Annotated in this window: 36 protein-coding genes and 1 pseudogene; 13 read left to right on the top strand and 24 right to left on the bottom strand. The window is 44.8% G+C overall.

The genetic code is table 11. The annotated features are described in order from the left end of the window. The first annotated feature begins 297 nt into the window (after positions 1-297). The 3 genes from R7P80_RS11995 to azu all read left to right on the top strand — a co-directional run bounded on the left by R7P80_RS11995 (position 298) and on the right by azu (position 2524). Complete coding sequence (locus R7P80_RS11995; RefSeq protein ID WP_053307894.1) at positions 298-816, top strand: hypothetical protein; 519 nt, start codon at positions 298-300, stop codon at positions 814-816. A 269-nt stretch (positions 817-1085) separates the two neighbouring features. Next, complete coding sequence (locus tag R7P80_RS11990; RefSeq protein WP_005385872.1) at positions 1086-1736, top strand: HAD family hydrolase; 651 nt, start codon at positions 1086-1088, stop codon at positions 1734-1736. A gap of 335 nt (positions 1737-2071) precedes the next feature. Further along, positions 2072-2524: an azurin gene (gene azu / locus R7P80_RS11985; protein ID WP_005375211.1), complete on the top strand. Its 453-nt coding sequence runs from the start codon at positions 2072-2074 to the stop codon at positions 2522-2524. 226 nt (positions 2525-2750) lie between these two features. On the opposite strand, the gene R7P80_RS11980 is transcribed toward azu, so the two are convergent. From R7P80_RS11980 to R7P80_RS11955, 6 genes and pseudogenes are all read right to left on the bottom strand, one after another. Beyond that, positions 2751-3101 (bottom strand): ethanolamine utilization protein EutQ, encoded by a 351-nt coding sequence (locus tag R7P80_RS11980; protein ID WP_017635301.1) that lies wholly within the window; start codon positions 3099-3101, stop codon positions 2751-2753. After that, the gene (locus tag R7P80_RS11975) at positions 3098-4414 is read right to left on the bottom strand and encodes an NAD(P)/FAD-dependent oxidoreductase (protein WP_225491641.1); all 1317 of its coding nucleotides are present in this window, start codon (positions 4412-4414) and stop codon (positions 3098-3100) included. Before R7P80_RS11975 ends, R7P80_RS11980 begins: the two co-directional genes overlap by 4 nt. Positions 4415-4426: 12 nt before the next feature. Further along, positions 4427-5710 (bottom strand): NAD(P)/FAD-dependent oxidoreductase, encoded by a 1284-nt coding sequence (locus tag R7P80_RS11970; protein WP_225491648.1) that lies wholly within the window; start codon positions 5708-5710, stop codon positions 4427-4429. Further along, a pseudogene (locus R7P80_RS11965) lies at positions 5699-5860 on the bottom strand (rubredoxin); the annotation flags it as partial. The pseudogene R7P80_RS11965 and the gene R7P80_RS11970, both read right to left, overlap by 12 nt. A gap of 157 nt (positions 5861-6017) precedes the next feature. After that, positions 6018-7439 (bottom strand): aldehyde dehydrogenase family protein, encoded by a 1422-nt coding sequence (locus R7P80_RS11960; RefSeq protein ID WP_169628845.1) that lies wholly within the window; start codon positions 7437-7439, stop codon positions 6018-6020. 1 nt (position 7440) lies between these two features. Further along, positions 7441-8628 carry an aromatic ring-hydroxylating oxygenase subunit alpha gene (locus R7P80_RS11955; RefSeq protein ID WP_054578637.1) on the bottom strand — a complete coding sequence of 396 codons (1188 nt, stop codon included), beginning with the start codon at positions 8626-8628 and terminating at the stop codon, positions 7441-7443. Positions 8629-8947: 319 nt separating this feature from the next. On the opposite strand from R7P80_RS11955, the gene R7P80_RS11950 reads away from it, so the two are divergent. Further along, positions 8948-10684, top strand: coding sequence for a BCCT family transporter (locus R7P80_RS11950; RefSeq protein ID WP_021035854.1), 1737 nt, complete (start codon positions 8948-8950; stop codon positions 10682-10684). A 92-nt stretch (positions 10685-10776) separates the two neighbouring features. Here R7P80_RS11950 and R7P80_RS11945 read toward each other — a convergent pair whose 3' ends face one another. From R7P80_RS11945 to R7P80_RS11920, 6 genes are all read right to left on the bottom strand, one after another. After that, positions 10777-11703, bottom strand: a complete 927-nt coding sequence (locus tag R7P80_RS11945; RefSeq protein ID WP_054578636.1) for a LysR substrate-binding domain-containing protein — start codon at positions 11701-11703, stop codon at positions 10777-10779. Between the two features lie 247 nt (positions 11704-11950). Then, the gene (locus R7P80_RS11940) at positions 11951-13315 is read right to left on the bottom strand and encodes a TrkH family potassium uptake protein (RefSeq protein WP_225491640.1); all 1365 of its coding nucleotides are present in this window, start codon (positions 13313-13315) and stop codon (positions 11951-11953) included. A 1-nt stretch (position 13316) separates the two neighbouring features. Then, the gene (locus R7P80_RS11935) at positions 13317-13970 is read right to left on the bottom strand and encodes a potassium channel family protein (protein ID WP_005375180.1); all 654 of its coding nucleotides are present in this window, start codon (positions 13968-13970) and stop codon (positions 13317-13319) included. 151 nt (positions 13971-14121) lie between these two features. Next, positions 14122-14820 (bottom strand): response regulator transcription factor, encoded by a 699-nt coding sequence (locus R7P80_RS11930; protein WP_225491639.1) that lies wholly within the window; start codon positions 14818-14820, stop codon positions 14122-14124. After that, positions 14817-15851, bottom strand: a complete 1035-nt coding sequence (locus R7P80_RS11925) for a DUF4118 domain-containing protein (RefSeq protein WP_042521742.1) — start codon at positions 15849-15851, stop codon at positions 14817-14819. The genes R7P80_RS11930 and R7P80_RS11925 overlap by 4 nt, the downstream gene beginning before the upstream one ends. A 237-nt stretch (positions 15852-16088) precedes the next feature. Next, positions 16089-17942 (bottom strand): ABC transporter ATP-binding protein, encoded by a 1854-nt coding sequence (locus tag R7P80_RS11920; RefSeq protein ID WP_033906862.1) that lies wholly within the window; start codon positions 17940-17942, stop codon positions 16089-16091. 145 nt (positions 17943-18087) lie between these two features. On the opposite strand from R7P80_RS11920, the gene R7P80_RS11915 reads away from it, so the two are divergent. The 4 genes from R7P80_RS11915 to fhuB are packed head-to-tail and all read left to right on the top strand — an operon-like array spanning position 18088 to position 23911. After that, on the top strand, positions 18088-20190 hold the full coding sequence (locus R7P80_RS11915) for a TonB-dependent siderophore receptor (protein ID WP_213971283.1): 2103 nt from the start codon (positions 18088-18090) through the stop codon (positions 20188-20190). 51 nt (positions 20191-20241) lie between these two features. Further along, positions 20242-21027 carry an ABC transporter ATP-binding protein gene (locus R7P80_RS11910; RefSeq protein WP_005375174.1) on the top strand — a complete coding sequence of 262 codons (786 nt, stop codon included), beginning with the start codon at positions 20242-20244 and terminating at the stop codon, positions 21025-21027. Next, positions 21018-21947: an iron-siderophore ABC transporter substrate-binding protein gene (locus R7P80_RS11905; RefSeq protein WP_170897555.1), complete on the top strand. Its 930-nt coding sequence runs from the start codon at positions 21018-21020 to the stop codon at positions 21945-21947. Before R7P80_RS11910 ends, R7P80_RS11905 begins: the two co-directional genes overlap by 10 nt. Continuing rightward, positions 21944-23911 (top strand): Fe(3+)-hydroxamate ABC transporter permease FhuB, encoded by a 1968-nt coding sequence (gene fhuB / locus R7P80_RS11900; RefSeq protein WP_137283049.1) that lies wholly within the window; start codon positions 21944-21946, stop codon positions 23909-23911. The genes R7P80_RS11905 and fhuB overlap by 4 nt, the downstream gene beginning before the upstream one ends. A gap of 95 nt (positions 23912-24006) precedes the next feature. Here fhuB and R7P80_RS11895 read toward each other — a convergent pair whose 3' ends face one another. The 12 genes from R7P80_RS11895 to R7P80_RS11845 all read right to left on the bottom strand — a co-directional run bounded on the left by R7P80_RS11895 (position 24007) and on the right by R7P80_RS11845 (position 50057). Next, entirely contained in the window at positions 24007-24855 is an 849-nt protein-coding gene (locus R7P80_RS11895; RefSeq protein ID WP_005375171.1) for a mechanosensitive ion channel family protein, read from the bottom strand. A 97-nt stretch (positions 24856-24952) separates the two neighbouring features. Further along, positions 24953-25858: an OmpA family protein gene (locus R7P80_RS11890; RefSeq protein WP_206959025.1), complete on the bottom strand. Its 906-nt coding sequence runs from the start codon at positions 25856-25858 to the stop codon at positions 24953-24955. 9 nt (positions 25859-25867) lie between these two features. Then, the gene (locus tag R7P80_RS11885) at positions 25868-29383 is read right to left on the bottom strand and encodes a hypothetical protein (protein WP_225491638.1); all 3516 of its coding nucleotides are present in this window, start codon (positions 29381-29383) and stop codon (positions 25868-25870) included. Between the two features lie 68 nt (positions 29384-29451). Then, the gene (locus tag R7P80_RS11880) at positions 29452-39303 is read right to left on the bottom strand and encodes a hypothetical protein (protein WP_406707481.1); all 9852 of its coding nucleotides are present in this window, start codon (positions 39301-39303) and stop codon (positions 29452-29454) included. Then, positions 39233-40735, bottom strand: a complete 1503-nt coding sequence (locus R7P80_RS29415; protein ID WP_406707480.1) for a hypothetical protein — start codon at positions 40733-40735, stop codon at positions 39233-39235. The genes R7P80_RS11880 and R7P80_RS29415 overlap by 71 nt, the downstream gene beginning before the upstream one ends. A 1365-nt stretch (positions 40736-42100) precedes the next feature. Further along, positions 42101-43441, bottom strand: a complete 1341-nt coding sequence (locus tag R7P80_RS11875) for an HlyD family type I secretion periplasmic adaptor subunit (protein ID WP_005383906.1) — start codon at positions 43439-43441, stop codon at positions 42101-42103. Further along, positions 43416-45134 carry a type I secretion system permease/ATPase gene (locus R7P80_RS11870; RefSeq protein WP_213972047.1) on the bottom strand — a complete coding sequence of 573 codons (1719 nt, stop codon included), beginning with the start codon at positions 45132-45134 and terminating at the stop codon, positions 43416-43418. The genes R7P80_RS11875 and R7P80_RS11870 overlap by 26 nt, the downstream gene beginning before the upstream one ends. A gap of 152 nt (positions 45135-45286) precedes the next feature. Beyond that, positions 45287-45877 (bottom strand): calcium-binding protein, encoded by a 591-nt coding sequence (locus R7P80_RS11865; RefSeq protein WP_170897559.1) that lies wholly within the window; start codon positions 45875-45877, stop codon positions 45287-45289. 206 nt (positions 45878-46083) lie between these two features. Then, positions 46084-46716: a LuxR C-terminal-related transcriptional regulator gene (locus R7P80_RS11860; RefSeq protein ID WP_225491637.1), complete on the bottom strand. Its 633-nt coding sequence runs from the start codon at positions 46714-46716 to the stop codon at positions 46084-46086. A gap of 252 nt (positions 46717-46968) precedes the next feature. Next, positions 46969-47637 carry a LuxR C-terminal-related transcriptional regulator gene (locus R7P80_RS11855; protein WP_213870585.1) on the bottom strand — a complete coding sequence of 223 codons (669 nt, stop codon included), beginning with the start codon at positions 47635-47637 and terminating at the stop codon, positions 46969-46971. 246 nt (positions 47638-47883) lie between these two features. Beyond that, positions 47884-48084: a restriction endonuclease subunit S gene (locus R7P80_RS11850; RefSeq protein WP_005375165.1), complete on the bottom strand. Its 201-nt coding sequence runs from the start codon at positions 48082-48084 to the stop codon at positions 47884-47886. Positions 48085-48140: 56 nt separating this feature from the next. Further along, a complete protein-coding gene (locus tag R7P80_RS11845; protein ID WP_017821859.1) occupies positions 48141-50057 on the bottom strand; it encodes a methyl-accepting chemotaxis protein in 1917 nt (638 codons plus the stop codon). A gap of 310 nt (positions 50058-50367) precedes the next feature. Between R7P80_RS11845 and R7P80_RS11840 the strand changes: the two genes are divergently transcribed. From R7P80_RS11840 to R7P80_RS11820, 5 genes are all read left to right on the top strand, one after another. After that, positions 50368-51324: an AAA family ATPase gene (locus R7P80_RS11840; protein ID WP_025768547.1), complete on the top strand. Its 957-nt coding sequence runs from the start codon at positions 50368-50370 to the stop codon at positions 51322-51324. A gap of 13 nt (positions 51325-51337) precedes the next feature. Continuing rightward, positions 51338-52264, top strand: a complete 927-nt coding sequence (locus tag R7P80_RS11835; RefSeq protein ID WP_213964084.1) for a DUF58 domain-containing protein — start codon at positions 51338-51340, stop codon at positions 52262-52264. 34 nt (positions 52265-52298) lie between these two features. After that, positions 52299-52775, top strand: a complete 477-nt coding sequence (locus R7P80_RS11830) for a DUF4381 domain-containing protein (RefSeq protein WP_225491647.1) — start codon at positions 52299-52301, stop codon at positions 52773-52775. Next, positions 52768-53772: a vWA domain-containing protein gene (locus tag R7P80_RS11825; RefSeq protein WP_213972114.1), complete on the top strand. Its 1005-nt coding sequence runs from the start codon at positions 52768-52770 to the stop codon at positions 53770-53772. The genes R7P80_RS11830 and R7P80_RS11825 overlap by 8 nt, the downstream gene beginning before the upstream one ends. Next, positions 53765-55102, top strand: a 1338-nt coding sequence (locus R7P80_RS11820; protein WP_225491636.1) for a VWA domain-containing protein, incomplete at its 3' end; no start/stop codon positions are given. The genes R7P80_RS11825 and R7P80_RS11820, both read left to right, overlap by 8 nt.

The following is a 55102-nucleotide window of genomic DNA, read 5'->3' as shown; positions in this document are numbered from 1 at the left end:
CTTTAAAATACAAAACGCCCGATGAAGTACATCGAGCGTTTTAGTTAAAAAGTGTCAACCCATATCAGGACGGGTCACCCTTAACAATAAACACAATAATAGTTAAGGTATTTTTATGAGCCAGATCTAATAAAATTAAATATATAGTATTTATTTTAAGAATCTAAACTTTCAAAGTTCATCATAATAAATACAACCTCTATGTATACACTTTACCTTCAAAAAACATCAAAATATAATCCCTTCGATAAAAACACTTAAATGAATTTAACTGTATAAAAGTGAGGAGAATAAAATATGGGATATGGGGCGACAGTATATTCATTAGATACTGAAAAGGTTTTTAACGTACTAAAGAATGAGCGTAATCCAGAGCTAGAAAAAGCCATCATGGAAAGGTGTCAAGACTCCTTTAAAGTGATTAATGAAATGCTGGAAAGTAGTGGCGAAAGCATCCGAGCTGAAGAGCTTCTTATGCAGATGCTGTCTGAAGAGATAAAATACAGTCACTTGGGTTACGCCTATGCTTACTTGCTTGAAGCTATATGTAAGATCACTGGTTATTACTTATCCAATAACTCTTGGTATCCTTGCGATGTAAACGATTTCTGCGATATTCCATTCACTAATACCGATTATCCCATAAAATTCCCACTCCCTGACGATTTCCCTGTTGTTTTTATGATAAAAAATCAAGATATTCACCAAGATAACGTTGACTTCGGAGGCTTATCAGAGCAACAAATATCTGAAGTCAAGAGCTGGTACACTCATGCAGTCGTAAACAATCGTGACTTGGTATTATTTTATTATTAATTTTAACTATTAATAAATTATCCAATAGTTAAAATAACAATAGAATATTAATAAAACTCTAGCTTATATTAAGATAGAGTTTTATCTATTTAACTGAAATTTTTATAATTTTAAAAATATTATATTTCACACCTAATTTATAGACTCTGTGTATAGTGTGTTCAGAGGCAATGTGAACTCATAGGATCAAAATCAAGTTCTAATTTTTAGAAGAAAAAACGATCTGCTTGTGTCAAAATGCGCCATCCCAACCAAAAAGTCTTAATGTAATGAACTACCAAGCTGCTATTTTTGATATGGATGGTTTGCTCCTTGATACTGAGCGCGTCTGTATGCATATTTTCCAAGAAGCATGTGAAGCCCAGAACCTACCCTTCTATAAAGATGTTTACCTTTCAATCATTGGTCGCAATGCAGCGGGCATTGAAGTGATTTTTCGTAAAGCTTATGGGGATGATCTTGACCGCTTACACCAAGAGTGGCGCGACCGTTACGACGCTGTGGTTAAGCACCAAGCGATACCGGTAAAAGAAGGGGTGATTGAGCTGCTTGAGTGGTTGAAAGGCCAAGGGTTGCCAATTGCAGTCGCCACTTCTACAGCAAAAGAAGTGGCACAGAAGAAGTTGGAGTTAGCGGGCCTAAGCAAGTATTTCGACAACTTAACGACAGGCTGTGAAGTGTCACACGGCAAACCTGATCCAGAGATCTACCTGCTTGCAGCAAGTCGTCTAAGCGTAGATCCAACCAAATGTCTCGCTTTTGAAGATTCAAATAATGGCGTACGTGCTGCGGTAGCAGCGAACATGATCACTTATCAAATTCCTGATTTGGTTGAGCCTTGTGACGAAATAAAGCAATTAGGCCATACTGTCGCACCTTCACTGCATGATGTGTTGCACACGTTAAAGCAAACTCGCTAGGCCTACTTGTCGTCTGTTCTCTAGAAGCTCAGCAATTTAGCTGAGCTTCTTTCTTGAAACCTCTCCAATACCGTAAAACCAAACAATTCTGCCACCCGTTTAGAGAGATTATTTTCACCTTAACTCTGGCTAATCACGACTTTTGATTTAACTCACGCAATCGCATGAAATAAGGCATTTGAGTGATCAAATAGCGGAACTGACCAGTACAAGCTTGCAACAAAACGTCAATATACCGATTGAAGCACGTTTTTGGAGTGAAAATTGGCTGATAATGAGAACTATTGGATAAGATCAATCCAAGTCAGCCTAAAATATAAAATGGAGAGTGTTATATGTCTTTACGTTTATTAGCAACAACCTTCGCATTAGTAGGAATGAGCTTTGGTGCCCAAGCCAGTGCCGAGTGTGAAGTGTCATTAGATGCTAACGATATGATGCAGTTTTCTACTAAAACATTGAGCGTACCAGCCACTTGTAAAGAGGTAAAACTAACGCTGAATCACACAGGTAAGATGCCAGCGCAATCGATGGGTCACAACGTGGTCATCTCTGACACAGCCAACCTACAAGCAGTCGGTACTGATGGCATGGCAGCTGGAGCAGAAAATAACTACGTAAAACCAAATGATGATCGCGTCTACGCTCACACAAAAGTAATTGGTGGCGGTGAAAGCACCAGCATTACGTTCAGTACTGAGAAAATGAAAGCCGGCGGTGACTATTCATTCTTCTGTTCGTTCCCGGGTCACTGGGCAATCATGCAGGGTAAATTTGAGCTAAAATAAAAGCTTTAGCCAAGCCAAAAGAAGACTCATTATAGGGAAGCCAAGGCTTCCCTTTTTGATAGATAAAATAGCAATTGAGAAAGGTCTAACACGTCTGGAAACGTGACCAAGAAACATAGCAAGTATGAAACCCTTGCTCCATTGAGATTAAGTTCTTTTGCGAAAAGTTATGGTTAAAAATCAGATTTTTATTTTGCCTTTCCGAAACACAACTAAATGATAAAAGTCATTCAATACCATGTAACTCTTTCCAGTTTCCTGGATGAACCACATAGCCGAACAGAGCATGCCCACCATAAACCAATTCAGTCCCTTCCGGTATCCACAGCATCTGACCTGGGTGCACAAAATGTGTTTCACCATTTGCGGTCAGCTCGAAACAGCCTTCAATCACGAAAATAACCTCATCATAAAGCACTGTCCAAGCCACTTTAGCGCCTTCCCATTTAGCAAAGCCTACGCCTATGTTTGGTGAAATTTCTGGGCTTAACGCCCTGGCAACATACGCCATTCCTGGCGTATCACCACGAACATTGAAATCTAGACTTTTACTATCAACAAGTTTGACTGGCTTCATAATTCACTCCGGCTTTGCCATTTTGCTAATTGGATACGCGTTTTTACTCCCAAACCTAAAAAAGGCTCTGGCGGATTCAAACAAGGCATTCCTGTCACTTGCTGTATGTCATCCAATGATTTAGATGTCGCACCAACGACATAGTCAGCTAACAGTGTTCCAGAAATGGTTCCCCACGCAGCACCAACACCATTGTCACAAGCGCTGGCATAAACACCTTCATCTAATTGACCGAAAAAGTTAGTAAAGTTACGAGAGATGGCATACACCCCACCCCATGTGTGAGTAAATGGTACGTCGGCCAGCTCGGGATAACGCGCCAGAAAGACCTGACGATGATAGTCGCGAATTTGTTCTCTGACTTTATCGTTCATGCTTGAGCCATATTTCGGCACGTGTTTGTAAGTATTGCGGATCAAAATACGTCGATCGGCGGTCATACGTAACGTCGTTCCCGCATGATCAGCTGGAGTTAACCCCCAATTCAGCTCACCTCCGTATCGCTGCATTTCTGCGTCGGTTAATGGACGCGTCCAGCTTGCAAACGTCATCACTGGAAGTAGTCTGTTTTTAAGATAACCAAACTCCCGAGTAAAAATGCTGGTCCCAAGCAGCAGTTCAGGGGCTTCAACAGAGCCTCTATCTCCATGTAATACCCAGCAACCGTTTTCTTTACTGAGCTTGCGGATTGGCGAGTTCTCTAACACCTCGACGTTCTCTGGAAGGCTTTCCCCTAGCCCACGCACCAAAGCAGCAGGTTGCATTAAATAACCACCTGGCGTGTAAATTGCGCGGCTGTAGTAGTTTGTTCCCAAGACTCTCGCCAGCTCACTGCCATTAACATGGAAGTATGGTTCGCCAAGGTCTTTCATTAGGTGCTCAAAGTGATCGAGATACGCTTCACCGCGCGCCCCTACGGCTCCTTGATATTTGCCCTTTGCTGACCACTGACAAGAAATACTGTGCTTCGACACTAAAGTGTTTAGCTGAGCAATCGCAGAACGGTTGAGTGATAATAACTTTTGCTTGTGCTCAGGGTCGGGATGCTCAAGTGAAAACTTATGAGGCAAATCGATAACAAAGCCCGAATTTCTTCCTGAAGCCCCTTGGCCGATACGTTGCGCATCAATCAGTATAATTCGTGCATTAGGCATAAGTTCAGCTAAACGTCTTGCCATAGCTAGGCCTGCGAAACCGGCACCTAACACGGCATAGTCAGCACTTTGTTTACCTTTTAACGCCGATTTTTCTGGAATACTTGGCAACGCATGGTACCAACCACACGTCACGTCATCATTGGGTAAATGAATCATCTTTTTTCTCCGCTACGCTGCTGACAGTTTCAATGACAATTGATCTAGCCAAGGGCCGCGTAATGACTGTACTTTTCTTCCTAGCAACGCAAAACCGAGCATTGCTCCTTCTGGTGAATAAAACGCAGCGGTCAATTCATCTGCTTGGTTCTCGATGTACCATTGTCCCTGTTCTTCAGCGGCTACCGGGAAAATCGTGAGTGGAAGAATCGGCGTTTTTACAATCACTGGAGTTGGTGTTAACGAGATAGGGGCGACATCGCCTAGCAAGCTTTTCGCTACAGAAGGGATCATTTGATTAATCGGTGCAATATAGGGCTGCCAACCTTGCTCAGTTTCAACACAGTCACCTAGCGAGTAAATATTCTCATCACTCGTCTGGCCGAATTGATTCACTTTAATGCCACGGCCCACTTCGAGCCCTGCTTGCTCAGCCAGAGAAACATTTGGCTTGAGTCCAACCGCGCTTAGCACTAGGTCTGCTTCAATCTGCTTGCCACTGTTCAGATGTAAAACCGCACTGGATTCGGACCTTGGCTCGATTCTGGCGATACTGTCTTGTAGAGCCCATTGCACGCCTCGTTCGGCGAGTGCACTTTGTAATGATTCACCCAACTGTTGCGGGATCAAACGCTCCATTGGCCATTGACCCAACCCGATAACTGTCACTTCATAACCGCTTTCGATCAGGTCATTCGCGAACTCACAGCCAATTAAGCCATCACCTAGGATCGCGATGCGCTTTTTGTCTTGCAGCTCCGATCTGAAACGGCGGTAGTCAACTAAGTCGTTCACACTCATAACCCAAGAGCGATCGCCCTCAATTGGGATTTCAATCGGTGATGCACCTGTTGCCAGTACCAAGCGGCTGTAGGCGTATTTACCGATGGAGGTATGTAGCGTTGAATTGGCACGATCGATCTGTTCAACACGCGTATGCGGGTAAACGCGGATATTGAGACGGCTTTCCCACTTCAACGCGCTTTCACTTTGCAGCGCGTCGCCGTCTTTGTTCATGACCAACGCATTAGACAAAGCTGGTTTGCTGTACAAAGCGCCATCATCAGCGGTAAAGACGGTGATAGCAACCGTCTCGGATTGTGCTCTAAGTGCCGCCGCCAACTGGTAACCACTGTGGCCACTACCGATGATAACGATAGGGTCATTTGAGAATACAGGTTGAGTAACTTCAGATGGAAGAGGCTGAGCCGTATTTCGCTGAACAGACGCTTCTACCGACACCGAAGACACAGCTGCAACCTCTTCTAGTGGCGCATCGTCGGTGATTTCGATCATTTCAAAATCGGCCTTACCCACTAAACAGTCAGGACATAACCAGTCATCCGGTACATCTTCCCATGCTGTTCCTGGTGCAATGCCATCGGATGGCCAACCTTGTGCTTCATCATAGATTAAGCCGCAAATAATACAGAGCCACTTTCTCATCACTTATACTCCAACTACCTTGTTCAGAATTTCCGTGTTTACAAACCGCTGTCAGATTTGTTGTGATTCCATCAACCTCGCCCTAGCTTGTGGTCTGAAATCCAAGCCGGTACGAGGTGATGAAAATACAGTTACACGGTAGCTATACGTTGCTGTCTTACTGCAAACGAATGGCAATATTGCGTGTCTGGACGTAGCTATAAATCGCTTCTTGTCCTTTTTCTCGCCCAAACCCGGACAAGCCCACGCCACCAAATGGTGTTTCGATGCCACCAGCAAACCATTCATTGATGAACACTTGTCCACCACGCAGTTGCTGTGCCACACGCAATGTTTGGTTTAGGCTTTCACCAAAGACACCAGCGACCAGGCCAAAATCGGTGCCATTCGCGATTTCAACGGCCTCTTGCTCGGTTTCAAACGGTGTAATTACCAGTACAGGGCCAAACACTTCTTCTTGAGCAATACGCATATCTGGTGAGGCTTCAATCACCGTCGGTGCCACAAAGTAACCTGACAAATCAGGGGCGTACCCACCCGTTAGGATGTTCGCGCCGTCGGCTTTTGCTTGTTCTATCATTTCAAGCACGCGTGCTTGTTGATCAGCCGATACCAACGGTGTGATGTCCGGCTGGCTTTCGCCTTGGCCAATGGTTAGGCTTTTTGCCATTTCCACTACCGCCGCTTTTACTTCTTCATAACGCTCTTTTTGAATTAGCAAACGAGACATTGCCGAACAAACTTGACCAGCGTTAAAGAAAATACCGACTTGAACGCTTTGTAAAAGCGTTTCGAGACTCACATCTTTCAGTGCGATAGCGGCCGATTTACCACCCAGCTCCATCACAGATGGTGTGGCGCGTTGCGCTGAATCTTTCAGTATGCGTTGGCCGGTCGGCACAGAACCTGTAAAGACAATTTGATCAACGTCTTGATGCTGCACCAAATGACTGCCAACGACTGAGCCTTTGCCACATAGCAAGTTAATCGTGCCTTTTGGGAAGCCCGCTTTTTCAATCGCTTTAATCAACAACGTCATGGCAAGTGGAGAAATCTCTGGCGATTTGATCACCACTGCGTTACCTGCGGCTAATGCAGGTGCCAATGAGCGTGCACAAATAGAGACAGGGAAATTCCACGGCACAATCTGCACTGACACGCCAAACGGCACATATTGAGTGAAGTCGACATAGTCTTTACCCAACGGAATTGACGTGCCTTCCAGCTTGTCGGCCATGCCAGCGTAGTATTCGAAGTAACGTGCCGACTCTAAAAACTCATCTTTGGCATCTTGCAAAGATTTCCCATTTTCACGACAGGCAACTAACCCACCTTCATCAACCATTTCACGAATAGCTGCGGCGGCTTTTAACATCCACTCGGTTCTGACGGCGGGACGAACGTCCGAAAGAAGACCTTGATAGACCACTCGACGTGCCGCTGCCATTGCGCGATCGGCATCGGTGATAGTGGCTTCTGCAATCGTCGCATACGCTTCGGCTGTGCCAGGGTTCATGACGGTCAGCGCTTGCTCTGAATCGCACCACTCACCATCAATATAATTAAGGTAATGCATCATATTACTGCTCCAGTGCCGCTTTCACTTGCTTTGCCAACCAGGTTTGGAAGAAATGCGTCGGAACATCCATTTCTGGTGAGAACACACCACCACCAAAGCCAGGTGAGTAACGACCTTCCTGCATGCCCTCGACCGCTCCAATATCTTCGCCGAATACGACTCGCCATGACTCAACGGTAGCAGTACGGCACGCAGCGAACTCATCTTTCGTTGCTTCATCACCCACATAGAAAACACGTAGGTGCTCAACACTCTTATTCGCAGTGATTGGTTCAATCATCATCGCAAAGGCATGATCGGCTTGAATACCAAGCAACACGTTTGGAAAGAGTGCAACATATTCTGCATGACGCAGTTTATCTTCTGGCCAGTTTGGAAATTTAGGTAAGTGTGTTCCTGCAGTATCAGAGAGGTTGTATGCGAGACTACCTTGGCCAGCAAAACGCTCTGCAAACATGATGTTGTAGTGATCCTCTAGGCGAGAATAACTGTTCAAACTCGGATGCACCCAAGGTAAGTGGTAAGCTTCACAGTAGTTTTCTACGGCAAGCTTCCAGTTACTTTTCACTTCTATCTCTAGGTTGCCACCCATGTTCACGCGGCGAAGAAGCCCTAATCCTTCTTCACCTAAGAATTGCTGCCAACGTTGCTCTAGCGGCGCGATATGCTCTTCAAAGCTTTCTGCATTGCCCGATAAGTTGACGAACACCATGTCCATCCAAACGGCTGAACGAAGTGGCTTAAGGCCATGTTTTTCACACTTAAATCGGTCATCTTTGTGTTTTGCGATACCACCAATGTGTGGTGTGCCTTTTAGATTGCCGTCAAGATCGTACGTCCATGAATGGTAAGGACAGCGAATCATGCCTTGAACTTCGCCTGCCTCATGCACCAGCTTCATACCACGATGACTACATACGTTGTGGAAGACTTGGACTTCACCTTGACGATTTCTCATCATGAGTAGTGGAAGATCCATGAAATCAAGTGGCATCACATAGCCATTTTTAAGCAGGTCTGATGCAAAACCAATGCATACCCAAGTGTTACCAAACACCTGATCACGCTCAAAAGTAAAATACTCTTCGCTGGTGTAGGCCTGATTCGGCATTCCTGTTGCTTCACTGATTGGGTTCAGTACATTATCAACAAGTTCAACAGGAATAATGGTTTGGTTGACATTACTCATATTCTTATCTCCGAGAGTCGAGTTGCATCCAGTGCGTACAACATCGTGTTGTGTTAGTGGAGATGATTTTGATTAACAACCCGGCAACAAACAAACGACTTTTTCGCCGGGCTTGGATGAGTTTTTGTCATTCATGCATTGATCTCGAACAAAAAAATAACCTTTTAATTAACAATGATCTTCTTGTCATGATTAATACTCATTAACCGATGAGTATTAATCAGTTGAAACACAAAAGCCCTCTCTCTACTCTCTTTCAAAAATTAACAATAACGCAACAAACAATAACGCTAAAACAAACGCACTGTGAGGGATGCCTATGAGAGCAACATCTGGGATATTGAAAGGACTCAATCCGACTGTGACTATCGCATCAAAGATCGTCGTTATCGGTTTTGTACTTTTCTGCGCCATTCTCGCCAACCAAGCGGGCCAATACTTCGAAACGATTTCCGGCATTTTGCTGCAGAATATGAAGTGGTTTTACATCGGACTTGTTTCACTCGTTGTCGGTTTTCTTCTTTACCTTATGGTTAGTCGATATGGGCATATTCGTTTGAGTAAAGATGACGAAAAACCAGAGTTTAGTTATTTGTCTTGGGTATCCATGCTTTTTTCCGGAGGCATGGGGATAGGCTTGATTTTCTGGTCGGTCGCCGAACCGATGTGGCATTACGCTGACAACCCATTTACTCAAGGCCTGACCAATGAAGCCGCAACAACATCAATGAAACTGACATTCTTTCACTGGGGCCTACATCCTTGGTCTGTCTTTATCATTGTGGCACTCGCATTAGCTTACTTTTCCTACCGTAAAGATCTGCCTTTTACCCTACGCTCTATCTTGTACCCCTTGATTGGTGATCGTATTTATGGGCCTATCGGACACACGGTTGATATCCTAACAGTCGCGGTGACCGCTTTCGGTATATCTCAAACCTTGGGGATGGGAGTTATCCAAATAAACTCTGGTTTGAATCAAGCCTTTGGTCTAGATATTAGTTTGGGGATTCAACTCTTTATTATCGTTTCCCTTTGTACTTGTGCGGTTGCGTCGGTGCTATCTGGTGTAGGAAAAGGTATTCGCCGTTTATCAGAATGGAACATGCTGCTCTCACTCGCACTCGTGCTAGTCGTACTTTACATTGGCCCAACTCGCTATATCTTAAATACGCTACTCGAAAGTACGGGGCTTTATGCACAAAACATTGTCGGTATGAGCTTATGGAGCGATGCACAGAATGACTCTGGCTGGCAAAACTGGTGGACGGCTTATTACTGGCCTTGGTGGATGACTTGGGCACCTTTCGTTGGCATGTTTGTGGCTCGTATCTCTAAAGGACGCACAATACGTGAACTTATCGGCGGTGCTCTCATCGTACCCACGCTGATCACGTTTTTATGGATTTCAGTATTTGGTGGTGCAGCGTTGAAGGTAGAGCAAGACGCTCGTGTTGCTCATCAAGAGCAAGTCACTGCGGCACAAGAAGCCAAACAAACACCACCTGCGGATTTCTCTGGCGGCCCGATTCTTGAAGCGACTAAAGCCGATACGACACGCGCTTTGTTTACGCTATTCGACAATCTAGATACAGGTATGTTTGGTAAACTCCTTAGCGTGCTTGCGTGTCTATTGCTCGGTACTTATTTCATTACCTCCGCAGACTCGGGTACCTTGGTTCTATGTACCCTCGATGCCGCTGGGCACAGTGAGCCTCCTACGTCTATACGCGTATTGTGGGGAATCATGATCGCTGCCATTGCGGGAGTGCTTCTATATGCAGGAGGGTTAAAAGCAATGCAAACAGCCTCCATTATTGCCGGTTTCCCTATCGCGATTTTTATCGCGGTGATGAGCTTAACGCTGTTCCATAGTATTCGACGCGAACCTAAGCCATGGGCAATGCTTCCTGAGCATGTTCACCCAGAGCAAGAGAAACTTGATGGTCCTGTTGAACCGCTTGTTGAAAGCAAAACTGTGGCTTCCGAGCCTATCGCTTCAAGATCCTCGCTGAAAGATGATTCCACACTTAATCAGGGACCAGTACTAAGTTAGTGCGTCGTTTCATCAATCAATTAAAAAAGCGGGAACTGATATTCCCGCTTTTTTAACATTACCAAACTCTGTTATTTTCTCTGCTTATTGATTTAGGCTAAACCTCGATCACCCACCTCATCTGGCAACTGATGCAAAAGCCATTCTCTAAAACGTTTGACGCTGGCTGGGATTAAACCTCTATTTTTAGGTTCAAGCATAGAAAAATTGGAAGGTGTTGAAAGCACGTGTTCGACTGGCCTAACCAAAGCGCCGCTTTGTAAATAGTCGTCCACTAATGACCCCCAGGCTAACGCGATTCCCTGACCATTAATTGCCGCTTGTAACAGCATTGGATAGTTATTGATGTTCATGCGATTACGAGGCGAAATATTTGGCAACCCCACACTTGCAAACCACTGCTCCCAATTCACCCAATCTCTTTGAGACTCTTCCAGATAGAGTAACGTTTTATTGAAGATTTCTTCTGGCTCACTAGGCTGGCCGATTTTCTCTAAATAAAGCGGGCTACACACAGGGAATACTTCTTCTGAAAATAGCGTTGTCACATCCATTTCCGCAGGTGGAGTGCGACAATAAAACAAGGCGAGATCGCAATCTAATCGGCGTAAGTCCAACACATTATCTGAGGCCAATATCCTTATATCGATGTCATCATGTTCATTTTGAAATTGAGCAACCTTAGGCAACAACCACAAGGCTGCCATTGCATTTGTCGTCGCAACCGTGATCTTTTGTTCGCCCTGCCATTTCTTCACTTCACCCGTGATTTGAGCAATATCGAGCAAAGATTGGCTGACAGCTTGATAATATTGAAGACCTGTAGGCGTTAAATTAATGCTTCGATTGGCTCGCGTGAACATAGCCTTGCCTAAGTATTCTTCTAATTGTCTAATTTGGCGACTGATAGCACCTTGGGTCACGTTTAGCTCGTCAGCGGCTAACGTAAAACTCAAGTGCCGCGCCGACGCTTCAAACGCAACGAGGCTATTTAAAGGTGGGAGGGGTTTGATTTTCATGTATCTTCCAGTAAGGCAGTATTGTAATTATTTTTATTCCCGGCAATCTTATGTTGCACGTGGATAATGCCATTCTGGACAACACCTCAAAAACGACAATTTATAAATGATAAAAAATAGAGATGAATCATAAATTGTTGTGAGAGAGACTGCCGTATACAGTTTCGTGGCTACAACGAGCACAAAAAGAGGAGCAGTTACTCCTCTTTTGTCTAGCCTTTTGCTCACTTTGTACGAGTTAGCCCATCTACCCTATTGCCAGTTTAGTACTCGCGTAACGCGCTTTTTTCTTTCTTGGACTGGCTAAGAAGTACGCTAATGTAAGAGGCCCTAATCGTCCCATAAACATCATGAAGATGATCACTAACTCACCTGGTTCGGACAAACTGCCCGTTAAGCCTCGCGATAACCCAACCGTACCCAGTGCCGAGACCGCTTCGAACATAATATCTAACATAGACGCTTTCTCTGTCAGTAACAGCGTGAATATGGCAAACCAAGTCACCCCCACCGAGATCAGAGTCAGCGCCAATGCCTTGCTGATGGTCTCTTTGGGAATCTCGCGTTGAAAGGCATAGGTTGCTTCATCGCGACGCAAATAGCTGTAAGTTGCCAAGACCAATACCATAAATGTCACAACTTTAATGCCACTTGCCGTACTCAATGATCCACCGCCGATAAACATCAACACCAGAATGATCGCCGTTGTGGCATCTTCCAACTGATCGATAGCTAAAGTGTTGAACCCTGCCGTTCTTGGCGTCACCGCTTGAAACCACGATGCCCACCATTTCCCTGCTTCGCTCAAAGGGCCAAGCGTGTTGGGGTTCTCATATTCAATCAGGTAAATGGCGATAAGTGCCACCACGTTAATGATCACCGTGCCTAAGATCATCATTCGACTGTAAACGGTGAGTCGGTGCCAACGGCGGTTGCGTTTTAAGTCAATCCAAACCGAGAAGCCTAAACCACCAATAATAAACAAACTGGTAATGGTGAAGTTAACGACCGGGTCGTCCACGTAAGGCATTAAGCTATCGGCACTCAACGCAAAACCTGCATTGTTAAACGCACTGATGGTGTAGAAGAAACCATGGAACAGACTGGTTTTCCAGCCCAGCTCTTCACTCCAATAAACGCTCAAAATAGTGAAACCAATAAGTTCAACGAGCAGAGCGAACATCAATACAGATTTAGCGGTGGCAATGAGTGTCGATGAATCAGTCTGGTTGAACGCCTCTCTCGCGACTGCTCGCTCCAAAAAGCCAATTTTTCCGCCCAGAGCCAGCAAGGTCACGATAGCAAACGTCATCAAACCTAGGCCACCACATTGAATCAGAAAAGCAATAACCACTTGCCCAAAAGGCGTAAACGCCGTGCCCGTGTCTACCACAACTAATCCCGTCACCGTAATGGCCGATGTTGCTGTAAACAGGCTTTGAATCCAAGTGATGGGCTCTGTGGTGGCAATCGGCAGTTTGAGTAAAACTGTGCCGAGAATGATCAAGCACGCAAAGCTGAGGCTAAGTATTAATGGCGGTGCACCCAACAATTTTTTGCCCGCTTTGGGTTTTCGCTCGATTGGGATAATAGAGGGATGCCACAAAACCATGTTACACCAACCTTGGAGCGACGTATTTCAGCTCAGCGCGACTACCGCAAAGCAGCAGCGTGTCGAACTCATTAAGCACAAACTCATCATTGATATTGGTGTAGACGGCTTCTTCGCGCTTCACCAAGATAGGCTGAATGTTGTAACTGCCTCGGCTGATCAACTTAGAAAGCGGCGTATCGTGCAGATTGGATTTAACGTGGATTTCCACCACATACAAGCCATGCCCCATTTCCAAATAGTTGTTCACCATCGGATAGTTGAGTGCCTGCGCGACTCTTACGCCCATCTCCTCTTCCGGATGAATAATGCGTTGTACACCAAGCTTAGACACGATGGTGTGGTGTGCTTTGGTGCTCGCTTTGACCCAAATGGATTTCACACCCAGATTTTTCAGCGCCAGCGTACACAACAAACTGGCTTGCATGTCTTCGCCAATCGCCACCAACACCACATCACTGTTCGCTAACGCTAATTCTCTGAGTGCACCTTCGTCTGTTGCGTCACATATGACCGCTTGCGTTAACTCCTCGACGTATTTTTCGACGATTTTCGGGTCGCTATCCACCCCCGTTACGGTGTGTCCAAGATGAATAAGTTCTAAGCTGGCGGCAACGCCAAATCGCCCTAGACCAATTACTGTAAAGTGAGCCATATCAATACCTAACTGTGTTTTATGTATAGAAAATGCTAATGCGTTAAGGGCTAGACTGATTTTCCGTCACGGAAAATAGGCAACACGAATCCTGTTCGAGTGCCGATAACCAGCACTAAACCTTGGCATTAACGTTGATTAAATTTGGAATTTAGTGGTGCTTGGACGCCTCTAGCACTAAACGATAACCCAGCCCCGGCTCGGTTTTTAAGAGCCGCTGTTCGTCAGCACTATCGTTCAGTTTTTTGCGTAGTTGACTCACTAACACGCGTAAGTAGTGAGTATCTTCGACATGACTTTTTCCCCAAATCACCGTTAGCAAATGAGTTTGCTCAATGAGTTTTCCCGGTTTGAGAATCAACTGTTCAATGAATGAAAACTCTTTCTTGGTGAGTGGAATTTCCCTCTGATCTAACCAAAATTGGTGAGTACTTTTGATGATTTTGACTCGGCCAGCCACCAGCTCATCAGCGATGGATTGCTCATCCACCAAATCTCGAACCAACACTTTGATGCGCGCGATGAGCTCTTTTACGCCAAAAGGCTTGCTCAAGTAATCATTTGCGCCCGCTTCTAAAAGGCGGATTTTTTCCTCTTCTTGATCGCGAGCCGTCAGCACTAGCACTGGCGTTTTATACGTCTGACGAAGCGTAGTGAGAAACTCCTTCCCATCGCCGTCGGGCAAGCCTAAATCTAGCAGAATGACGTGCGGCGAATGTGCTTCGAAACACGCTTTGGCTTCTGCAATGGTACTCGCGCCAATGTAATCAAACCCTTCAGCAGACAGCGAAATTCGAATAAAGGTATGAATGCGAGGCTCATCGTCCACGACTAAAACTTTGTAACTCACGCCTGCTCTGCTCCTTGATTGAGTGGAAGTAGAATGCGGATCAGCGTCCCTTCTGATACTGGCATAGATTGAATCTCTCCTTGGTGTGCGATGATGATGCCTTTGGCAACCGCGAGTCCCATTCCGGTGCCTGAATCGGCCGATTTGTTGTTCACACCGGAATAGAAAAGGTTGAATATTTTTTCCGCATCTTCAGCTTTGATGCCAATCCCCATGTCCCGAACATCAATCACGCACGACGAACCCTGCTTAGAAAGTGAAACCTCGACAGATTCATTCTCTGGTGAAAATCGCATGGCATTATCCAGCACATTAAAAATCGCTTGTTCGATGAGCGAACGACTTACTGACAAATAGCCAACGGCATCATCCATATTCATGGATACTTTCTCGGTGTAATTCGGCAAACGAGAAACCGCATCCCGCACAATATTCGCAATAGGCTCATCTTTTTTGGTAATTTTTAATGTGCCGTGTTGGAGCTTAGTCGCCTGTAAGAGGTTCTCTATATATTGATGCAAGCGGTGGCTTTCTGAAGTCGCACTGTCGAGCAATTCTTTGCGCTCTAAGTCATTGAGCTTGGGCATGTACTCGTTGAGTGTGGTCAGTGTTCCAATAATGGTTGCCAACGGCGTGCGTAGGTCATGGGACACCGATAGCAGGATGCTGTTTTGCAGCTTGGTTTGTTTTAATTCTCCCTGCTGGCGACGATAAAGATCCGCAAAGGTGCTGGTGATAAATGCCACCACCATAAACACGACTAAATTAAAAATGTCTTCCGGACGAAACATCTGCAAAGAGTAACGAGGCGTCGTGAAAAAGAAGTTGAAGCTCAACGCTTCGATCACCGCCGCCGCATAAGCGAATCGCGAGTTGCATTGAAACGCCACTACCACGACTGCTAACTGTAAAATCAGCAGGACTGCGGCTGTAGAGCCAAACAGTTGGTCTAACAGCCATGAGACCACAACCGCGCCAACAATCACGGTAGTAGAAAAGAGAAAGGTGTTATCTCGCCATTGAACAAACATAAAATACATCAACCAAAATTCGATGTAGAAAACTTTAGCAAAAGCCCATTCGGAGTTCGCGTAAAAAAAGCGTAAAAAATTCAATAACGACAGTGAGTTATAAACATAATCATCATTAAGTTGGCCTAACTCAATGAATAATCACAAGTTAACGTTGCCCATTAACGCCTACTTACTCGGTATAAACGACAGACACAAAAAAGAGGAGCATTTGCTCCTCTTTCGTGTAGCGTCATATTAGATGACTTGCAGTTGAGCATCACCTTGCTCAGACAAAAATCCGCCGGTTTGATGCTTCCACAACTGAGCGTAAACACCACCCAATTGCAGCAGCTCGTAATGCGAGCCTTGCTCAATGATTTTGCCGTCATCCATTACAATCAAACGATCCATCGCGGCAATCGTTGATAAACGGTGAGCAATCGCAATCACTGTTTTTCCTTCCATCAGAACTTCAAGGTTTTCTTGAATTGCCGATTCTACTTCTGAATCAAGTGCAGACGTTGCTTCATCCATGATCAAAATTGGCGCGTTTTTCAGCAGCACGCGAGCAATCGCCACACGTTGACGCTGACCACCAGACAGCTTCACACCGCGTTCACCCACTTCAACGTCATAGCCAACGTTACCTTGCTCGTCTCGTAGAGATTGAATGAAATCATGAGCATGTGCTTTCTCAGCAGCTGCGATAACGGCATCCATTGAAGCATCTGGATCACCGTAAAGAATGTTCTCTTTAATTGAACGATGCAGCAAAGAGGTGTCTTGCGTGATCATACCGATGTGTTGGCGAAGCGACTCTTGTTCGACTTGAGAAATGTCCTGTCCATCAATACAAATCTTACCCGTATTCACATCGTAAAAACGCAGCAACAAGTTAACCAACGTGGATTTACCTGCCCCAGAGCGACCGACAATGCCGACTTTTTCGCCCGGTTTAATGGTCAGATTCAAGTTCTCAAATACTGCCTTTTCATCACTGTAGTTAAAACCTACGTGATCAAAGCAGATCTCACCTTGGGAGATTTGCAAAGGCTTAGCATTTGGTACATCTTTCACTTCAACATCGTTTGAAATCGTATTGATGCCGTCCACTACCGTGCCAATGTTTTCAAACAGCGCGCTAACTTCCCACATGATCCACTTCGACATACCTTGTACGCGCAATGCAATACTGATGGCAATCGCAATAGCACCAATTGTTACAGCGTGATCTAGCCATAGATAAACCGAAATGGCACTAATAGACATCAGCAGCAAATAGTTGATGGCATCCACACTAAACAGTAAACAAGTCACCATGCGCATTTGGCGGTAAACCGTCACCAAAAATTGCTTCATGCTGCTTTCTGCGTATTCCAACTCTCGTTGCGAGTGCGCGAATAGCTTTACGGTAGATATGTTGGTGTAAGAATCGACAATGCGCCCAGTCATTACAGAACGAGCATCCGCTTGCTCCGTCGCTACTTGTTTCATTTTAGGGATAAAGTAGAACTGGATAACCGCGTACATTCCTATCCAAATCACAATAGGCAACATTAGCAAACCATCAGCTTCGCCCATCATCCAGAGCATCGAAAGAAAATAAACGCTGATATAAACCAGTACATCCACCAGCTTCATGACCGTTTCTCGTACCGCTAACGCACTTTGCATCACTTTGGTCGCAACTCGGCCTGCAAAGTCACGCTGGAAAAATCCAACCGCTTGTTTTAGCAAGTAACGGTGAATCAACCAACGGATAGACATCGGGTAGTTACCCAATAACGTTTGGTGCATCACCATTGAGTGGACAAAACCGAGAGCTGGCATCACAACCGCCACTAAGAACAGCATCATTAGCATGCGATCACCCTGGTCTTGCCAGAATGTTGCGCGATCTTGATTAGAGAGAATATCGACGAGCTCGCCCATATAACGCAACAGCGTCACCTCAGTAATGGCAATAAGCGCACTGAACACAGCCATAACGAGTAAAGGGGCTTCAAAGCCACGAGTGTAAAAACGACAAAAGCCAAATAGCGTCTTCGGTGGCTTTTCGGTTTCCATCTGGGGAAAGGGTTGGGTCAGCTTTTCAAACCAATTGAACATAACAATGACTTTAGGTACCGCGAATGAATTTGCGAACGTTTTACTATCTTTTGATACAAAAGTCAGTAAAATACCGAAACAAAAGCTCAAATGATAATAATTACAATTAAGCTTAGCGTTAATCATAATTATCGGGAATAGATTTATGCAAAAGAATAACTCACTGACCATCGCTATCCGCAACGCGTTGGTTTGTGCTTTAGCACCTACAGCAGTGGTTGCATTCACAGCACAAGCTCAAGAAGACGTCGTACAAGATGACGTGATTGCCATGGAGACCATAACGGTCACCGCGCAAGCACTTAAAGTAGAAACCCCGGCAGCAGAAACGCCGCGCAGCGTATCTATCATTTCTGAAGATGAACTTCGTATTCGTGCACCGAAAAAGCTAGATGAAGCATTACGCTACACGTCTGGGGTAACCGCTCAGCCTTATGGCGCAGACAACGACACTGATTGGTTCAAAGTTCGTGGATTTGATGCAGCGACTTACCTAAACGGCAACCGCCTATTCCGCGATGGTTACTACACATGGTTGGTCGAACCTTACGGCCTAGAAAGTGTAGAAGTCGTTAAAGGTCCATCGGCTATTCTGTTTGGTGAATCGGCACCAGGCGGTATCGTGAATGCTGTTCAGAAAAAACCAACGTTTACGCCTCAAGGCGAAGTAAAAGTCGAAGTTGGCAACAACCAACACCAATCCGTAGGTTTTGACATTGCTGACGAAGCAAACGACGCAGGCACTGTGCGCTATCGTTTGGTTGGCTTGATGATAAGCCAAGATGGTGAACTGGACGGCACAAACAACGAGCGTTTCTACCTAGCGCCAAGTGTCGAGTTCGACATTTCTGACCGTACAATGCTGACCGTTTTGGCAACTTACCTTCGTGATGACGGTGTACCAACTAACCCATTCTTCCCAGCAGCAGGTACTCTGATTGGTTCTAACTTTGGCAAAATCGATCCTTCGACTAACCTTGGTCAGCCAAACTACGATAAATACGAACGCACGCAGTTTTCTCTGGGTTACTTACTAGAGCACGACATCAATGACACGTGGTCACTCTCGCAAAACCTCAACTACGGTTCGAATGAGTTGTACTTGCGCAGCTCTTACGCGTTCTCAAACAACGATCCAGCGAAAGAAGAATTAACGCAAGGCATCGTATTCCGTGACGGAAAAAACCAGAGCATCACGTTCGATAACAATGCTGTCGGCAACTGGATGACAGACAACGCAGAGCACACAGTGCTTATCGGTATGGATCTGCAATTCCACAAAACCGATGGCGACGAGCAAGACAACTATGCATTTGGCACTATCAACCCGTGGAACCCAGTTTACGGCAACTTCACCCCTCTTGATCCTGCCAACAACGTGAAACGTGAGATTGAGAAATCTCAAGCAAGTCTCTATTCACAATACCAATTGAAACTGCATGAACAGTGGATTGGTAACATAGGTGCTCGTTACGACTGGGTGAAAACAGAAAACTCTGGCAAAGGCGCTACCGTTGATCAAAGTGAATCTCGTGATGATGGTCAGCTCTCTCTAAGTGCGGGTGTGATGTACCTTGCAAACAATGGCCTGTCACCTTACGTAAACTACTCTCAGTCGTTTGAAGTGATCAGCACTATTGATGCGGCAACCAATGAACTTTACAAACCGCTGGAAGGCGAGCAAGTAGAAGTGGGTGTAAAGTATGAGCCAAGCTTTATGGATGGCTTTATCAACCTTGCATGGTTCGACATCACGCAAAAGAACGCGTTGGTCACTAACCCATCAACATGGATTGCGACACAAACAGGTGAAGTGACATCTCAAGGTGTTGAGCTAGAAAGCACGGCGCAGCTAACCGACGATCTAAAACTGATGGCAAGCTACACCTACACTAAAGCGAAAACAGATGAGAGCTTTGGCCAAGGTAAAAAACAAGCCGCACTTATTCCTGAGCATCAAGCGTCTGCATGGGTAGACTACAGCGCCTACAGCCTGATTCCAGGCCTCAATATCGGTACTGGTGTGCGCTACGTAGGTGAGTCAAAAGATAACCCTAAGAGCTCGAACCTAACGGTTCCTTCTGTCACTCTTTGGGATGCGTCAGTCACTTACGACATCACTTCACAGTGGCAAGCACAGCTAAACGTGAACAACATCCTAGATAAAGAGTTTGTTTCAGGTTGCGATTACTGGTGTTACTACGGCCAGTCTCGCTCTGTTATGCTAAACGCAAACTACCGCTGGTAATTGTACTTCTACTCCCCTCTATTGAGGGGAGTTTTCTCCTAAGAGCCATCCATGTTTCAACTGTCTAATATTGAGATCGTGCGAGGTGGACGTCAGATCCTCGGCATCGAACAACTTAACATCCCAACAAATGAGCTAACGGTCGTTTTAGGCCATAACGGTTCAGGTAAGTCGACACTGGTGAACCTGCTTTCTGGTCAAATGTCGCCAGATAAAGGCACGGTAACACTAAACGATACTTCCCTTTCATCACTTAAAACCAAAGAGTTGGCAAAACAGATCGCCTATTTGCCACAAAAGCTGCCCTCTTCGGCTGGTTTAACGGTAGAAGAGCTAGTGCGCTTAGGTCGCTTTCCGTGGCGTGGGGCACTTGGTCGTTGGAAAACCGAAGACAAACAGATCATCACGCAGGCTATGGAACGAACAGGAGTTACACCTTTTGCTCAAGCTTTGGCGGATGACTTATCGGGCGGCGAGCGCCAACGCGCTTGGGTGTCTATGCTACTGGCTCAACAATCGCCAATTTTAATTCTCGATGAGCCAACCTCGGCGCTCGATGTTCACCATCAGTTTCAACTAATGGCGCTGCTGGCAGAACTGAATCGAACCGAGAATGTAGGCATTATCGTGATCCTGCACGATCTGAACTTAGCACTGCGCTACGCCACCCACATTGTTGCGCTCAAAAAAGGTAAGATTGCCTTTGAAGGCAACGCCGACATGTTGTTAGACGAGGCACGCCTTTCTAAACTATATGAGTCACCAATTAAGCTGATTGAACACCCAAGCCCGGCTAACACATTAGCGAGCCAAAAGGTGGCTGTTGTATGCGCATAATAGCTCGTTTACTTACTGTGGTTACACAATCTGCTTTTCTCCTCGCATTTTTTATGACCAATGCACATGCAGTCATCACCGTTACCGATGAATATGGTGAGCATAGTTTTGAGCAAGCGCCTCAACGCGTTGTTGCCTTAAACTGGGACATCTTAGAACAAGTTTTGGCGCTAAACGTAGAACCAATCGCAGCCCCAAATTTACCAGGCTACCGCCAATGGGTCGTCAATCCAACCGCACCAGAGTCAATTGAAGATATTGGGACCCGAGCAGAACCCAACTTAGAAAAAATAGCCAGTTTGAAACCAGATGTCATCCTTGCTGCGTCTCCACAGCAAGACTTGATTCCGTTACTCAAACAAATTGCTCCGGTAATCTATTTACCTAATTTTTCTGAAAATGAGGCCGCAGCTGAAACGGCCATTCGTCACTTTCGTACGCTCGGCAAGCTATTCAATAAAGAGGCACTTGCTGAACAGAAATTGGCAGAATTAGATGCTTCATTTGCGCAGATGCGCCAGCGAATTCGCCACTATTACTCTGCTCCACTCAGCGTTCTTGTGATGCGATTTTCAACTCCGAATACTGTATTACTTGCAACCGAAAACTCCACCACTGACTACGTGGTTAGAAAACTGGGATTACAGGCTCCAATTAAAGAGGACCCACGTGCGTGGGGAGTAAAGCAAGATCGAATCAATCGGCTTCAGAGCCTTCAAAACAGCTACGTTCTCTACGTACAACCTTTCCCAGGAGAACGAAAACTGAAAGAGTCGCCACTTTGGCAAGCGATGCCGTTTGTGAAAAAGCAGCGGGTAAATTCAGTCAGAGCAGTGTGGGCGTATGGCGGTGCCATGTCTTTGCAATACACCGCTGAAGCGATTACCGACAGTCTAATAGAGTTGGCACCAGAACAATGAGAACGAAACATTATATTGGTTATCTGGCGCTGATTACATTACTTAGCGTCTTTAGCCTACAAATTGATACTAATTTATCACTTTTCGAACAATGGCAATTATTAACAAAACCAGAGGTAGCAACCGAGTTTCGTGATGTATTCTTTACGCAAGCGCAACTTCCTAGGTTAAGTATGACCCTGCTTGTTGGTGCCATGCTTGGTCTCACCGGCAGCTTAATGCAGCAATTAACGCAGAATAACCTCACCTCGCCGTTGACTCTTGGCACCTCTTCTGGTGCTTGGCTTGCATTAGTCGTGGTAAACATTTGGTTCGTCGATTGGGTCGCCGATTACTCTGCATTAGCCGCAATGTTTGGGGCTTTAGTGGCGTTTGGCCTGATCGTATCAATTGCCGGTGTGCGTAATATGACAGGTTTGCCGTTGGTCGTTTCGGGGATGGTGATCAATATCTTGCTCGGTTCTATCGCCACAGCCATTATTATTTTAAACGCCCAGTTCGCACAGAATATTTTTATGTGGGGAGCAGGAGACCTCTCTCAATACAGCTGGGATTGGTTTGAGTGGTTATTGCCTCGCTGCGCTATCGCAATCGTAATTTTGATCGTCGCACCACGTATTCTGACCTTAATGAAACTGGGACAAGAAGGCGCAGCAGCCCGAGGCTTAGCGGTATTACCCGCGTTTGGTGCATTAATGGTGATGGGTATCTGGCTGGTATCAGCCTCCATCACCGCAGTTGGTATTATCAGCTTCATCGGATTACTGACACCCAATATTGCCAGAGCGATGGGGGCAAGAACACCGCGCGACGAATTGATCAGCAGCATGCTTTTGGGCGCAATGCTACTAATCATCACAGACTCTGCCGCTATCTCGCTGAGCTTATGGTTAGAGGAAACCATTCCTAGCGGCGTAGCGGCTGCAGCTATTGGCGCTCCCGCTTTAATTTGGTTTACTCGTAAAAAGCTGACGGCAACCGATCAACTTAACCTTTCAATGAGCCAAGGAAAAACGGCGCTTTCTAAACGCGCGGTATGCAGCATTGCGCTATTCAGTCTGGTTGGGACTCTAGCTTACTCATTCGTTACCCATGGTATAAACGGAATTCAATGGTCTGTGCCAGGTGAGTTCCAATGGCAATTGCGTTGGCCGCGAATGTTAACCGCACTTTCTGTCGGTATTGCGCTATCCGTTGCTGGAATCATTTTGCAACGCATTGTTTATAACCCTCTGGCAAGTCCCGATATTCTCGGTGTGTCTTCCGGAGCCACGTTTGCCATTATTACGACAGGAGTCATCGCTGGGTCGCTTCTCTCCGCATTTAGCTGGGGTATCGCTTTTTTCGGAAGTATGTCCGTATTGATGTTATTGCTGATTATCGGTAAACGAAGCCATTTTAATCCATCTAACTTCGTGTTGTCCGGCATCGCACTAACGGCACTATTAGAAGCTCTCGTTCAATTTTCGCTAGCTCAAGGTTCTGGTGACAGTTACAAAATTTTATTGTGGCTAACTGGTTCTATTTATCGAGTCACAGCCGACACCGCACTGATGCTATGTTTGGCCATAATAGTTCTGCTTGCCGCTGTATTCTCGATTTCTCGTTGGCTAACACTAATTTCCATCGGGCGACAATTCTCAAATGCACGAGGGCTTAACCCTACCGTAGCCAATACGCTTATGCTCACCATCGTTGCTTTGTTATGCGCCTTTTCTACGGCTACAGTTGGTCCAATATCTTTTGTTGGCTTGGTCGCTCCCCATATGGCGATGATGTTAGGAGCAAGAAAAGTGAAAGAGCAACTGTGTGTCGGTGCCTTAATTGGCGCAACCCTAATGTTGTGGGCAGATTGGCTAGGACAAATCGCTATTTATCCAAGTCAGGTCGCAGCTGGCACGTTGGTCGCTATTATAGGCAGCACTTACTTCCTATTTTTAATGCTGAAGAGTAAATTCAGCTAAGTTGGGAATATTGTGACTGCCTAAAAATACGCTAAGAAACACAAACCCCGCGATTTTGATAGCGGGGTTTGAAATTAAAGGCGAAGTACGATGCTCTATTCTTCTCGCACTACAGGAAAACGCTGCTCATAAAGTTCCATAAAGTCCTTACGAATTAAGTGCTCTAAGTGGTTCGCTTTATCGGTTGGGCAGAAAATCATCACGTGCAGAATTTGTTCACCATTAATGTTACTAGAAATATGCATATGTGGCTCAGAACCAGGAAGGTCAACACCGGCATGTTTTTCAATCATCGCATTGTAACGATGTGCAACATCAGCAAAGTAACTGCAATGTTCTTCAATTTTATCAGTTAAAATCGGTAGCAGTGGATACAAATTGACGAAGTCTTTCACCACTACAGAAAAGTTGTGGTAAACGTACCGCTTCATGAAGTTGAGGTTCTTTACTGGATAGGTAAAGAACATACTATTAGGCAATGTCGCTGTTTTGCCGGTGTAATGATATTGCCCATGATGCAGGTCGATCTCTTGAATCACCGTCGCCATCATATTGTGCTCAATCACTTCACCGCATAACTTCCCGACCTCAATCCAGTCCCCAACGCGAAAAGAACGTGAACTTGCTCTTTGAATCGAACCCGTAAAACACAAAATGATTTCTTTGGATGCCACTACAATGGCAACGGCAATCGCCGTTACACTCAGAGCAAACTCGTTAATTTCTGATTGCCATAAAATAAATAAAATCAGTAATGTAACAGCAAAGGTGCCATTTTTAGTTCTGGACATCCAACTACGCTGATCTTCTGAGAGAAAAGCGTGATCACCACGAATCATCGATAAAATTGCACGACGAATTAACCACATAATCGCAAAGATCAGTGCGGTAAAAATCAATTTATGAGTGAGAAGAAAATCGACAACTAACTGCACTTTCTCCATTACCCGACTCCCTGTTTGGTTTAGATAGGTTGACCTTTCATGCTAAATATCGCTCAGAAAACAGATAGCTAGCTTGCGAGAGGACAACCTTACCAAATTATTCAGTCGGTAGCCCCAGTTCACTCTCTTTAAATACGATAAACGCACGGCGGTTTAAAGCATTGGCTTCTGGAGATTCTTCGTTGATCACAGGTTGAAGCTCACCAAAGGCTTTTACTTCCCACACAAACTGCGATGGATCGAGTTTCGTCTTGAGATACGCCACCACGGTTTGCGCTCTTCGCTCCGCCAATTGTTCATTATAAGAGAGCGAACCCACTTGGTCGGTATGACCAGCCACCATAATGCTACCTTCTAAACCTTGCAGTTTTGCGATGAAATCATCTAATTGTGAAAGGTCTTCCGGTTTTAATTCCGACTTATCGAAATCGAAGTGTGGTGTCATCGCCATGTAGATCTTACGTTCTGGTTTTGGCGGCTCACAGAAAGGCATCTCTTCGTACTTCTTCGCCTCTTCAAACATCACGTAAGCACGACGGTTTTCAGCACGAGCTTGATCCGATTTACCCAACGCTAGCGGCTGCGACTCACCAAAGTGCTTCACTTCCCAATCGTATTGCTCTGGGTCGAGTTGCTGCTGAAGGTACGCTTCTACCGATTCAGCGCGTCGCATAGACAGCTTCTCGTTATATTCGTCAGAGCCTTTAAAATCGGTGTGACCAACAATCGTGATGCGTCCGCTCAAGCCTTGAATATCACGGATGAACGCACCTAGGCTTGCCGCATCGGCTTCACGAATGATGGATTTATCGAAGTCGAAATGCTCGGCTACCGCAATATGGATTTCGCGTTGCGGTGCCAAACATTCACTGATCAGAAACTTGGAGACATTGACATCGGCAAACTTTTCTCGGTTCTCTTGGCTTACATACGCATCCGCCGAACAACCTGCCAATATTGCCCCTGCGATCATGCCGCTTAACAAACGAATCGTCGTTTTCATATCGCCCTCTTATAACTTACCAACTAGGTTAATGAACACGCCTGATGCATCGTAATCGTCATCATTCGCTAGATTGCCATCAAAGCCTGAGAAGTTGTAACCCACGCCGACTTTGAAGTTGTCGCTCAAATGTTTGTTAACCGAAACCAATGCTCCCTGCTCTAACTCGTCGTAGGTGCTGTCCGTCTTCCAGTGGTACTCACCAGTCACGTCCCAATCTTTCATAACACGGTAAGAGGCACTCAAACCGTAGAGAGAAATTTTACTGTCGACTGGAATGTCTTCGCCTGACTGACGAGTGAAGATTTCATGCTTGTCCTTATAAGCGTATTTCGCGCCTAAATCCCAGTTTGCATCCAACGAGTAGATACCTTCGATTTCGATGATGTGGCTTTCTTCATCTTTGTAATCCACATCGCGGTTAAGTTGGTCGAAGTCCACCAAATACGTATAACGAGAAAGTACGTTCAAACGGTCGTTGTAGATTGGGCGATATGCTAAACCTGCGGTCGACTCAATAAAACGAGCCAACACTTTATCGCTCGATTTGCTCTCTGAGCGTGAGTAGTTGAACTTACCAAACAAGGTGTACTCTTCCGTTAGATGATGTGTGTAACGGTTAGTCGTCACCCATTGGTCGACACGTTTTTTATCTGGGTCTGCGGAATCATCGGTCTTGTCGACACGGTACTCGACTTTGTTCTTGAACAATACGTCATCGACATCGATGGATGTGCTCACACTCACGGCTTGGCGTTCTGTGGTGATCTTCTGGTCGTCTTCAATTTCGCCTTTTTGATAGCCAATCCCCATGTCGATGTCGTCGTTCATGTCGTAACCAAAACCAAACGAGTCAATACGACCTTTGCCGTTGTTCTCATCTACAAATTGGTTTTCTTGGTAGAAATCGACGGTTGAAGTCAGGTCTGCACGTTGACCGACAATCACGTTGTTTTTGCCTTCGTAAGTGTCGTCTACGTAGGTTAAGTAGGTGCTGTAATCTTCCGTTACGTCATACGTCACGCTCGCTTCTGCGGCATCGCCGCGATCACCCGTGGTGTATTCCGCGCCAACCACAAAGTCTTCTAGAATTCGCGTTTCACCACCGAGCGTGACGCTGTCGTTCTCGTCGTATTCGTCTGTTTGGCCTACGGTTTTCTGACCTTTGATGTACACGTTGATGTCGCTGTCCCAGATGTAGTCAGCACGCAGACCCGCTAACGTGCCTTTGCCTTTTTCATCTTGGTTGTTTAGCTCTTCAACTTGTTTACCCGCTGCCGAGATCTTGATGTGTTTGGTGACTTTAACTTGGGTTTCCAATTCCGCTTGCTGGGTATCCGTTCGCAAATCACCATCGGATTCACGCTCTTCAACCGAGGTAAAGCGCGTCTTAACAGCAACTCGGTCAGTGGCTTGGAAACGAATTTCGGTACCGTAAGACTCTTGCTCTAAGTCATCATCTTGGCTAGCAAAACTGTAACCTGCGTCTTTGGATTTGTACCAAGCTTTAACGTCGTTACCCACCGCAGAGAATACGTTAGGAGCTAAGTCGTAAAGGTTCATCACCCCTTTCACTTGGTAGATATCACCTTCACGATCTTCCGCGTTGCTGCCAATTGGGGTAAAGGTTAAACCGCCATCGAAAGAAACGTAGTTGGAATCGGTTTGACGACCTTTACTGTGTCCGAATTCGGCTTTTAAGTACGTCCCTTCAGATGCACGCAAGGTTAAGTCCGTGCCGTACGCTTCGTAATCTTGGTTGTCTTTTTCTTCGGTTTGGTAGTTTGCACCCACACCGATGTAGTCGTTCACCCAACCTTTCACACGACCACCAGCGGTCATTGCGTCAAGCGCGTCACTGCCTTGAGGGACGTATTCATAGTCCACCGCAAGATAGTTTTTGTATCCTGAACTCGGTTGGTCGTTTATCACATCACCAAAGTTATCCGAAATGATGTTGTTCAGCGGTCTGGTCAGAATAATGCGGCCTTGGTATGGGTCGATTTCATAGTCACGCCCCGATTGCAGCGGCATTTCTTGCACAGTGATGCTGCTGTCTGGGTCGACAACTTTCACCATCACTTTGTCACTGCCCGGTACCACTTCACCATGACGCAAGAAGTACAACGAACCACCAGTACCTAGGAATTCATCGTGAGCGAAGAGTGAATCAGATTCAGCCGCAAAGCCAACAATGTTTAGACGATCTTCACCAAACTTGGTGGTTGAACGAGTACGGTAGTCACCTTTAAAGCCGTATAAGCTACGGTTGTAATCGTTGTTGTCGGTGCCAGTAATGCCAGTGTTGTAGTTACCCCACAACACATTGGATTTGTCGTACTCAACGTTGAGATAAACCTTACCTTTGGTATTTACCACTTTGTAGATGTTGGAACTGTCACCATAGTTGCCGTAATACATCTCATCGTCGTCTTCGAGAATGTCGAATACGCTGGATGAGTCAGAGGCAAACGGGTTCTTAAACATGTCTCGCACGTCACTCTCTTTAGTATCAAAGTGAGTGGTAACTCTGAGTTTGTCGCCAAATTTACCCTGACCAAAGTACGCCAAGCGTCCTTGGTTATAGATGTCATCTTGGTATTGCTCGTCGACGGCTAATGCGGCGGAGTTGCCCGTCACTTTGTTTTTACCGATGTAGAAATCCGCAAGACCTGCTTGTACCCAATACTCATCAGGAATACGCACGTACAGTTGGTAGCGACGCTCTTCACCGCTGTCGAATACTACACGAGTAGGGAAGAGATACGCATCTGCTGGCAAGTACTGTTCTGCGTATAACTCGCCCTCTTCCACATCAAACTCGTCTTCGCCAATCACGACTTTATCGACGCCTTTTAGTCCCGTACCCATGAATCTTGCCAGACCCGCAGAGGTTGGAATGTTGTGACGCATCAACTGAGCTTTACCAAGCTTGCGGCTTTGCTCTTCTTCACCGTCGTTCTTGTCGATATCGACTTCAGAATCTGGCTCGACAAGGTCAATCACACCAACCGTCGTCACGTCCATGTTGCCGTCTTTATCGAAGGCTTTTAAACGGAACAACAGCTGTGTGTTGGATTCAAATTGATACTCTTGGTCGGTCGCGCCATCCCAAACAATGTTGAAATCGTTGGCAAATTGCTGACCTTCAACCACTGCTAAAGGGTCAACCAAGCCACGGTCACCACCACGGAAGACTTCCAGTTGGTAATGGTCAACGTAGTAGCTGAAGTTGGTTGTGATAGCAAAGCTCATCTCTTGCAATGGCTTGCCATCTTTCACTTCAACATCGCTGCTAATGCTCAGGTCAAGTACCGGGTCAAATCGCATGATGTCGCGGCTTACCCAAATCGCACCTTGGTCTAGGTAGATACGCGAGTTATCCGTTTGTTCGTGAGCTTTTACTTCAATACCCAGTGAGTCACTGTCAAGTTTCTCCAATTGGCTGGTGTCTTTCGCGTACGAAAGTATTGGCAACGCAGCCGCGATACACATTGTCAGTTTTGATTGTCTAAATCTAATCATAATAATCCTGCTTAACCGCTTGAGTGGTTGGCTGGGTCTGGCCCAGCCTGCGTCTGTACTGCGAACGGTTAATCATCCCCACTGCTTTGAATACTGAAGTTAAATTTCGTCAGTTTGTTTGGTGTGATTCGGCGTACTTTCGGGTTCTCACTGACCACCCTCATGCCTGTCGGTAGCGAGTCTGTGTCGACTTTGACCAAGAACTGCTTACCTTTTTTATTCAACACCCACTGATCTGGAACGTGGTATCGACCATATTGGTCTGTCTCGATGATGATGCCTTCGACCGTTAACAGTCGAACGCCTGGGATACCGTCTTCGTAAAGTCCTTTGTTCTCTACAATGATTTCCCATAAGTACATATCCCCATCTCGGTAGAGGTTTCTCACCACGTCGATGTTCTCTGCCGACAGACCTTTTTTCTTATCTCCTTTGTGCTTGGTAATCGCGTTACCTTGCTTATCGAACTCGATGTGCGTGCCGTTATCCGTTGTCACCTTGAACGGGAAACCTTGGCGAGTTCGAGTATTAAACTGGAACACCACTTTGTTGCTGTGTTCGAGGGTACGGTTACGAGATAGACCAAACAGCTCATCGACTTCATAGCCTTTGTCCACACTCGACATAACAACGTCTTGGCCTTTGAGTTTCACCTTCACATCTTTAAGTTGGGTTTCAACGCCATCTTGAGTAATGAAAGTTGAGCCCAGTACGTAATCGCCTGCGGCAAGGTCTACGTCAATATAAATGTCATCTGCCGTTGCGTCTGCTTGGAAACCGTCACCGTTGTGGTCTTCAAACACCTTGCCGATGATCGAAGCGGTGTCGAATACCTTATCTGGCATGACTTCAACCGTTGCACTGGCGAGGTTCGACTTCACAACGTAGTTGGTCGTGGTGTTTTGTGCCGAGAAGCTTTCTGCCGGTGGCGCTTCGGCCCATGCTGTGTTGGTGTAAACGCCAAAGGTAGCACCGACGCTTACACGCATTAGGTAACGGATACGAACAGCATCAGCGGTTTTCGAATCGCCCTTGCCGTAAATATTCATGTCGCCGACTTCGAAGAACAGTTGATTGGTCTTCGTTGGCTCTACGGTGATTTGGATGTCATCCGAGGTATCAAATACGCCATCAGGACCACTGTTGACCATCTCTGTCGAGTCTGGGATGTAAGCAAAGCCGCCCGGATAGCGGTCAACCAAACGTACACCCGTGAATGGGTTGTCGTTTTCATTGGTAATCACGACTTCGTATTCAACAACTTCACCGACGCTCGCCTCTGACTTGCTCGCTACCTTGGTCACTTTCAGCATGCCTTCGTTGTAAGCTTGCTTCTTAACCTTGATCGTGACGTTGGCGGACGCGACTTCACCTGTCGATGCTTTCGCGGTAAAGACGTTCGTGAAGTTGTCATCAATGCCTTGGTTGATCTCACCTGTCACTACGATTTCGTATTCATTACCTTGGTACGCCTTCATAGTGTGGTTTGAATCGACATTGCTATCTGAATCGACAGAAACCACCACACCAGACTTAAGCTCAGTGATGGTCGCTTTCCATGTGGTGAACAATGGATTGCCGTTGTTACCAATAAGCTTATCGATTTCATCCAACAGGTTGACGCTTTCTGCATCTGCAGAGCCTCGGTTGGTCGCCGTCATCGTGAAGGTAATTTCATCGTCGTCGTTGGTGTATTCCGCTTTATCTGCCACCTTGGTCACCGACAAAATGATCGGCAGTGGTTTGATAGTTGCGAAATCATCCGCCAGAACATCACTTTCTGACTTGTCGTAGGCATACGCGTGGTTGGTGATTTCTCCCATCGCATCCGCGTTGACGACACCCGTGATTTCAATGTCCAACTTATCGTTTGGCGCAATAATCACACGGCTATTCACGTCCAGATTGTCACCTTGAATCTGTGGTAACACGATGGTGCGGTCATCACTGTATGAGCTTGTCATGCTCCAACTGGTAAACGCTGGCGCTTCGGTGTCATGAATCGTATTTACCTTCAACTCTGAGATAAGCTCCTTAAGCACTATCTCTTCGGTAAACGATCCAGATTCATTACTTAACACCACGTGGTAAGTGACGTTTTCACCCGGACGGTAGTACTCATCATCGACGGTCTTCTCTAGCTTGACCGACTCTGGCATCGCCAATAGCATCGCGCTTGCTTCTTGAGTTTCACCGCGGAACAACGCACTTGCTGTGTTCTCAATCTCGCCCGTTGCGTATTGATTCACCAAACCAGTGATGACGAACTCCACTTCATCATTCGCTGCAATGGTCAGCGTTGAATCGATGTCCGTATTTACGCTTGGAATATTGGTAATGTCAGTATCGGAACTGCCCTTGTTAACTTCGATACGCCACGAATCGAACGCTTTGACTGTCGTGCCATCTAAACGAACCACTTCAAGATCACTAATGGCATCTTTCACCTCGACATCTGTTGCTGGCACCGTACCTTCGTTCTTCACTTTGACGCGGAATGTCGCTTCTTTGCCCGGAATGTAGAACTCAGTGTCAGCGGTTTTCTCGATAGAGATACCTTGCGATTGAGGCTGAATAGTCGCGCTCGATTGTTGTGTGGTGCCATTCAAATCAGCGGTGGCAGTGTTGGTAATTTCACTCGCCGCTAATGGGTTGGTTTTCGCCGTAATGGTGAACTCAACAATGTCATGCGGCGCGATATCGATTACTGAACGAATGTCTTGGTTATCGATAGGCATTGGCGTGATCGTTGTGCGGCTGTCAGTGTTGGTTGTTTCAATCGTCCAGCTTTCAAACGCTCGCTCATTAACACCGTAAATGTTGGTCGCTTTGATACCCGATAGAATGTCATCCAATTTAATGTCGTTATCGAAACCATCGGTACCGTTGTAAACACGAACATGGAAAACCGCTTCCTCACCCGGAATGTAAATTGGTGATTCTGCTGTTTTCTCAATCCAAACTTCTTCAGGTAAGGTTTCTAACGTTGCTGTTGCATCGGTGGTCGCACCGCCGAACTCAGCTGTCGCGGTGTTAACGATGTTAGCCACCGCACTGCTGTTGACTGTACCTGTGATGGCAAATTCAACCGTGTCGCCAGGCGCGATATCAAGGTTGGTAGAAATGTCACCGTTTGGTCCTGGTACCGTTTCGATATTGGTGCGTGGGTCGCCTTTAGTGGTCACGATGGTCCAATCATTCAATGCAGGCTCCATTGCTCCACCCGAGGTTTCCACTTCGAGTGAAGAAATGATGTCCTCGACTTTTACATCGGCCGCAAAGCCAGAACCGTTGTTGGTCACTTTGACGCGGAATGTAGAGAACTCTCCCGGCTGGTAGTAACGCTCATCGGTGGTTTTCTCTAGAATGATATCGCCCGGACGCGGTTTCAACGTTGCCGTTGCCGTCACGTCTTTACTGTTGTGATTCAACGTTGCGGTGTTAACAATGTCGCCCGTCGCTTCTGTATTGACTAGACCAATAACGTAAAGGGTGATGGTGTCGTTCGGTGCGAGGTCGATGTTGTAATCAATATCCTTGTCGACAACGAGTGAGTTAGCATCGACTGTGGTCAGTGAACTGCCCGTAACATACTGAACCGCCCATTGCAGGAAGGCTTGGTTCGCCGAGCCATCAATGGTGTTCACGGTTAGCGCACCAATTTCATCTTTTAGGTTGATGTCATTCGCGTAGCTGTTGCCTTCGTTGACGATTTTCAGGATGTAACCTGCCGCTTGGTTAGGGCTATAAAACTCTACCATTGGCTCTTTGGTGAAGGTTAAATCTGGGATCTTCGCCGTGCTGGTCGCTTCTGCGGTTTTAGTCGAACCGTTGTAGGTCACTTCAACTTGGTTGGTGACATCGCCCACCACTTCTGGGTCAAGCTCCCCTTCCGCCGTAATGGTCACCACATCATTTGGACCGATGTCCAAGCTGCCATCTAAAAACTCACCAGTGGACGATGGGAACTTGGTGTCACCCGTCTGTGAAGATGCATTGAAGAAGATGGTGCCAGATTCAAACGCTTTTACTGTCGCGCCCGTAATACTGGTTGAAGTGATGTCGTTGACCAGATCTTTGATCGCCACATCACTCGCCCAGTTGGCGGTGGTGTTTTCGATCTTGATGGTATAGGTCAGCTTGTCACCTGATTCGTATTGGCTCTTATCAACTGTTTTATCGACCGTGAGATCAGCCGTTGCCGCCACGTAAGTCGCATCCGCAGTTTGAGAGCCGCTTGAATCGCTCACTTCAACTACGTTGGTGATATCACCAACAAGGTCCGCTTTTACAACACCTTCAACATGAAGTTTCACTGTGTGATCTGGGTGAATGTTGTAACGAATCTGATAACCATTGTCGCCAGTCACCTCAGAGCCCGCGATTGGTTGAGTCAGCGTTGGATCGGTACCATCAACACTCACAGATGTTGCTGACCAAGAATCAAACGCACGTACAGGTAATGTTGCGCCAGCTTTCTCTGCTCGAATCGTCTTCCAAAGGTCTGAAATCAACACATCGGTCGCATAACCTGTACCGGTATTTTTCACCTCAATGTCGTAACCGATGGTATCACCCGGATGGTAAATCGCAGGGGTGATTGAGGTTACTTTCGAAACTGCAAGTGTACCCGGTTCTGGATATATGAACTTTTCACGTAAGTTGTATGTCTTTGTATCGACACTTACATTGTTTGTGAACTTACCAACTGCATCATTTCGAACCACACCCTCAATCTCAATTTGAACGATGGAGTACACATCTCCTGTTTTTGCTCCTAGTTCAATATTGTTACTGATTGTAGGGCTTGAGGTACCTTCAAGTGCGTCTAACTCACTGATATCTGTAGCACCATTACCATCACTGATAATTTCTGCATTGATCGTCCATGAATCCAGAGCAGGTTGTTCTGTGCCGTCTGCTGTTTCTACTGTATAGCTACCAATTAAGTCCTCTACAGCAACGATTTGGTTACTCGTTGTTTCGTTTCTTATTAGTATTTCGTACTTAACCGTTGAACCAGGAGTGTAGGTAGGTGTACTTGTTGATTTCTGAGCAATGATGTCAGAGTCACCTTGCTCTAGCCTAACCTCATTACTATTCACTCCGTTAATTGATGCCACGTTGACGATGTCATCCAAAGCATCAAAAGCGACAGTACCATTCAGTTCAAAAACGACTTCATCACCCGGCATCAAATCAAATGTTGCATCAAGAGGAACATTGCCTTCGTACTGACCTGAGATCGAGAAGCGCGAAGCGTCTGGTGCAGAAATGATTGCCGAACTGTAGTCAGAAAACGCCAATGTTGGTGTTACGGCCTCGGTATAGATTTCGTTTAATTTATCGACGATAGATACGTCATTCGCTATGCTTTCACCGTCGTTTTTCACTGAAATTCGGTACTGAACTTGGCCACTCGGGTTGTAATGACACCCCACTCCATCGTTAGATGGGAAAGTACAGGTGTTCGTATCCGACGTTGTATTAAAAACCTGTTTACTAAAAGTAAGAACAGGAGCAACTGGTGGAATCACATCTGTTGTATCACTGTGATTGCCAGCTTTACCCGTGTTGCCATCGATATCACCAAGGGCATCAGGGCGAACTTCACCGGTAACCGTAAATTCAATGACTTCTTCTGGGGCAATATCGACTAACAGGTCAAGATCATCAGTCGCATCATAAGATTCGATGTAAGTGTCTTGTGTTCCTGTTGTACCTGTTGAAGTAAAGGCATGAGAGATGTTTGTCTCTGAGAACGCAGATTTCGTCGTCCCGCCAATCACCTCAACGCGAACGTTAGAGACGATATCTTGGATAACGGTTTGGTCACGCCACACGGGTTCGGTGTTGGTCACCGTAAATTTGTAGATGACCTCATCTTCAGGTTTGTAGGTGTCACCGGATACATAAGATTTGCCATCGATAGAGACAATTTCTTTACTCACCGTCAGGTTACTGCCCTCTGGCGTGACTTTCGCAGAATTGAAGTTGCTGCCGTTGTATTTCGGAGTCGCAACAATCTGGTCGAGCGCGTCTTGGCGGATCTGTGACTCCATGACAAAGTCAATCCAACCACCCGGCGCAATTGAAAGTACAGGAATGTCGATGTCTGCATTTGCGCCGCCGGTATAGCCATCAATGAGTGTGGTCGCTTCACCCGAGGTAGTCGCGGTCACTGTCCAACCATATTGACCAAATGCCTGTAGCGTTTGTGAGTCAGATTCGCCCGCTGCGTTCTGCGCGACACGTACTTTGACGTTTGAGAACAACTCTTTCAGTGATTTGTTGTACTCCAAACCTTTACCATTGTTCTCAATGCGCAAGTGGTAAACGATCTTTTCGCCGTCTGTCGTATGGTTGTATGTGGTCTTGTGTGTCGCTAGTGATGTATCGGTGTACGCTTTGTGCGACTTAGCAATTTTCACCGGCAGCATGTTCACAGGTTCTGACGGTAAATTATGACTGTTGTCTACCACCGCAACATTGAGAATTTGGCCAACAGCTTTCTCACTGATCTTCGCTTTGATGGTGTAAGTAACAAAGGTTCCACCTATGGCGAATCCGTTTGCGGCTAAGTTGAACTTAGTGTCGATATCGCTGTTATTGCTGACAGAGCCTGCATCACTGATGCCACTCGAATCGGTACTGGTCACAATGGTCCATGAATCAAACGCACGACCTTTACCGCTTCCATCGAAGTAATCAGTCTGGATTTTGCTGATTTCATCCTTGATTGGCATCTCATTGATGTGAACGTTGTTCAGGTTCTTCAGTGAGATTTCATACTCGATGTAACCACCCGGTGTGTAACCACCACTTAACTCAGTAGTGCCATCCTGATCGTAGATTTTGGTGACATGTTTAGAGAAGTCGTATTTCTCAGCAGACGCTTTGGTCTCCGCACTCACAGTATCACCATCGACCGTAAGCAAGTTCAAGATCTCACCGACGGCGTTGTTGTTCACCTTAGCTGTGACAACGTACTCAATAGTTGTGCCTTTAGGGATGGATGCATGAGTATCGATGTCTGCGTTATCAGCAATCTTGCCATCCAGATCGAGAATTGCCGAGGAGCTACCACTGACGATCCTTGGAACGACCGTCCAACCCGAGTCAAACGCTTTACCGCTTGTGCCATCGACAAGATCGACCATGATATTGGACAGTCGGTCGATAACAGGAATGTTGTATGCGTTGCCCTTACCATCGTTTTCGATCGTTAAGCGGTAAACCAAAGGTTGTCCCGGTTCATAGCTTGATTGATCTACCGTCTTGGAGAATGCTAGATGGTAGCTGTTCGGAATGACCGTGATGCCACCAATGGTGATTGTGCCAGTCGCGTCTTCGCGCACCACACCAACAACTTCAAAGGTAACAGAATCTTTTCCTGCAACATCGATCGTTGTGTTGATGTCTTGATTATCCGCAACGGTGCCATCTAACGTGCCATCGGTTGTACCGTCGCCACCATTAGAATCGTCCTTCGAAACATCTACTGTGAAACCTTTATCAAATGGCGTCGCTAAAGATCCATCCAACAACTGAGTCGTCACACCGGTAATGTTTTCGCTTACTGCGTGATCATTGACATAACCAGTTTGAGAAGAAACCGTCACTTGATAGGTAAGTGTATCGCCCGGAGAGTAGAATTTTGATTCCACGCCATTAACCAGTAGCTTTCTAACTACATCACCACCATTGTATGCGCGCTCCATCTCGTGATGAGAAACGTGTGATTCTTCAGTCACTTGGCCAAAGTCACGGTAGACGTAGGCGTCATTCTCAATTTTGTCATTTAAGTTACCCATTGAATCCTGAGAACCAATGACATTGTCTTTAACTCGAGCTTTAATGCGGAAAGTGCGTAAACCTTTAGATACAAGCGTCATCGTGTTTGATGCATCACCCGGTGGGTAGATAAAATCTTCGGTTGTTTGAGGTTGAAAACCGCCACCGTCATCATAGTCAAACTGCCAGTATTCAAATGGCGATTGGTCTGGGTAGTTTTCATACTGATTGTCTTTGTCATTCGCCAATACAGAACGAATGTCTGTCAGTAAATCAACGACCTTAAGACCACTTTCTTCATTAGCGCCATTGTTAAAAACACGAATTTCATAAGTGACGTCCTCGCCAGGAATGAAACGAACTTTGTCCGCCGTTTTCAGAATAGAAACGTTAAGAGAATCCCCCGATGTTCCACCGATTTCAGCAGAAGAAGATTGGTTTAAGTTCGTCGATGGATCATAGATCTCTGCGGTATTAGAAATCTCATCTTCTACGTAGTCATTTTTAACTGTAGCGTTAATGGTATAGGTGACATAACCTTCTGAACCATTGACCTTAGGATCTATATCGATGTAACTATTGATGTTTCCGTTGCTAGGAAAACCTGACTTTTCACCTTCATAACTGCCTGTTTTAAATGGTGAATTATTGGAGTCTGTCGACGCTGTAATTGTCCAATCTGAGAACGCATTTAGGCCGAGGATATCATCCGTAACATGCACTTCGTTGGCATAGCCTGGACCAGTATTGACGATTGTGACTTTAAACGTCACTTTATCGCCGGGCTTGAAATCATCGTTTGGCGTTGTTTTAGCAACAATAACTTTCGGATCATGAGGGTAAACCACTACCGTGTCCGAAGCTGAGTTTTGAATGCTTGAATCAGGCGTTTTAATTTCTGCCGTGTTATCAAATCGAGAGTAAATGATCTCGTTTTCATTTGAGCGATCGATTTGTGCCACGATGGTGTAAAGCACTTCAACATTTGGCGGGATCTGCGCTGTGGTGTCTAGATCTGTGTTATCGCTAAAAGTACCGACATCTGTATAAGCAGGGTTGCCATCAAGTTGAGGGTCATCCGAGATGATCTCCGCACTGATCGTCCACGACTTGAAGACTTGTTTTGACGTCGTGTCTGGTTCCAATATCTTCGCGGTGATCGAAGATAAGGCGTCTTTTACCGCCACATTTGTCGCATAACCGTTTTCTTTATCGTTCTTCAGGCTGATTTGGTAAGTGACCTCAGTATCCAGCTTAGAATAAGCCGTCTGCTCACCATGAAAACCTGAGTCAGTATTGGTCTTAACGCGTTTGTTTAGCTCAATCGCAAAATCACGAGGATCAGAACCTCGGTCTGCATAAACAGAGCCATCCACTGTGACTTCGTTTGAGATATGACCATTTGCAATTGGGTTAGTGTCAGCAACGATGGTGTATTCGATATAGGAATGAGGTTGAAGCGTTGCGATGACATTTAAATTATCAGGGTGTTTAACTTCTCCGGTCATCCCCGTGTTTGAAGCAGTTGCTGGTGTACCGTCGTCTTTAAACGCTTCAGCGGTGATCGTCCAATCCGAATAAGCATTGATTTCTTTGCCGTTGATATCGGTCGTTTTCACTGAGTTCAGGTCATCTAGCACCTGAACTTGGTTTGCAAAACCATCACCATCGTTCGTCACGGTAATGGTGTAAGTAAGAGTCTGGCCTGAAGAGTAAAAGCGACTATCTACATCTTTACTTGCGCGCAAGTTGTCATCTGGTGTTTGAACACCCGAGCCTTCTTCAGTGACGTTATCGTTAGAACAACTTGGATCGTCATCAAGAATAAGACCAGTGCTGGTATCATTGGTTTTCGCAGTCAGCTTGTACTTGATGGTTTTACCTGGAGCGATATCTGGGGTTAGCGAAAGTGGATTCGACGTCCAAGTGCCGTAGCTAAAGGTGCCTGGGTCCGAGCCAATCGAGTCCTCACCCGAAATAACCTCAACTTTCCACTGTTCAAAAGCTTGGCCATCCCCTGCGCCACCCGCTTGCTCAGTCTTAACACAAGTTAGGTTATCTTGGACTAACAGGTTGTTGGCAAAACATTTTTGATGAGCCATTTGTAACGGTAATTTCGTACTCAATTTCACCACCTGGTACATATTCGGATGCAGAAGTGGTCTTCGAAATAGAGATATCAGAATCCGTCACGCTCAACACTTTTTCAGCATCAACCGTATCCGAAATACTGGAGCTTTTGACCAACGAGCCTGAGTCATCCGTTACAGAAGCAGTAAAGCCTTGCAAGGTACCAATCGTGATTGGGGTAAGGGTTGCTTTAATTTGGTAGGTGATCGACTCGCCCGGATAGATAGAAACGGTATCGTCAAAATCGACATCCGTTTGTGCGCTGCCTTGGTAGTCAGAAAGTGAGTTACTGCCAATGCTTGAAACCGTGATATCCCAGGTCGTGAAGGGGTTACCATCCACATCGGTGTTGTTGTAAGAAGGGGATAAATTGTTAGCTAAACCATTGCGGCTAATTAGGTCGCTAATATTTTGTTTTACATGATAATTATGAGCAATCGCACCACCGTTGTTACTCACCTTCAACTCAAAATCCACCTCACCGTTAATCAGGTATGGCGATGTTGAATTGAGCGTGTGTTCCAGTGCAATTTCAGGCTCAGATGGAGGCGTTGATAGCGGGTTGCCGTCGACCGTACCAGCACGAGTCGTGGAGCTTGCTTGGGTATCAATATCGGAAACTAAGTCCGCAGCAACCGTCGCTTTGATGGTGTAAGTAATGTAACCACCAACAGAGATCTCCGCATCGGTGACTGACAAATCTCCTGTTGTTGCAAAGGTACCCGCATCGCTCCCCGATGAAGCCACGGCACTAATGGTCACGCTGCTAAATGCATTCCCTGTTGTGCCATCTAACTTTTGTCCTGTTAAAGACGCAAACTCTTGCTCAATATCTAATCCTTTAACCGCATAAGCACCATTATTGGTTGCCGTTAAAGAATAAGTCAGTGTGCCGCCAACATCGTATTCGGTCGGGCTAACGTATTCTTCGAGAAGATAATCGTATTCAGCCGGAGGGAAAGTAATTGTATCTGGGTTAGTAAAAGTCGTCTCTGTGCCGGAAACCGTTCCTTTTACTTCGGTGTTGCCAAGAACAATATCTTCAGCAGCATCATCAGCAACCGTCGCTTCAATTTGATAAGTAATACGCCCTAGCGGTAATAAGTTTGCGCCGGTCACATTCAGGTTGCTATTGCTAGAGGAGTAAGTACCTGCATTCGTACCTAGCGTATGAGTATCAGTGATCTTGACACTACTGAACGCCCTATTCGAACCAGACATCACATCCCAAATGGCATTCGTTACGGAGACATCACTGATCGTGCTGATCGTCGTATTTCGAACTTCAATCGAGTATGTAATGACCTGTCCATTTTCGTAGGGCAGACCGAATGTTGGATTAAAGGATACTTCTATTTCGCCTGCAGCTAATGCATTTTCAGAGTAAAAAAAAGCAATCAATAACAAGATAACACTAATCTTAAACATTGATGTAATGCTTTCCAACTTGTATAAATTTTTATTAGTCATTTTTAAGAAAGTATAATCCATAAAAATATAATATTTAGCGTAATAACACTGTTGAATTTAAAATAATAAAAATAAAAACCAAAATTAATCCCTGTTTTTCATGATAAATACACAACATTATTATCAGCCTAATGGCACAAAGTAATTTATATTTAAAATATAATAATCAATTGCAAATAGTAACAATAAATAAAATATATTGTTATATAAAGAATAGTTATCAGATTTGTCTTACAAAGAAATAAATGTATGGCTACAAAGTGGTAAGTAAAAAAATGCACATGATAATTTGTTTGAATCGTACACATGAATAAAACCACCATATATTCATTAAATCTATCATTCGAAAAGATTTTAATAGAAACCTCAGATGGGATTCGGATAAGTAATTTAAGCTATTATTCCTACCGTGACCTTTCACAACCTACATAACCTTTCGATTGGGTATAGACTCGAGCTTTATGTTGTTCTAACAGGTGATAAATCCCACCGACCAAAGTCAAGTTAAATTTTTATCCCAAAGTTCGTTTCCTTTTTTAACTTTCAGAAAAATTACAATATCTTCGCTATTTACCATACCACACTTTTCTATCTCCCTTGCGACAATACTTTGAACTACAGTACACCTGTAACATGACAGTAAGTTCTCAGCCTATTTCTTCAATAATTAATATCTAATCGTAATTACGTGTCGCTGACTACGCCGGGTGAACTATATAAATTAACAACGCAATCTATTTAAAGCTTTTTGATTTTTTTGAGTTGTAAGAACGATAATTCCTGTATTTATATTTTAAATTTCCCTATACAATATTATAAAATTTTATATGATAATTAATGACGATATAACGTCGTATTTATTTAATAAAACACATTACCAACAATAAAATAAGATTGTAAAAAAGAAAAATTTTAAATTTACTGATATGATAATACATTTTTATTTTACAGCAAGGTTTAATGTACTTTATCTGAAATACTTAAGACTCCATATTGTTTATTTTTAAAAAATATCAAATAATTCATCCAAGTTACTAATACTAAAAAACTATGGATATAAAAATAAATTATCACTAAGTTTTCAAAAATGCTCTAAGATACAAACTATGAAAATGAATAGAGTACTATATTACATTTCTACCACAGTTAACCTAAAAATAATTAGCTAGTAAAATATTGATATTCTTCACTAGATCAGAAAAACTAAAAATTACAAACATACGACTTTAAGAAAAAAACCTAGACTTTAAACTGTTTATTTAATGATGATATGTAATTGGATTCGATACTCTTTGACAATACTCTTCAAAAAGCACTTAGAAATTACTCCTCTCTGAAGGCGCGATTCATGCTTTCTGTAATTGGCTTTATTAGGTAGCTCAATGGCGTTCGTGGCTCAGATAAAATCAGCACTTCGGCATTCATGCCTGAGGTTAAACGATGTTTTGTCACATCTTCCGGTGAAATTGCAATTCTAGCGAGATAAAAATCTTCTTGGTTTTCTTGCGAGAGCTTATCGGCAGAAATCGTCAGCACTGTACCGTCTAAAGGTGCCAACGTCCGTGCATTCAGAGCGGTCAGACGAACATGCGCTTGCTGGCCTGGATTCACTAAATCAATATCCTGAGGATTAACACGAGCCTCGACTAACAACTTATCGTCTTGCGGGACCAGTTCTAGTAACGTTTCACCCGAGCCAATCACACCTTTTTCGGTAAACACTTGCATGTTGACTACGCGACCAGAAATAGGTGCGTTGATCGTTGTTCTTGCGACAATATCTTGAGCGGAGCGATATTCTTCCCGAATTGCGACAATTTCCGTTTTGGTGTTTCGTAGTTCCTCTACAATCTCATTCAGCCTTTCAAGCTTCAACTCTTCAATTTGCGCTAGGTTCTCATCTAACCTTTTTCTAACGGTGAGCGATTGCCTGTCTAACTGGCTTAAGGTACTTCTCACCTCCGCTGCTAGGCGCTTGAGTTGAAGTAAGGTAGATTTTCCCGAGAAACCTTTTTGCACCAAGGCTTGGTTGCTGTCTATTTCTTCAGCAATAAAGTTGAGCCGTTCCGTCTCAATCACTTTGGTTTGCTGAAGGTTTTCAAGCTCTAAATTTGCTCCAGAAATACTCTGCTCAATGATACTCAGTTTACTATCAAAGAATCGCTTTCTCGCTTCAAAGATCTTGTTTTGAACCAGTTGTGCTTCTTGTACGATATCGACACGGGGAATGCTTTCAAGATCATCAGACCATACAATCGTTGGAAGCTCATCAAGCTCCGCACTTAAACGGTTTTCCTTTGCTAGAGTATGGATAAAACGACCACTTAACGAGTCCAACTTAGCCATAGCTTGACGCTTAGAAAGTTGAATTAATAACTGACCTTTTTCGACTAAATCCCCTTCCTGTACATATAGCTTTTCAATAATACCGCCTTCTAAATGCTGAATTTCTTGTCGCTTAGTGAGAACTGACAAATCACCATAAGCAATCGCTGCACTTTCTAATTTGGCTGTTGCAGCCCAGTAGCCAAGACCTCCAAGAAAAACACTTAAGGTCACCACACCGAGTAAAATTGGTTTTCGAAAGCTTAGTCTCGCTTTGGGGCTAAAACGATATACGATCTCGGTAGAACTCTGATTAACGGTTGGCAGTTGATTGCTCATTTCTTACCCTTGGGATATCTGTTCTTTCTTCGCCCATCAAACGTTTTAATACTTCATCTTTAGCGCCGTATAACTTGACTCGGCCGTCAGCCAAATACAACAGCCTATCCATTTGTCGTAACGTACTCGGATTGTGGGCAATGACGATAATCGTTGTACTCTGTGCTTTTAAATGGGCAATCAAACGTTGATACGCAGCCTCTCCCTCACCATCGAGGTTGGCATTCGCTTCATCGAAAATCACAATAGAAGGGTCGCCATAAACGGCTCTTGCAAGAGCGATTCTCTGCCTTTCCCCCCCAGATAAACCACGGCCATTTTCACCAATAATGCAATCATAGCCTTTGTTTTTCTTGAGTATTAATTCATGACATCCTGCTAGTTGAGCCGCCTTGATGACTTTAGCGGGGTCTTCTTCTTTAAAGCGCGCGATGTTCTCTCGAATTGTGCCAGGAAATAACTCCACCTCTTGAGCGAGATACCCAAAATGCACGCCGCGATCTTCAGATGCCCATACGGAGACTTCCATTCCATCAAGAGTCACTTTACCCGCTAATGGCTTAACCGTACCTAATAACAGCCGAGCAAACGTCGATTTACCCGTACCAGAAGGGCCAATCACCCCAACAGCAACACCCGGAGGAATCGATAAGTTGATCGATGAGAGCACTGGTTCGGTTGCTCCAGGATGGCGATAGGCCAGTCCGGTAAGCTCATAGTGTCCTTTTGGTTTAGGCAGTGGCATATCCGATTCATCTTGGCGCACGATCGCATCGATTTCTTTCAACCTTTTATAGGCGCCTTTAGCAGACATCGCACTTCGCCACGTGCCTATCGCCTGCTCCATCGGCGATAATGCCCGACTCATTAATATGGAGCTCGCGATCATCGCCCCTGCCGTTATCTCATGTTGGATAACTAACCATGCACCACCTCCCAGTAAAAATATCTGTAGTGATCCACGCACAAACTTAGAAAAGTTAGCCATGTAGATGGACTTACCTGCAACTCGCTCTTCAAGCACATTCACTTCACTCACGCGCGACTGCCACTTCTCTAAAAATGCATTCATCATCCCCATTGCGAGAATTGAATTGGAGTTTTGCGTGGCTAATTCTGCTTTGTTGATATGAGAAATCGCTCTGACTTCGCTCTCTTGCATTGTTTTACGCGTCATTAGCTCATTAAGTAGACCTAGGCTAAACAATACGATAGATCCAAGTAACGCGATGTGACCTAGTATCGGGTGCAATAAATACACAAATAAAATAAACAGCGGTGTCCAGGGCGCATCCAACAGTGGATAAGGTGCTTGACTGCTCAAAAAGCTTTTGATGTTCTGAATGTCTCTCAGAGTTTGCGAGGTATAACTCTTCCCAGTATGTGATTGATATTGAATCGTGCGCTTGAGCATGAAAGCGGAGAGTTTTGTGTCCATCCAATAACCAAAAGATTTACTCATTTGTGCTCGTGCAATGTCGATGATGGACATGGTTAACAGCGCGACAATTACGATGACAGTGAGCAAGAATAAAGTATCGGTTGAGTAGGAGGATATCACTCGGTTGTACACTTGAAGCATGTACAGCGGAATAGAGAGAACCAATAAGTTGATAAAAAGGCTAAAAACGATCAGCAAGCCCGCAAGCGTGCATAGTTTTTGTTTCACTTCTTTGAAAACCGTTTTTTGCACGACTACTTCCGTTTAACGTGAAAATTGTAGGCGCCAGAAATACTAGCGCCTAGCTTAAGGTAACCTCAAATCGCTCTAGAGTGTCCGGTTAGTTCGCTTTAGCATGGCAGAGCCACGCAAACTAATTCCCATCCAGAGTTATTTTCAGTCGTTTAGATTACGAACAGATCTGCACCATAGGTGTTGATGTCAGTTTCAGTCACGCCAATAAGTTTCACTGTTAGATCAGCCCCATCGGTAAACACTGCATTCCCAACTGCATCGTAGCTAAAGCTTAAATCACCAAAGTCTGTGACAGAGTCGCTAATGATGTGCAAAGAGTCTTCACCAATGGTGAAATCCATAACCTTTGCTTCGCCATGGCCACCAAACTTATCCGTGAACACAAACTTGTCACTGTCACTCCCACCTACCAATATGTTATCTCCAGCCCCTACAACAAGAATATCATCACCAGTGTTTCCTAATAGCTTGTTATCACCCAACAAACCTAAAAGCTTATCGTTTCCAAAACCTCCTTTTAATAGATCATCACCAATCCCACCTTTTAACAAATCATCTCCAGCACCACCAATTAGGCGATCATCACCGTCGCCGCCGATCACATAATCATTACCGCCACCGCCAACAAACGAGTCATTACCACCAAAACCGATAAACAAATCATCGCCGCCATCGAAATCAGCAAATTGGTTATTTACACCTGCATCGCCTAAATACGTGTCATTGTCACTTGCGCTCATTTTTATTCCCTCTTGGCTTATTAATTGAATAGACCTTCTGTTCCACGTCTGACTAGATTCGTCACGACATGAGAAGTCTAATAGTCAACTGAATAGGAATAAGTTTGAATATGGGATGATATTTCAGACTGACATTTTAATAATAAATATAAAATTTAGTACTTTATAGAGTATTTTCTTTTTATTACAGCAAGTTAATACTAGTACTACAGGTTTCTCTTAGCCCAACTTGTAGCTTGCGTACGGTTCTTTACTTCTAACTTTCTAAAAATATTGTATAGATGTGATTTAATAGTATGCTCGCTGATAAATAAAGAATCAGCGATTTCCATATTTGAACCACCTTCTTTCAACATTTTTAAAACCTGAACTTCACGCCGAGTAAGCTCAACCTCAATAGCAGGCTCGATAATGCTATTTACTTCTCTGCCTCGATAATAATTTACTAGCTGATCAAGTAATCTTCGAGACAGCCAATTATCCCCTTTTATTATTGCTTTTAATCCCTGACAAACCTTGTCCATTGAATCTCCTGGACCAAATATACCTTTTACATGAGGCCAAGAAGCGAGTTCTTCTGTGTCTAAGTCATAACCTAGATTAAGCATTATGGTTCCTAGCACTTTATTACTATCTTTCAAATAAACTAAAGTTTCGGAAGGAATCTCAACTGAAAAATCAACAAGCAAAAAGTAGCGTTCCGGAATGAGTTCATGATAACTAGGGTTTTTAGTATCAATGATCGTTATTTTAGTTTGTGTATTTTTAGAAAGCATTTCCTTAAAGTTTTCACTCTGTAAACTTTGTTGAGTGAGCATTAGGATTTCAGGCTTTTCCATATACTATTCCATAATGTTTCTCATACTTTCAGTGACTTAACATTCTTGAATTAGTAGTTAATCGTCAGCACTTAGTTTGATATGTAAGTGCTAGTTCACAGAGTAAAGTTATTTGCTACTTTTTTAAATTCTAAAGTTATTAAAAAGAGAACCAAAAAAAGTGTTTCTCATAAAAGAAACACTTTTAACACATTCAGGTCACAGAAATTATTAAGAGTTTACTAAATTAGGCAACCTAATATTGCAATAGCATTACACCGTTAACGAGTTGTCTGAAATATTTTCCTTTGCCCAAATAAGTGCTTGAACTCTATTTTTCACATCAATCTTCTTGAAAATATTATGTAAATGCGTTTTTACCGTATTCTCGCTGACAAATAATTGTTCAGCGATTTGTTGATTGGACGCCCCCATGGAAAGAAAGGTAATTATTTGTTGCTCTCGTTTGGTCAGAATAGCGGAAACATTCTTATTTATAGGTTTGCAATGTCGACGAAGGTAAGTAATGTACTGCTGAGAAAACTTACGACTGAACCACATATCTCCTTGAAGCACCTTACCAATACCAACTTGCAACGTTTTTATATCATCAGAGGTATAGAAAATACCGGCCAAAGTACGCCAAGCAAAGAGATCTTCTGTCGATATGGATTGCTCACAATTAATTAAGATTTCAAGCGTGTCTTTCTGCTTGGCCGCTTTAAACTCCGCATAACGGCGAAAAATTTCATCCGTGATCACGCTGCAATCAACAATAATGGCTGATGAAAGAGATTCATGTAACACTCCGTGAATCAGATTATCTGGCGTGATTAGAGCAACACTAATACCGAGTTTGGTCTCCAATACATCTTTCAACAGAGATGACTGTAGACTTCCCTCCGTGATTAAAATAACGTTTCTTTTTTTTTGCTGCTCCATCCTGATCGCATTCCCTTGGTCGTTTTTATTGAAATACGCAATAGATTTAGATAGAGCGGTAGTATTGTCAAGTATGAAAATCACTAGTACTAATTAATAACTCATTGAAATGTCAATAATTTTTAAGTGGCAAGTATGTGAGAGGTATTAGCATTTTTCAGACATTAAAAAAGGGAGTATAAACTCCCTTTTTGTGTTTGAGCAGGTGATTTAATCACGCACGTTAGAGGTAAAACACCACCTAACTTAGTGGATTGGAACTGCGTTTTTTTGGTTAAACTTACCAAAGTGTTGTTCTAACACTTCTGGCGTCAGCTTACCTTCCGCTTCCAGCTTTTTCAGCTCAGCGACGATCGCTTTTTGCTCTTCTAGCGACGGCAGTTTTACTTCTGGCTCCTGAGCGGTTTCTTGAGAAATTTGCTCTAGTTCTTTTTCGAAGTCATTCATAGTACTTACCTAAAATTAATGATTGAACTTTTAAACTTCGCCTATTCTATCCAACTCTATAACTTGAAGCTACCAACCATCTTGTCTAAACGAGAAGAGAGCGCTTGAAGATCGCGACTTGCATCCGCCAACTCTTCTGCTGTCGCGGTTGTCATTTCATTTATCGCGTTGATTTCTTCGATATTTTGATTAATGGTATGCACCACCGTGGATTGCTCTTCCGTCGCCGTTGCAACTTGTGTATTACGATCAGAGATGTCGGTGATTCGTTCAGAAATACTGATTAATACCTCGACTGCTTCATCGGTAGAAGTAACCCCTTCAATGGTGACCGCTTTGCCCGCTTCCATAGCACTTACCGCGTCTTGTGCGTCACTTTGAAGCTGATTGATCATGCGCTGAATCTCTTCTGTAGAATCAGCCGTGCGTGAAGCTAGGTTTCTTACCTCATCAGCAACAACCGCAAAACCACGTCCCTGCTCACCAGCACGAGCAGCCTCAATTGCAGCGTTTAGCGCAAGTAAATTCGTTTGCTCAGAGATGTCACGAATTACACCCAGAATCGAGCCAATATCTTTGGTTGTCGATGCCAACTGCGTAACAACAATATTGGTTGTTTCAACATCATCGGCTAGGCGGCTGATCACCTCTTTTGCTTTCATCACAACTTCTCGACCAGTTTGAGTGTTATCTGAAGCCTGATTTGCCGTATCAGCAGCGGTAGCCGCGTTCGATGCAATTTCACTGATGGTCGCACCCATTTGGTTGATAGCTGCAACTACTTGAATGGTTTGATCACGCTGCTCTTGGCTGTTGTCGTGTGTGGATGTTGCTTTCGTTGACACACTTTCTGCCGCTTGACTTAATGAGCCACTGGTTAGAGCAACCTCTTTCATCGTGGCATGAATCTTCTCAATAAATCCATTAAAGCCTTTTGAAAGCTGAGCAATTTCATCATTACCCTTAATTTCAATACGCTGCGCCAAATCGCCTTCACCTTGCCCAAGGTCGGTAAAACGATCGGCAATCAGTCGGATTGGTTTCGTAATGCTGTTTGCTAACCATACGCCCATGAGGATGAATACAACGGCAACAATGATGGTCGTAAACAGCATTTTTTTAGCTGTCGCATTCAGGTCTGCGAATACTTCATCAACGGGAACCACGCCAATAACAAACCAGTTCATTGAAGGAACATACAAACTAGAAACAAAAGTATCCTGCCCTTCAAACTCCACATTAATTAGGTTGAAGCTATTTTTGTTCAACAGCGCACTTGCGTCACTACCAAATAGTTTAGTGATAGAAGTTTGGTTCTTACCTTGTTGGCGGTGTATTTGAATCTGGCCTTGTTCATTAGTGAGGAACACGTAACCCGTATCTTCAATTTTAAACCCATTGAGCAAAGCAACCATGTCTCCCATAGATTTAGAGAGACCTGACATTGATGTACCATTAAGATCTTGGAAATTGGCAAACATTTTCACTTCGCCATTTGCCTCTTGGAACACACTCACGGACGTTTCTTGACCAGACGACGTAAATCCAAAGAACCAAGCATCTTGCGTTCGGTTAAGTTGACGTAAGAATCCGTTTTGATTCCAGTAATATGCCGTTTGACGATTCGCTACCGACGCATCATTAAGACCATACTGTGATTTAACGTTATTGAGCTGCTGAACCAACTGAACTTCTACTGACGGATCACGGTCTGTATTAGATAGGGCTTCAACAATAAATTCGTTTGTAGCCAACTGTTTTGCCGCTTGTTGCATTTCGACAACTTCGCGGTCAATTTCGGTATTGATTTGCTGCAACATCGCAGGTAGCTCGATGTCAATAAGACGATGGCTCAATACATCTCTCGCATGACGCTGAGCCATAACACCAACAATGATTGTTGATGCTAGAACAGCAAACGTAATGCCAAGTACAACCTTCTGTTTGATGCTCAAGGAATGAAGTTTCAACATATTCGGACCTTTTAAAAGAATCACTTGTTATTGGCCCCACAAGGGGAATCAGGTGCATATCTCATGACACGCACACCACGGAATCTTTATCGGCTCATATGTACAAAACTAGAGGCATTTCTCATTATATTATGAAAAATAAATGTAACACACTGTCAAATAAGCACTTTCAGAGATAGCACGTACTTGCAATTCTCTGTAGCGTCCCAATATTGAAAAGATAAATTGCAATAGAGCGTTGGAACTTTTTTCACATGGAAAATGACCAATACTCAACACGAAAATCACATGGATACCGAGAGTCCAAAGCATGCATAAATCTAACTTCGAAACTCTTCAGCAATACTTAGAGTCGCAGATCATCGGACAGCAAGATCTGGTAAAGCAACTGCTTGTTGCGCTTCTTGCGGATGGGCATATTTTAGTTGAAGGCCCTCCTGGGTTAGCAAAAACCCGTGCAGTAAAATCACTCTCAGACTGTGTTGAAGGCGACTTCCACCGCATTCAGTTCACCCCTGATTTGCTGCCAGCCGATTTAACCGGCACCGATATCTTCCGTCCCGAAACCGGAGAATTCACTTTCCAATCAGGTCCTATCTTCAACTCGCTTATTCTTGCGGATGAGATAAACCGTGCGCCAGCCAAAGTACAAGCGGCAATGCTTGAAGCAATGGCAGAGAAACAAGTCACAGCAGGTCGTCATACCTACCCGCTGCCAGAGTTGTTTTTGGTTATGGCAACTCAAAACCCGATAGAGCAAGAAGGGACCTACCCCCTTCCTGAAGCGCAGCTAGACCGCTTTTTATTGCATTTAGAAGTGGAATACCCAGATGCGGAGCATGAGCTATCTATCTTGCGTATTAACCGCGGAGAAGCAAAAGGCGAAGCAAAGGTTGAACGCCCAATGTTAAGCCAACAAGATATATTCACTGCACGTAAAGAAGTGTTGGATATTCATATGGCAGAAACGATAGAGCAGTACATCGTCCGTTTAGTTATGGCGACACGTCAAGCCAACGAATATGACACTGAGTTGGACAAGTGGTTGTCAATGGGTGTGAGTCCGCGTGCCACCATCGCTCTTGATCGCTGTGCACGTGCGCACGCTTGGCTTGCTGGTCGTGATTTTGTCTCTCCGGAAGATGTTCAAACCATGGCTTATCCGGTACTGCGCCACCGTTTATTATTGAGTTACCACGCTCAAGCGGAAGGCATTACGGCAAACCAGGTCATCGATAAACTGCTAAACCTTGTTGGCAGTGCATAAACAGGTGAGTGATATGTCCGCTACACATTCATTACCACCTCATGCGAATGGGGTGACATTAACCCTTGAAGAGCTGCTCCAATATCGCACTCAATCTGTACGTTGGTTACCACCAGCACAGAGTCTCTGGTCGCAGATGAGTGGTAACCATACCAGTCGCCAAAAAGGGCGAGGTATGGATTTTATGGAGGTGCGCCAATATCAACCTGGCGACGATATTCGCAGCATTGATTGGCGAGTCACCGCTAGGACCGGTAAAGCACATACGAAGTTGTTTGCAGAAGATAAAGAGCAAGCGGTCATTCTTTATCTTGATCTAAGTTCTAGTCTACATTTTGGATCTAAGTATGTACTCAAATCCGTTCAATTGGCCCACTTTGCCAGTGTTCTAATTTGGCTAACTCTAGCTAAAAAAGATCGCATCGGCGCAGTGATTGATGACGGACATCAATGTCTTGAATTTCGCCCCTCTTCTTTACAAAGACAAGGGCTGCGGATTCTTAACGCCATAGTCGATATACATAATGCGCAAGTAACTCGTACTGCAAGCAACGACACTCGTACACTGCCGTATGCACAAGTATTGGAGACACTTCATACGCTCACCCCAAAAGGCAGCGAATTGATTATGCTCAGTGATTTTGCCCACGTAACACCAACGGAACTGGCACAACTACGTCGACTCAAACAACACAATAGCGTAAGGGCCGTTCAGTTTTATGATCCGTTAGAAAGAGGCGAAACAGACTTTAGAGGTCAAGTGAAAGCTTCGGATGGGCAGCATAGTCAATGGTTTAACTTTGGCTCTAAAGGACAACGAAGAGAACTCGAAAGCCACTTTACCCAACATCAAGAAACCATTAAGCAGCAATGCCATTCAATAGCAATTCCATTTAACACGCTATCAAGTGGCTGGCCCTTAATTTCACAATTAAGCTAACAAACTGACAAGCAGTATTTATTAAGCAGTAATAATAATGACAAACAACCAAAGCCTAAACCTTGAACCTTTGATTTTGCCAAACGCACCGGATTGGTTTCCGCTCGCTTGGGGATGGTGGGTGGTGCTTGCAGCCACCTTGCTCTTCGTTTTCGGCATTTGTCTTTATGTGAGATGGCGTAAAAAACACTTACGCGCAAAAAAGACAGCATTAACACTTTTAACTCAACCTACCGCGCCTCATACCCCCTCTTCTGCTCTGGAAATATTGCGCCAGGCAGCATTGAGTTACTTTCCGCGTGAAGAGATCGCACCATTAACCGGAATCGCTTGGTATGAATTTCTCGATAGCCATACCAAAGAAAGTCGATTCGTAGACAAACAACATCAGTGGCAAGAAGCGTTGTATCAGAATTCTTCCCAAGGGCAGCATCAAAGCTTGGTAGACGATTGTGTCTTTTGGATAACCTACGCTTTGCCACCAAAGAAAAAGGCAAATAACCGTGACTGAGCAAACACTCATAACCGATCTTGCCCAATGGCTAAACATTGAATTTGTCTGGTGGTGGGCACTGTTTTTGTTGCCCATCCCATGGCTGGTATACAAGTTCCTGCCACAAGAATCTCAACAAGCCGAGATCAAATTGGCGTACTTACCAACCAATGAGAATCGCAGCAAGCCTAAGCAAGCGCTGCAAAAAGCACTTTCAATCGCGATCTGGGGCCTTCTTGTCGTCGCTTGTGCGCGTCCAGTTTGGTTTGGCGATCCCGTTGAATTCCAACCCAAGTATCGGGACTTGATGTTAGTCGTCGATCTGTCCGGTTCGATGCAGCAGGAAGACATGGAACTCAACGGCGAATATATCGATCGCCTCACAGCAGTCAAAAAAGTTCTGTCTGATTTCGTAGCAAAGAGAAAAGGTGACCGTCTCGGAGTTGTTTTGTTTGGCGACCATGCTTATTTGCAAACACCACTCACTGCAGACCGCAAAACCGTCATGCAGCAGATTAATCAAACCGTCATCGGCTTGGTTGGTCAACGAACCGCCATTGGTGATGGTATTGGTTTAGGCACAAAAACCTTTGTAGACAGTGATGCTCCGCAACGAGTCATGATTTTGCTTAGTGACGGCAGCAATACTGCAGGGGTTCTCGAGCCGCTAGAAGCAGCGGAAATTGCGAAAAAATACAACGCCACTATTTACACCGTGGGCGTGGGCGCTGGTGAAATGATGGTGAAGGAGTTTTTCATGACTCGCAAAGTCAACACCGCAGCCGATTTAGATGAACAAACACTGACTAAAGTGGCAGAGGTGACAGGTGGACAATATTTTCGAGCGCGAGATACAGAAGAGCTCGAAAATATTTATGACACCATCAACCAGCTAGAACCCGTATCTAGCGACACACAAACTTGGCGCCCACAGTCTGAATGGTTTCCATATCCATTAAGCGCTGCATTTGTATTATCGGTATTGTTATTCCTGTTAAGGAGAAAACATGGCTGAGTTTATTTTCCTCAATCCTTATTGGCTTTTGGGGCTCATCGTGATCCCTATCGCACTCTTGCTTAATCACAAATTTAGAGCCCAAAAATCCACACTGATTGCCCCTCATCTAGCGCGGATGCTCGGACAAAACACGCAGTCTAAGCATTACTTCACTCTATGGGGTTTAGCTTGGGCAATAACTTGCATTTCATTAGCGGGGCCAAGCTGGCAGTCCAATGCTCGACCAAGCTTTGAGTTAAACCAAAACCGAATCTTGGTGCTTGATATGTCTCGCTCTATGTTTGCTACAGACATCAAACCCAATCGGTTAGCACAAACACGTTATAAGGCGCTCGATTTGCTGCCTAAATGGAAAGAGGGAGCCACTGGACTTATTGCTTACGCTGGCGATGCCTATAACTTAAGTCCACTGACAACTGATTCCAGCACGCTTGCGGGCATTATCGAAAATTTGTCACCAGAGCTGATGCCTTTTCAAGGAGCAAACCTGCCTGCCGCGATTGAACTTGCGATCAACCAGTTTTCTCAAGCTGGCACGCAACAAGGCGATATCATCGTGTTAGCGGATGATCTTGGTACGTCAGAGCTGTCTCGCGCGTTAGATTTAGTCCAAGGTACAAAGTTTCGCATTTCTGTTCTTGCCGTCGGGACTCCTAACGGTGCGCCTATCGCGCTGCCCGATGGCTCTCTGCTAAAAACTGCACAAGGCACAACCGTCGTAGCGAAAACAAACCTGAAAAATCTACAGACGCTAGCGAATAAAACTGGCGGTCTATTTGTTCCTATTCAACACACCAACCGTGATGTTGAAAACATCGCGGTCTTTACCAATAACATTGGTAGCCAGCTTTCTGCGACCCAAAGCGAAGAAGTTAAAACTGATTCTCGTCTCAACAGTGGCTTTTGGTTACTGCCGTTGTTACTTCTTCCTGCGGCTTTACTGTTTCGACGCGGCCTGATTTGGATGGTAGTTGCGACTGTAGTCCCAGTAACGTGGACACCGCATGCAGAAGCTAATCCGTTCTTAAATGCCGACCAACAAGGAGCGGAACTTTACAAGCAAGGTGAGTATGAACAGGCGCAAAACCTATTTACAAACCCAAGCTGGAAAGGAGCCGCCAGTTATCAAAAAGGTGACTACGAAGCCGCTATCAAAGCATTTTCTCATGATGCCTCCCTTAACGGCCGCTATAACCTCGCCAACTCGCTCGCTCAAAATGGTCAATTAGAAGATGCGGCTGATTTGTATAAAAAGCTGCTAGAGGAAAAGCCTAACTTTGAAGCCGCGAAGAAAAACCTATCGGTTGTAGAAGAAAAGCTAAAACAG

It is taken from the genome of Vibrio sp. 2092 (genome assembly GCF_033339635.1).
Taxonomy (GTDB): Bacteria; Pseudomonadota; Gammaproteobacteria; order Enterobacterales; family Vibrionaceae; genus Vibrio; species Vibrio alginolyticus.
Note: the sequence above shows the minus strand (reverse complement) of the source record. Positions and strands in the feature narration are given on the sequence as shown.

What these genes read in the sequence shown, in the direction of transcription:
- R7P80_RS11995 (WP_053307894.1), top strand. Translation starts at nt 298, where the DNA reads ATGGGATATGGGGCGACAGTATATTCATTAGATACTGAAAAGGTTTTT.
- R7P80_RS11990 (WP_005385872.1), top strand. Translation starts at nt 1,086, where the DNA reads ATGAACTACCAAGCTGCTATTTTTGATATGGATGGTTTGCTCCTTGAT.
- azu (WP_005375211.1), top strand. Translation starts at nt 2,072, where the DNA reads ATGTCTTTACGTTTATTAGCAACAACCTTCGCATTAGTAGGAATGAGC.
- R7P80_RS11980 (WP_017635301.1), bottom strand. Translation starts at nt 3,101, where the DNA reads ATGAAGCCAGTCAAACTTGTTGATAGTAAAAGTCTAGATTTCAATGTT.
- R7P80_RS11975 (WP_225491641.1), bottom strand. Translation starts at nt 4,414, where the DNA reads ATGATTCATTTACCCAATGATGACGTGACGTGTGGTTGGTACCATGCG.
- R7P80_RS11970 (WP_225491648.1), bottom strand. Translation starts at nt 5,710, where the DNA reads ATGATCGAAATCACCGACGATGCGCCACTAGAAGAGGTTGCAGCTGTG.
- R7P80_RS11960 (WP_169628845.1), bottom strand. Translation starts at nt 7,439, where the DNA reads ATGATGCATTACCTTAATTATATTGATGGTGAGTGGTGCGATTCAGAG.
- R7P80_RS11955 (WP_054578637.1), bottom strand. Translation starts at nt 8,628, where the DNA reads ATGAGTAATGTCAACCAAACCATTATTCCTGTTGAACTTGTTGATAAT.
- R7P80_RS11950 (WP_021035854.1), top strand. Translation starts at nt 8,948, where the DNA reads ATGAGAGCAACATCTGGGATATTGAAAGGACTCAATCCGACTGTGACT.
- R7P80_RS11945 (WP_054578636.1), bottom strand. Translation starts at nt 11,703, where the DNA reads ATGAAAATCAAACCCCTCCCACCTTTAAATAGCCTCGTTGCGTTTGAA.
- R7P80_RS11940 (WP_225491640.1), bottom strand. Translation starts at nt 13,315, where the DNA reads ATGGTTTTGTGGCATCCCTCTATTATCCCAATCGAGCGAAAACCCAAA.
- R7P80_RS11935 (WP_005375180.1), bottom strand. Translation starts at nt 13,970, where the DNA reads ATGGCTCACTTTACAGTAATTGGTCTAGGGCGATTTGGCGTTGCCGCC.
- R7P80_RS11925 (WP_042521742.1), bottom strand. Translation starts at nt 15,851, where the DNA reads ATGTTTGTTCAATGGCGAGATAACACCTTTCTCTTTTCTACTACCGTG.
- R7P80_RS11920 (WP_033906862.1), bottom strand. Translation starts at nt 17,942, where the DNA reads ATGTTCAATTGGTTTGAAAAGCTGACCCAACCCTTTCCCCAGATGGAA.
- R7P80_RS11915 (WP_213971283.1), top strand. Translation starts at nt 18,088, where the DNA reads ATGCAAAAGAATAACTCACTGACCATCGCTATCCGCAACGCGTTGGTT.
- R7P80_RS11910 (WP_005375174.1), top strand. Translation starts at nt 20,242, where the DNA reads ATGTTTCAACTGTCTAATATTGAGATCGTGCGAGGTGGACGTCAGATC.
- R7P80_RS11905 (WP_170897555.1), top strand. Translation starts at nt 21,018, where the DNA reads ATGCGCATAATAGCTCGTTTACTTACTGTGGTTACACAATCTGCTTTT.
- fhuB (WP_137283049.1), top strand. Translation starts at nt 21,944, where the DNA reads ATGAGAACGAAACATTATATTGGTTATCTGGCGCTGATTACATTACTT.
- R7P80_RS11895 (WP_005375171.1), bottom strand. Translation starts at nt 24,855, where the DNA reads ATGGAGAAAGTGCAGTTAGTTGTCGATTTTCTTCTCACTCATAAATTG.
- R7P80_RS11890 (WP_206959025.1), bottom strand. Translation starts at nt 25,858, where the DNA reads ATGAAAACGACGATTCGTTTGTTAAGCGGCATGATCGCAGGGGCAATA.
- R7P80_RS11885 (WP_225491638.1), bottom strand. Translation starts at nt 29,383, where the DNA reads ATGATTAGATTTAGACAATCAAAACTGACAATGTGTATCGCGGCTGCG.
- R7P80_RS29415 (WP_406707480.1), bottom strand. Translation starts at nt 40,735, where the DNA reads ATGTTTAAGATTAGTGTTATCTTGTTATTGATTGCTTTTTTTTACTCT.
- R7P80_RS11875 (WP_005383906.1), bottom strand. Translation starts at nt 43,441, where the DNA reads ATGAGCAATCAACTGCCAACCGTTAATCAGAGTTCTACCGAGATCGTA.
- R7P80_RS11865 (WP_170897559.1), bottom strand. Translation starts at nt 45,877, where the DNA reads ATGAGCGCAAGTGACAATGACACGTATTTAGGCGATGCAGGTGTAAAT.
- R7P80_RS11860 (WP_225491637.1), bottom strand. Translation starts at nt 46,716, where the DNA reads ATGGAAAAGCCTGAAATCCTAATGCTCACTCAACAAAGTTTACAGAGT.
- R7P80_RS11855 (WP_213870585.1), bottom strand. Translation starts at nt 47,637, where the DNA reads ATGGAGCAGCAAAAAAAAAGAAACGTTATTTTAATCACGGAGGGAAGT.
- R7P80_RS11850 (WP_005375165.1), bottom strand. Translation starts at nt 48,084, where the DNA reads ATGAATGACTTCGAAAAAGAACTAGAGCAAATTTCTCAAGAAACCGCT.
- R7P80_RS11845 (WP_017821859.1), bottom strand. Translation starts at nt 50,057, where the DNA reads ATGTTGAAACTTCATTCCTTGAGCATCAAACAGAAGGTTGTACTTGGC.
- R7P80_RS11840 (WP_025768547.1), top strand. Translation starts at nt 50,368, where the DNA reads ATGCATAAATCTAACTTCGAAACTCTTCAGCAATACTTAGAGTCGCAG.
- R7P80_RS11835 (WP_213964084.1), top strand. Translation starts at nt 51,338, where the DNA reads ATGTCCGCTACACATTCATTACCACCTCATGCGAATGGGGTGACATTA.